The sequence below is a fragment of the Halopelagius fulvigenes genome, assembly GCF_042662625.1.
GTDB classification, from domain to species: Archaea; Halobacteriota; Halobacteria; order Halobacteriales; family Haloferacaceae; genus Halopelagius; species Halopelagius fulvigenes.
The window spans coordinates 706,333-760,241 of sequence record NZ_JBHSXH010000009.1 but is presented as its reverse complement, the minus strand read 5'-3'; the positions used below and the strand labels follow the sequence as shown (position 1 = coordinate 760,241).

56 protein-coding genes and 1 tRNA gene (1 of these 57 running past the window's edge) are annotated in these 53,909 nt (G+C 67.7%); 26 read left to right on the top strand and 31 right to left on the bottom strand.

What is annotated here, in order from left to right; genetic code table 11:
• Positions 1 to 207: 207 nt before the first annotated feature.
• Entirely contained in the window at positions 208 to 1,587 is a 1,380-nt protein-coding gene (locus ACFQEV_RS06395; RefSeq protein ID WP_379693792.1) for an NAD(P)/FAD-dependent oxidoreductase, read from the bottom strand.
• Between the two features lie 226 nt (positions 1,588 to 1,813).
• Between ACFQEV_RS06395 and ACFQEV_RS06390 the strand changes: the two genes are divergently transcribed.
• Positions 1,814 to 2,779 (top strand): D-2-hydroxyacid dehydrogenase, encoded by a 966-nt coding sequence (locus ACFQEV_RS06390; RefSeq protein ID WP_379693790.1) that lies wholly within the window; start codon positions 1,814 to 1,816, stop codon positions 2,777 to 2,779.
• 59 nt (positions 2,780 to 2,838) lie between these two features.
• On the opposite strand, the gene ACFQEV_RS06385 is transcribed toward ACFQEV_RS06390, so the two are convergent.
• Positions 2,839 to 3,300 carry a response regulator gene (locus ACFQEV_RS06385; protein WP_379693788.1) on the bottom strand — a complete coding sequence of 154 codons (462 nt, stop codon included), beginning with the start codon at positions 3,298 to 3,300 and terminating at the stop codon, positions 2,839 to 2,841.
• Between the two features lie 246 nt (positions 3,301 to 3,546).
• Complete coding sequence (gene asd / locus ACFQEV_RS06380; protein WP_379693786.1) at positions 3,547 to 4,581, bottom strand: aspartate-semialdehyde dehydrogenase; 1,035 nt, start codon at positions 4,579 to 4,581, stop codon at positions 3,547 to 3,549.
• Between the two features lie 198 nt (positions 4,582 to 4,779).
• On the opposite strand from asd, the gene pccA reads away from it, so the two are divergent.
• Positions 4,780 to 6,585, top strand: a complete 1,806-nt coding sequence (gene pccA, locus ACFQEV_RS06375; protein ID WP_379693784.1) for a propionyl-CoA carboxylase biotin carboxylase/biotin-carboxyl carrier subunit — start codon at positions 4,780 to 4,782, stop codon at positions 6,583 to 6,585.
• A 17-nt stretch (positions 6,586 to 6,602) separates the two neighbouring features.
• On the opposite strand, the gene ACFQEV_RS06370 is transcribed toward pccA, so the two are convergent.
• On the bottom strand, positions 6,603 to 7,160 hold the full coding sequence (locus tag ACFQEV_RS06370) for a maltose acetyltransferase domain-containing protein (protein ID WP_379693781.1): 558 nt from the start codon (positions 7,158 to 7,160) through the stop codon (positions 6,603 to 6,605).
• Between the two features lie 116 nt (positions 7,161 to 7,276).
• Between ACFQEV_RS06370 and ACFQEV_RS06365 the strand changes: the two genes are divergently transcribed.
• Positions 7,277 to 8,242, top strand: coding sequence for a biotin--[acetyl-CoA-carboxylase] ligase (locus ACFQEV_RS06365; RefSeq protein WP_379693779.1), 966 nt, complete (start codon positions 7,277 to 7,279; stop codon positions 8,240 to 8,242).
• 36 nt (positions 8,243 to 8,278) lie between these two features.
• Here ACFQEV_RS06365 and ACFQEV_RS06360 read toward each other — a convergent pair whose 3' ends face one another.
• The 4 genes from ACFQEV_RS06360 to ACFQEV_RS06345 form a co-directional block, all read right to left on the bottom strand.
• Positions 8,279 to 8,839, bottom strand: coding sequence for a universal stress protein (locus ACFQEV_RS06360; protein ID WP_379693777.1), 561 nt, complete (start codon positions 8,837 to 8,839; stop codon positions 8,279 to 8,281).
• A gap of 86 nt (positions 8,840 to 8,925) precedes the next feature.
• Positions 8,926 to 9,939, bottom strand: a complete 1,014-nt coding sequence (locus ACFQEV_RS06355; protein WP_379693775.1) for an amidohydrolase family protein — start codon at positions 9,937 to 9,939, stop codon at positions 8,926 to 8,928.
• A gap of 134 nt (positions 9,940 to 10,073) precedes the next feature.
• Positions 10,074 to 11,300, bottom strand: a complete 1,227-nt coding sequence (locus tag ACFQEV_RS06350) for an HD domain-containing protein (RefSeq protein ID WP_379693773.1) — start codon at positions 11,298 to 11,300, stop codon at positions 10,074 to 10,076.
• An 85-nt stretch (positions 11,301 to 11,385) separates the two neighbouring features.
• Complete coding sequence (locus tag ACFQEV_RS06345; protein ID WP_379693771.1) at positions 11,386 to 11,778, bottom strand: DUF5518 domain-containing protein; 393 nt, start codon at positions 11,776 to 11,778, stop codon at positions 11,386 to 11,388.
• Positions 11,779 to 11,952: 174 nt separating this feature from the next.
• Between ACFQEV_RS06345 and cofD the strand changes: the two genes are divergently transcribed.
• The 6 genes from cofD (at position 11,953) to ACFQEV_RS06315 (ending at position 16,360) form a co-directional block, all read left to right on the top strand.
• Positions 11,953 to 12,945, top strand: a complete 993-nt coding sequence (gene cofD, locus ACFQEV_RS06340; protein WP_379693770.1) for a 2-phospho-L-lactate transferase — start codon at positions 11,953 to 11,955, stop codon at positions 12,943 to 12,945.
• Entirely contained in the window at positions 12,942 to 13,766 is an 825-nt protein-coding gene (locus ACFQEV_RS06335; protein ID WP_379693768.1) for a tRNA-dihydrouridine synthase, read from the top strand. The genes cofD and ACFQEV_RS06335 overlap by 4 nt, the downstream gene beginning before the upstream one ends.
• Positions 13,763 to 14,608: a triphosphoribosyl-dephospho-CoA synthase gene (locus ACFQEV_RS06330; RefSeq protein ID WP_379693767.1), complete on the top strand. Its 846-nt coding sequence runs from the start codon at positions 13,763 to 13,765 to the stop codon at positions 14,606 to 14,608. Before ACFQEV_RS06335 ends, ACFQEV_RS06330 begins: the two co-directional genes overlap by 4 nt.
• Positions 14,605 to 15,267 (top strand): DUF447 domain-containing protein, encoded by a 663-nt coding sequence (locus tag ACFQEV_RS06325; RefSeq protein ID WP_379693765.1) that lies wholly within the window; start codon positions 14,605 to 14,607, stop codon positions 15,265 to 15,267. The genes ACFQEV_RS06330 and ACFQEV_RS06325 overlap by 4 nt, the downstream gene beginning before the upstream one ends.
• A 61-nt stretch (positions 15,268 to 15,328) precedes the next feature.
• Entirely contained in the window at positions 15,329 to 15,523 is a 195-nt protein-coding gene (locus tag ACFQEV_RS06320) for a 30S ribosomal protein S17e (RefSeq protein WP_379693763.1), read from the top strand.
• 141 nt (positions 15,524 to 15,664) lie between these two features.
• Positions 15,665 to 16,360: a glycerophosphodiester phosphodiesterase gene (locus tag ACFQEV_RS06315; RefSeq protein WP_379693761.1), complete on the top strand. Its 696-nt coding sequence runs from the start codon at positions 15,665 to 15,667 to the stop codon at positions 16,358 to 16,360.
• Here ACFQEV_RS06315 and ACFQEV_RS06310 read toward each other — a convergent pair.
• The 5 genes from ACFQEV_RS06310 to ACFQEV_RS06290 all read right to left on the bottom strand — a co-directional run bounded on the left by ACFQEV_RS06310 (position 16,357) and on the right by ACFQEV_RS06290 (position 22,124).
• Positions 16,357 to 16,683, bottom strand: coding sequence for a hypothetical protein (locus tag ACFQEV_RS06310; RefSeq protein WP_379693759.1), 327 nt, complete (start codon positions 16,681 to 16,683; stop codon positions 16,357 to 16,359). The genes ACFQEV_RS06315 and ACFQEV_RS06310 overlap by 4 nt on opposite strands.
• Positions 16,680 to 18,224 carry an acyl-CoA carboxylase subunit beta gene (locus ACFQEV_RS06305; RefSeq protein WP_379694559.1) on the bottom strand — a complete coding sequence of 515 codons (1,545 nt, stop codon included), beginning with the start codon at positions 18,222 to 18,224 and terminating at the stop codon, positions 16,680 to 16,682. Before ACFQEV_RS06305 ends, ACFQEV_RS06310 begins: the two co-directional genes overlap by 4 nt.
• A 126-nt stretch (positions 18,225 to 18,350) precedes the next feature.
• Positions 18,351 to 19,769, bottom strand: a complete 1,419-nt coding sequence (locus tag ACFQEV_RS06300; RefSeq protein WP_379693756.1) for a sodium-dependent transporter — start codon at positions 19,767 to 19,769, stop codon at positions 18,351 to 18,353.
• 147 nt (positions 19,770 to 19,916) lie between these two features.
• Complete coding sequence (locus ACFQEV_RS06295; RefSeq protein WP_379693753.1) at positions 19,917 to 21,254, bottom strand: sodium-dependent transporter; 1,338 nt, start codon at positions 21,252 to 21,254, stop codon at positions 19,917 to 19,919.
• 159 nt (positions 21,255 to 21,413) lie between these two features.
• Complete coding sequence (locus ACFQEV_RS06290; RefSeq protein WP_379693750.1) at positions 21,414 to 22,124, bottom strand: SDR family oxidoreductase; 711 nt, start codon at positions 22,122 to 22,124, stop codon at positions 21,414 to 21,416.
• 146 nt (positions 22,125 to 22,270) lie between these two features.
• Here ACFQEV_RS06290 and ACFQEV_RS06285 point away from each other — a divergent pair, with 146 nt between their 5' ends.
• Positions 22,271 to 22,765 (top strand): hypothetical protein, encoded by a 495-nt coding sequence (locus ACFQEV_RS06285; RefSeq protein WP_379693748.1) that lies wholly within the window; start codon positions 22,271 to 22,273, stop codon positions 22,763 to 22,765.
• A gap of 9 nt (positions 22,766 to 22,774) precedes the next feature.
• Here ACFQEV_RS06285 and ACFQEV_RS06280 read toward each other — a convergent pair whose 3' ends face one another.
• Positions 22,775 to 23,731: an NADPH:quinone reductase gene (locus tag ACFQEV_RS06280; protein ID WP_379693746.1), complete on the bottom strand. Its 957-nt coding sequence runs from the start codon at positions 23,729 to 23,731 to the stop codon at positions 22,775 to 22,777.
• A gap of 156 nt (positions 23,732 to 23,887) precedes the next feature.
• On the opposite strand from ACFQEV_RS06280, the gene sucC reads away from it, so the two are divergent.
• Positions 23,888 to 25,033, top strand: coding sequence for an ADP-forming succinate--CoA ligase subunit beta (sucC, locus tag ACFQEV_RS06275; RefSeq protein WP_379693743.1), 1,146 nt, complete (start codon positions 23,888 to 23,890; stop codon positions 25,031 to 25,033).
• The gene (gene sucD / locus ACFQEV_RS06270) at positions 25,030 to 25,899 is read left to right on the top strand and encodes a succinate--CoA ligase subunit alpha (RefSeq protein ID WP_379693741.1); all 870 of its coding nucleotides are present in this window, start codon (positions 25,030 to 25,032) and stop codon (positions 25,897 to 25,899) included. Before sucC ends, sucD begins: the two co-directional genes overlap by 4 nt.
• Before the next feature lie 27 nt (positions 25,900 to 25,926).
• On the opposite strand, the gene ACFQEV_RS06265 is transcribed toward sucD, so the two are convergent.
• Positions 25,927 to 26,247 (bottom strand): zinc ribbon domain-containing protein, encoded by a 321-nt coding sequence (locus ACFQEV_RS06265; protein WP_379693738.1) that lies wholly within the window; start codon positions 26,245 to 26,247, stop codon positions 25,927 to 25,929.
• A gap of 211 nt (positions 26,248 to 26,458) precedes the next feature.
• Between ACFQEV_RS06265 and ACFQEV_RS06260 the strand changes: the two genes are divergently transcribed.
• The 6 genes from ACFQEV_RS06260 (at position 26,459) to ACFQEV_RS06235 (ending at position 32,616) form a co-directional block, all read left to right on the top strand.
• Entirely contained in the window at positions 26,459 to 26,728 is a 270-nt protein-coding gene (locus ACFQEV_RS06260) for a HalOD1 output domain-containing protein (protein WP_379693736.1), read from the top strand.
• Positions 26,729 to 27,226: 498 nt separating this feature from the next.
• The gene (locus ACFQEV_RS06255; RefSeq protein ID WP_379693734.1) at positions 27,227 to 28,147 is read left to right on the top strand and encodes an HFX_2341 family transcriptional regulator domain-containing protein; all 921 of its coding nucleotides are present in this window, start codon (positions 27,227 to 27,229) and stop codon (positions 28,145 to 28,147) included.
• A 166-nt stretch (positions 28,148 to 28,313) separates the two neighbouring features.
• A complete protein-coding gene (locus tag ACFQEV_RS06250) occupies positions 28,314 to 29,399 on the top strand; it encodes a DUF7350 domain-containing protein (RefSeq protein WP_379693731.1) in 1,086 nt (361 codons plus the stop codon).
• Positions 29,400 to 29,495: 96 nt separating this feature from the next.
• Positions 29,496 to 29,777: a DNA-binding protein gene (locus tag ACFQEV_RS06245; protein ID WP_379693729.1), complete on the top strand. Its 282-nt coding sequence runs from the start codon at positions 29,496 to 29,498 to the stop codon at positions 29,775 to 29,777.
• Positions 29,761 to 31,188, top strand: coding sequence for a hypothetical protein (locus ACFQEV_RS06240; RefSeq protein WP_379693727.1), 1,428 nt, complete (start codon positions 29,761 to 29,763; stop codon positions 31,186 to 31,188). The genes ACFQEV_RS06245 and ACFQEV_RS06240 overlap by 17 nt, the downstream gene beginning before the upstream one ends.
• A gap of 90 nt (positions 31,189 to 31,278) precedes the next feature.
• On the top strand, positions 31,279 to 32,616 hold the full coding sequence (locus tag ACFQEV_RS06235; RefSeq protein ID WP_379693725.1) for a 5'-deoxyadenosine deaminase: 1,338 nt from the start codon (positions 31,279 to 31,281) through the stop codon (positions 32,614 to 32,616).
• Positions 32,617 to 32,650: 34 nt separating this feature from the next.
• On the opposite strand, the gene ACFQEV_RS06230 is transcribed toward ACFQEV_RS06235, so the two are convergent.
• From ACFQEV_RS06230 to ACFQEV_RS06220, 3 genes are all read right to left on the bottom strand, one after another.
• Positions 32,651 to 33,736, bottom strand: a complete 1,086-nt coding sequence (locus ACFQEV_RS06230) for a DNA-methyltransferase (protein WP_379693723.1) — start codon at positions 33,734 to 33,736, stop codon at positions 32,651 to 32,653.
• Positions 33,737 to 33,847: 111 nt separating this feature from the next.
• Positions 33,848 to 35,101 carry a M20 family metallopeptidase gene (locus ACFQEV_RS06225; protein WP_379693721.1) on the bottom strand — a complete coding sequence of 418 codons (1,254 nt, stop codon included), beginning with the start codon at positions 35,099 to 35,101 and terminating at the stop codon, positions 33,848 to 33,850.
• The gene (locus ACFQEV_RS06220; RefSeq protein WP_379693719.1) at positions 35,094 to 36,503 is read right to left on the bottom strand and encodes an APC family permease; all 1,410 of its coding nucleotides are present in this window, start codon (positions 36,501 to 36,503) and stop codon (positions 35,094 to 35,096) included. Before ACFQEV_RS06220 ends, ACFQEV_RS06225 begins: the two co-directional genes overlap by 8 nt.
• Positions 36,504 to 36,892: 389 nt before the next feature.
• On the opposite strand from ACFQEV_RS06220, the gene ACFQEV_RS06215 reads away from it, so the two are divergent.
• Positions 36,893 to 37,219 carry a DUF7344 domain-containing protein gene (locus ACFQEV_RS06215; protein WP_379693717.1) on the top strand — a complete coding sequence of 109 codons (327 nt, stop codon included), beginning with the start codon at positions 36,893 to 36,895 and terminating at the stop codon, positions 37,217 to 37,219.
• Positions 37,220 to 37,258: 39 nt separating this feature from the next.
• On the opposite strand, the gene ACFQEV_RS06210 is transcribed toward ACFQEV_RS06215, so the two are convergent.
• Complete coding sequence (locus ACFQEV_RS06210; protein WP_379693714.1) at positions 37,259 to 37,987, bottom strand: helix-turn-helix domain-containing protein; 729 nt, start codon at positions 37,985 to 37,987, stop codon at positions 37,259 to 37,261.
• 135 nt (positions 37,988 to 38,122) lie between these two features.
• Here ACFQEV_RS06210 and ACFQEV_RS06205 point away from each other — a divergent pair, with 135 nt between their 5' ends.
• A complete protein-coding gene (locus ACFQEV_RS06205) occupies positions 38,123 to 38,836 on the top strand; it encodes a hypothetical protein (RefSeq protein WP_379693711.1) in 714 nt (237 codons plus the stop codon).
• Between the two features lie 101 nt (positions 38,837 to 38,937).
• On the opposite strand, the gene ACFQEV_RS06200 is transcribed toward ACFQEV_RS06205, so the two are convergent.
• Positions 38,938 to 39,435: a YciE/YciF ferroxidase family protein gene (locus ACFQEV_RS06200; RefSeq protein WP_379693708.1), complete on the bottom strand. Its 498-nt coding sequence runs from the start codon at positions 39,433 to 39,435 to the stop codon at positions 38,938 to 38,940.
• Between the two features lie 233 nt (positions 39,436 to 39,668).
• A complete protein-coding gene (locus ACFQEV_RS06195; protein ID WP_379693706.1) occupies positions 39,669 to 40,025 on the bottom strand; it encodes a DUF7344 domain-containing protein in 357 nt (118 codons plus the stop codon).
• 203 nt (positions 40,026 to 40,228) lie between these two features.
• Here ACFQEV_RS06195 and sfsA point away from each other — a divergent pair, with 203 nt between their 5' ends.
• A complete protein-coding gene (gene sfsA / locus ACFQEV_RS06190; protein ID WP_379693703.1) occupies positions 40,229 to 40,942 on the top strand; it encodes a DNA/RNA nuclease SfsA in 714 nt (237 codons plus the stop codon).
• A 58-nt stretch (positions 40,943 to 41,000) separates the two neighbouring features.
• Here the strand turns inward: sfsA and ACFQEV_RS06185 are convergent.
• The 4 genes from ACFQEV_RS06185 to ACFQEV_RS06170 form a co-directional block, all read right to left on the bottom strand.
• Positions 41,001 to 41,075: transfer RNA gene (locus ACFQEV_RS06185), tRNA-Val, on the bottom strand.
• 58 nt (positions 41,076 to 41,133) lie between these two features.
• Positions 41,134 to 41,406 (bottom strand): DUF7553 family protein, encoded by a 273-nt coding sequence (locus ACFQEV_RS06180; protein WP_379693700.1) that lies wholly within the window; start codon positions 41,404 to 41,406, stop codon positions 41,134 to 41,136.
• 109 nt (positions 41,407 to 41,515) lie between these two features.
• A complete protein-coding gene (locus ACFQEV_RS06175) occupies positions 41,516 to 42,049 on the bottom strand; it encodes a cob(I)yrinic acid a,c-diamide adenosyltransferase (protein WP_379693697.1) in 534 nt (177 codons plus the stop codon).
• A complete protein-coding gene (locus ACFQEV_RS06170) occupies positions 42,046 to 42,291 on the bottom strand; it encodes a glutaredoxin family protein (RefSeq protein ID WP_379693693.1) in 246 nt (81 codons plus the stop codon). The genes ACFQEV_RS06175 and ACFQEV_RS06170 overlap by 4 nt, the downstream gene beginning before the upstream one ends.
• A 188-nt stretch (positions 42,292 to 42,479) precedes the next feature.
• Here ACFQEV_RS06170 and ACFQEV_RS06165 point away from each other — a divergent pair, with 188 nt between their 5' ends.
• From ACFQEV_RS06165 to ACFQEV_RS06145, 5 genes are all read left to right on the top strand, one after another.
• On the top strand, positions 42,480 to 42,938 hold the full coding sequence (locus ACFQEV_RS06165) for an acyl-CoA thioesterase (protein ID WP_379693690.1): 459 nt from the start codon (positions 42,480 to 42,482) through the stop codon (positions 42,936 to 42,938).
• A 75-nt stretch (positions 42,939 to 43,013) separates the two neighbouring features.
• Entirely contained in the window at positions 43,014 to 43,955 is a 942-nt protein-coding gene (gene ddh / locus ACFQEV_RS06160; protein ID WP_379693687.1) for a D-2-hydroxyacid dehydrogenase, read from the top strand.
• Positions 43,956 to 44,222: 267 nt separating this feature from the next.
• Entirely contained in the window at positions 44,223 to 45,923 is a 1,701-nt protein-coding gene (locus tag ACFQEV_RS06155; protein WP_379693684.1) for a BCCT family transporter, read from the top strand.
• Between the two features lie 157 nt (positions 45,924 to 46,080).
• On the top strand, positions 46,081 to 46,653 hold the full coding sequence (locus tag ACFQEV_RS06150) for a hypothetical protein (protein ID WP_379693681.1): 573 nt from the start codon (positions 46,081 to 46,083) through the stop codon (positions 46,651 to 46,653).
• A 200-nt stretch (positions 46,654 to 46,853) separates the two neighbouring features.
• Positions 46,854 to 47,018 carry a DUF7838 family putative zinc beta-ribbon protein gene (locus ACFQEV_RS06145; protein ID WP_379693679.1) on the top strand — a complete coding sequence of 55 codons (165 nt, stop codon included), beginning with the start codon at positions 46,854 to 46,856 and terminating at the stop codon, positions 47,016 to 47,018.
• Between the two features lie 20 nt (positions 47,019 to 47,038).
• On the opposite strand, the gene gcvPB is transcribed toward ACFQEV_RS06145, so the two are convergent.
• The 6 genes from gcvPB to ggt form a co-directional block, all read right to left on the bottom strand.
• Complete coding sequence (gene gcvPB / locus ACFQEV_RS06140; RefSeq protein ID WP_379693677.1) at positions 47,039 to 48,523, bottom strand: aminomethyl-transferring glycine dehydrogenase subunit GcvPB; 1,485 nt, start codon at positions 48,521 to 48,523, stop codon at positions 47,039 to 47,041.
• Positions 48,523 to 49,845, bottom strand: a complete 1,323-nt coding sequence (gene gcvPA / locus ACFQEV_RS06135; RefSeq protein WP_379693674.1) for an aminomethyl-transferring glycine dehydrogenase subunit GcvPA — start codon at positions 49,843 to 49,845, stop codon at positions 48,523 to 48,525. Before gcvPA ends, gcvPB begins: the two co-directional genes overlap by 1 nt.
• Positions 49,842 to 50,222 carry a glycine cleavage system protein GcvH gene (gene gcvH / locus ACFQEV_RS06130; protein WP_379693672.1) on the bottom strand — a complete coding sequence of 127 codons (381 nt, stop codon included), beginning with the start codon at positions 50,220 to 50,222 and terminating at the stop codon, positions 49,842 to 49,844. Before gcvH ends, gcvPA begins: the two co-directional genes overlap by 4 nt.
• A complete protein-coding gene (gcvT, locus tag ACFQEV_RS06125; RefSeq protein WP_379693670.1) occupies positions 50,223 to 51,308 on the bottom strand; it encodes a glycine cleavage system aminomethyltransferase GcvT in 1,086 nt (361 codons plus the stop codon).
• 410 nt (positions 51,309 to 51,718) lie between these two features.
• On the bottom strand, positions 51,719 to 51,964 hold the full coding sequence (locus ACFQEV_RS06120; protein ID WP_379693668.1) for a hypothetical protein: 246 nt from the start codon (positions 51,962 to 51,964) through the stop codon (positions 51,719 to 51,721).
• An 81-nt stretch (positions 51,965 to 52,045) separates the two neighbouring features.
• Positions 52,046 to 53,909, bottom strand: partial view of a gamma-glutamyltransferase gene (gene ggt, locus ACFQEV_RS06115; RefSeq protein WP_379693666.1) — the 3' portion only. 41 nt of this gene lie beyond the right edge of the window; 1,864 of the gene's 1,905 nt are visible here — the last part of the coding sequence; its start codon lies beyond the right edge, outside the window; its stop codon occupies positions 52,046 to 52,048.

Here is a 53,909-nt window from a genome sequence, read left to right as displayed (position 1 = left end):
CGCGGACGTTCCACTCCGCCGGCGACTGCCGCCGTCGGCGGAGTCGTCGCCAGAGGCGACTCGGATATGTCGCGCACCCGGGTTCTCCGTTTCCTCATCGCTCCCTCGTGGGACTACTCGGAACGGGGACTAAGGTGCGCACGAGGACGTAGGGGGTCGAACCACAAGGGGGTTCCGACTCGACGGTTCCGCCGGGGTTCCGACGGTTCAGACGGTGTACTCCGACTCCTTCAGTTGGACGTACTTCCCATTTCGGTACTTGAACTTCGTCTTCTTGTACGTCGTGACGAGGCGGGCGGCGTTGAATCCCGCGCCGATTTTCGAGGTTTTGAACAGCTCCGGCCCCGACTCCACCTGCAGTTTCTTCGCCGTCGAGAACGCCCAGTCCCAGTCGTCCGGGCCGTAGTCGCGGACGACGTCGGCGAAGGAGACGTTGCGCAGGACTTCCTCGCCGATGGCGTCCTTCCAGCGAGCGTTGTACGGCGTCAGGTCGCCCTCGGCGGCGAGTTCGCCGGCGATAGCGCCCGTCCGGACGGCGACGTGGTCCCCGCCCTCGTGGAACGCCGAGGTTGCGCCCATCGCGCCGCCGACGACGGCGATGCCGACCTTCGCGGGCGAGTCGATGGGTCGCGTCGAGGAGATTGCGTACGTCTCCGTCCCCTTCGTCTTCCCGCGGTCCTCGACGAGGGGGAAGTCCCCCTCTATGTCGTACTCATCGCCGTACTCCTGTTCGAGGAGGCGGCGGATGTACTCTCTCCCCTGCGGGATTCGCTCGTCGTCGTCGCGGAGGAGAGCGTACTTCTCTCTGTCTTCTATCTCGTCGATGTCTAAGCCGATGGGCATCGTCAGGCCGATCCGGGCGACGGTGCCGTCGTTCGGGAAGATCCACGGGTAGGCGGTGTGACCGGGCATGTACCCCCACCAGAACTTGATGGCGCTCGACACCTCGTCGTACACCTCCTCGGGGAGGCGTCTGTGCTCCTGGTAGGCGATGTGGTTGACCTTCGTCGTCGCCAGTCGGTCCGTGATGTCGAACGGGACGAACCGGTCGAGAACCTTGTTCGTCACCGTCCGTTGGGGGCCGTCCGCGAGGACGACGAAGTCGGCGGCGATATCCTCGCCCGAGGCGAGGCGGACGACGTGGCGCGGGCCGTCGCCGTCGGGGTCGGTCTCCACGTCGCGGACGGACGCCTTCACGCGGTACGTCGCGCCCGCCTCCTCGGCCCTGTCGCGCATCCAGTCGTCGAATCTCGCGCGGTGGAAACAGTAGCCGAACTCGTCGTACGACGACTCGATGCCCGTCTTCCGCAGGACGATGGACTCGGTGGGGCCGACGAACTCCGCGCGGTCGAGATGGCTGAGGAGTACGTCGTCGGGCATCTCGTCGGGGTGGATGCCCATGATGTCCACCCAGTAGTCGAGGATTCCCGCCGCGTCCGTCGAGTCGGGGCCGAGTCGGTCGGGCCGGTCGGCCCGGGGAACCCCCTTCTCCAGCACCACCGCCGACGCGCCCCTCGACGCCGCGGCGTGCGCGGCGGACGACCCTGCGGGCCCACCGCCGACGATGGCTACGTCGAATCGCTCCATACCGCGTACCGAACCCTGCGGCGATAATAAACCCCCTGAACTGGCACGCGTACTGACCGGTTCGCCCCGGCGACGGGCCGGCGGTCGGCGCGTTCGACGAGGGGTCGGTCCGACGGGCGGTCGGTCCGACGGGCGGTCGGTTCGGCGAGGGGTGAGTTCGAGAGGCGGCGGACGCCGTTCGCTCGGGGTGAACATTTACCACCCCTCCCGGAGCGTATCCTACCCGATGAGCGACGCCGACATCGTCGTCTTACGGCAGAAGATTCACGGACTGTCCGCCGAGGGGTACGCCGAGGAACTCCGCGCGCGACTCCCCGAGAAGAACGTCGTCCTCGCGCGCACCCCCGCCGAGGAGCGCGAACTCCTGCGCGAGACGCCGGTGGCGACGGGACTCTCCCTCGACGAGGACGCCCTCGCGGCGGCGGAGAACCTGCGCATGTTCGCGTGCGTCTACGCCGGGACGGGCCACCTCCCGACGGACGTCCTTGAAGAACGCGGCGTCGCGGTCACCAACGCCTCCGGCGTCCACGGCCCCAACATCGGAGAACACGTCGTCGGGGCCATCCTCTCGTTCACGCGCCGGTTCCACGTCGCGTGGCGGCAACAGCAACGACGCCAGTGGCGGTCGTTCCAGACCCGCGAGTTGCAGGGTTCGACGGTGACCGTCGTCGGACTCGGCGCACTCGGGCGGGCCACCGTGGAGCGACTCGGCTCCTTCGGCGTTGAGACCATCGGCGTGCGCTACTCGCCGGAGAAGGGCGGCCCGACGGACGAGGTGGTCGGCCTCGAAGACGAACGGGGGTTCCACGACGCCCTCGCCCGAAGCGACTACCTCGTCGTCGCCTGCCCCCTGACGGAGACGACGCGCGGACTCGTGGACGCCGACGCCCTCCGGTCGATGCCGCCGGACGCCGTCCTCGTCAACGTCGGGCGCGGGCCCGTCGTGGACACCGACGCCCTCTTGGACGCACTCCGGTCGAACGCCATCCGCGGCGCGGCACTCGACGTGACCGACCCCGAACCCCTGCCGGAGGACCACGAACTGTGGAACTTCGAGAACGTCCTCATCACGCCCCACAACGCGGGCCACACGCCGAAGTACTGGGAGCGTTTGGCCGGCATCGTCGCGCGCAACGTCGAACGCGCCGACGAGACGGGGGAGTTCGAAGAGTTGGAGAATCAGGTGATATAGCGTCGAACGCCCGCTATCGGTCGTCCGTGCGGCCGACACCGGGACGGAGTCGTCCGAGGTTACCGTTCGTCGGGCGGAAGTTCCACGTGTTCGAACCAGAATCTCTCGACAGCTTCCGCGAGTGTGACGAACTCGTCGGGGTCCGTGGGTTTGGTGAGGTACGCGTTAGCGCTGGCGTCGTAGCACCGTCCGACGTCCTCGCCGTCCCCCGACCCCGTGAGCATGATCACCGGAAGCAGTCGGAGTCGAGGGTCGCCCCTGATGGATTCGACGACCGCACAGCCGTCTGTTCTCGGCAGATTCAGGTCCACGAGGGCGATGTCCGGAAGCGTACGGGATTCGTCGGTGACCCGCTTCCGCAACCGGTCGATAGCGTCGTCCCCGTTGGTGACGGGCCGCAACGTCGTCTCGCTCCCCGCGGCTTTGAACGCCTCCCGTATGAGGCGGACGTCGCCGGGGTTGTCTTCGACGAGGAGAATTTCGACCCGGTCGTCGGGACTGCGCTGGTGGGCGTTGGACATGGTGTGGGTGCGGCGAGTGCGAATCCTGTGAATGCGCCCGTGACCGGTACGCGACCGTTCCGCCGTCAGATTTCCCGTCCGCCGAGGGAGGCGCACAGTGCGAAGTCTCTCGCTACGGACAGGACGCGCCGAGCGGGGATAAGAGGTCCTTTAACTCGAATCCTAACAGGTCTCGGCGACTGAACGTCGTCCGCCGATTCGCCGGCGACGCCCCGGGCGCGAAGACTGCCCGGAGGCGGCGGGCGCTTAGAGGTAGCCCTCTTCCACGAGGAGTTCACCGTTGAGGACCGAGGCGCCGGCCGCGCCGCGAATCGTGTTGTGCGCGAGGCAGTTGTACTTCAGGCCGCCCGCCGTCGTTTGGATGCCGCCCGCCGAAATCTGCATGCCGTCGCCGCGTTCGCGGTCCATGCGGGGTTGCGGGCGACCGGGGTCCTCGAAGACGTGGATGAGTTGCTCCGGCGAACTGTGGAGGTCCACGCTCGGGTACTCGCGCATCGCCTCGGCGGCCTCCTCGGGCGAGACGTCCTCGGCCGTCTCCGCGAAGACGTTCTCCAAGTGGCCGTCGAGCGTCGGGATGCGGTTACACGAGGCGGCGACGTCCATCTCGTGGAGGTGCAGCTCCGCGCCGTCGAAGTCGCCGAGGAGTTTCCGGGATTCCGTCTCCATCTTGTCCTCCTCGCCGCCGATATGCGGGATGGCGTTGTCGATAATCTCCATCGACGTGACGCCGGAGTAGCCCGCGCCGGAGACGGCCTGCAGCGTCGAGACGTGGACGTTCTCCAGACCGAACCGGTCGAGAGCGGCCAGCGTCGGCACCATCGTGATGGTCGAGCAGTTCGGGTTCTTCACGAGTGCGCCGTCCCACCCGCGTTCGTCGCGTTGCACCTCGATGAGTTCGAGGTGGCCCGGGTTCACCTCGGGGATGGTGAGGGGAACGTCGGGTGCCATCCGGTCGTTCGAGGAGTTCGAGGAGACGACGTACCCCTCCTCTAAGAAGCCCGGTTCGACGTTCGCAGCGACGCCCGACGGGAGCGAGGAGAACAGCAGGTCCACGTCGTCCGGCACCGCCTCCGGCGTCGTCTCCGTGACGGTCATCTCCGCCACGTCATCGGGAATCGGCGTGTTGACGCGCCACTTCGCCGCCTCCCGGTACGTCTTGCCCGCGCTCGATTCGCTCGCGGTCAGGGCCGCGAGTTCGAACGTCGGGTGGTCTTCGAGTAGTTGTATGAATCGCTGTCCGACCGCCCCGGTCGCGCCGAGAATTCCGACTCGTACTGCCATTGGCGTGAGGTTCCGTACCACGGCCATAAGGCCGTTTGGATTCGGGACGTATTTCACGAACGTTCAGAACGGTCGGCGGTCGGCGGCCGAATCAGGACGTTCGTCCACCCGCCCCCGCGCGGAGGTTCGACGAGCGTCGAACCCCGCTACGTGATGAACCGATAGAATGAGGTGCCGCGTTACTGAATACGTCCGTAAATGTTCAGTAAGGTTCTCGTCGCCAACCGAGGGGAGATAGCCGTCCGCGTGATGCGGGCCTGTGAGGAGTTGGGCATCCGGACCGTCGCCATCTACAGCGACGCCGACAAGCACAGCGGACACGTCCGGTACGCCGACGAGGCCTACAACGTCGGCCCCGCCCGCGCGGCGGACTCCTACCTCGACCACGAGGCGGTCATCGACGCCGCGCGGAAGGCCGGCGCGGACGCCATCCACCCGGGGTACGGCTTCCTCGCGGAGAACGCCGAGTTCGCCCGCAAGGTCGAGGAGACGGACATCAAGTGGGTCGGCCCCTCCGCGGACGCAATGGAACGACTGGGGGAGAAGACGAAGGCGCGCGCCCTGATGCAGGAGGCGGACGTGCCCGTCGTCCCCGGAACCACCGAACCCGTCGAGTCCGTCGAGGAGGTAAAGGAGATCGCCGAGGAGTTCGGCTACCCCGTCGCCATCAAGGCGGAGGGCGGCGGCGGCGGCCGCGGCCTGAAGGTCGTCCGAAGCGAGGCGGAGGCCGAAGAGCAGTTGGAGACGGCCAAGCGCGAGGGCGAGGCGTACTTCGACAACGCCTCCGTCTACGTCGAGAAGTACCTCGAATCGCCGCGGCACATCGAGGTGCAGATTCTCGCGGACGAACACGGCAACGTCCGCCACCTCGGCGAACGCGACTGCTCGCTTCAGCGTCGCCACCAGAAGGTCGTCGAGGAGGCCCCCTCGCCCGCCTTGGACGAGGACCTCCGGGAGCGAATCGGCGAGGCGGCGCGCCGCGGCGTCCGCGAGGCCGAGTACTACAACGCCGGGACGGTGGAGTTCCTCGTCGAGGACGGCGAGTTCTACTTCATGGAGGTCAACACCCGCATCCAGGTCGAACACACCGTCACCGAACAGGTGACGGGCATCGACGTGGTGAAGTGGCAACTGCGCGTCGCTGCCGGCGAGGAACTCGACTTCGAACAGGACGACGTGGAGATAGAGGGCCACTCCATCGAGTTCCGCATCAACGCCGAGAAGGCGGACAAGGACTTCGCGCCCGCGACCGGTGGCACCCTCGACACGTACGACCCGCCGGGCGGCATCGGCGTCCGCATCGACGACGCCCTGCGGCAGGGCGACGAACTCGTCACGGACTACGACTCGATGATAGCCAAACTCATCGTCACCGCCTCGGACCGCGAGGAGTGCCTCGCGCGGTCCGAACGCGCCCTCGCGGAGTACGACATCGAGGGCATCGAGACCATCATCCCGTTCCACCGCCTCATGCTCACCGACGAGGCGTTCCGCGCGGGCGAGCACACGACGAAGTACCTCGACGAGGAGTTGGACAAAGAGCGAATCGCGCAGGCCGTCGAGAAGTGGGGCCCCGAGGAGAGGGGCGGCGACGACGAAGACGAGGAGGTGACCGAACGCGAGTTCACCGTCGAGGTCAACGGCAAGCGCTTCGAGGTGAGCCTCGAAGAACGCGGCGCGCCCGCCATCCCGACGCCGGACGTGAGCGCCGCGAACGGCGGGTCGGCCACCCGTTCGCGCCCCGACGAGGCGACGAGCGACGACGACGAGGAGGTCGCGATCGAGGGCGACGGCGAGCAGATCGCCGCCGAGATGCAGGGCACCATCCTCTCGGTTGACGTCGCGGAGGGCGACGACGTCGCCGCGGGCGACGTCGTCTGCGTCCTGGAGGCGATGAAGATGGAGAACGACGTGGTCGCCGAACGCGGCGGCACCGTCTCGCAGGTCCTCGTGAGCGAAGGCGAGAGCGTCGACATGGGCGACCCCCTCGTCGTCCTCGAATAGGCGGTCGGGCCTCGATTTCAGTCTAGTTCTTTCACCACTTTCGCCGGGTTCCCCCGCACGACGACGCTCTCGGGCACGTCCTCGGCGACCACCGCGCCGGAGGCCACCACCGCGTCGTCGCCTATCGTCACGCCGGGATTGACCACCGCGCGCCCGCCGAACCACACCCTGTCGCCGACGGTGACGGGCTTGCCGTACTCCCGGCCCGATGTGCGCCGTTCCGCGTCCAACGGGTGCGTGGCGGCGTAGACGTGGACGCCCGGGCCGAGCATGCAGTCGTCGCCGAACTCGATTTCGCGGACGTCCAAGAACACGCAGTCGAAGTTCGCGTAGAAGTCGTCGCCGACGGAGACGTTGTACCCGTAGTCGCACTTCAGCGTCGGTTCGACAGTGGGGTTCTCGCCGACGGACCCGAACAGCTCTCGGAGCAGTCGCTCGCGTTCCTCGTCGTCGTCCGCGCCCGTCGCGTTGTAGCGGTCGGTGAGTCGGCGGGCCTCGCGCCGTTCGGCGGCGAGCGTCTCGTCCGCGGGGTCGTACATCTCGCCCGCGAGCATCTTCTCCTTCTCGGAGGGCATCGTACCCTCCACCCACGGCGGACGCGGAGATAGGTCTGGCGGAGCGGCGACCCTCCCCCGCCGGGCGGCCGACCCGAACCCCCGATATTCATTCCGTTGTGCCCGCATCCCCGCGTATGAACGAGACGCGACGCGCCCTCCTCGACGCCCTCTCGGACGGACCGGTCGCCGGGCCGGAACTCGCGGACCGACTCGGCGTCTCCCGCGCGGCGGTGTGGAAACAGGTCGAAGCCCTCCGAGAAGACGGATTCGGCGTCGAGAGCGGCGACGACGGCTACCGCGTGACCGACGTGCCCGAGTACGGAGAGTCTGCCATCGCGTTCGGTCTGGACGCCCCCTTCGAGGTGGAGTACCACGACTCGCTGGACAGCTCGAACGACCGAGGCCGGGAACTCGCCGTCGAAGGGGCGTCGGACGTCGTCGTCGTCGCCGACGAACAGACCGGCAGCCGGGGCCGCCTCAAACGCGAGTGGACCGCGCCCTCGGGCGGCGTCTGGATGAGCCTCGTCCTCCGGCCGGACCGACCGCCCGCGCACGTCCCGGCGTTCACGCTGGCGGCAGCGGTGGCGACGACGCGGGCGGCCCGCGAGGCGGGCGTGGACGCCCACATCAAGTGGCCGAACGACGTTCTCGTCGGGGCGGGAGACGACCCAGACGACGACGCGGAGGCAGCGCGCCGCGGCGGTCGGAAACTCGCGGGCATCCTCACGGAGATGGAGGGGGAGGCCGACCGCGTCTCGTGGTTGGTCGTCGGCATCGGCGTGAACGCGAACGTCGATGCGGCCGACCTCCCGCCGGGCGCGACGAGCATCCGCGAGGAGGCGGGCGACGTGGACCGCCGCGCGTTCGTCCAGCGCCTCCTAGAGGAGTTCCATTCGCTTCGAGAGGACACGGAGGCCGTCCTCCCGGCGTGGCGCGAGTACGCTTCGACGCTCGGGCGTCGAGTGCGCGTCGAGACGCCCGGCGGGACGGTGGAAGGGGAGGCCGTGGACGTGCGGTTCCCGGGCGCGTTGGTCGTCCGAACCGACGACGGCGAGGAAGTCGTCCACGCGGGCGACTGCGAGCACCTCCGCTCGGCGTGACTCGAACTCCGACTCGGACCGCCCTCCGGCGCGGGGTCAGTCGGCTTCGGCGCCCGGTCCGGACTCGGATTCGCGTTCGCCGTCGGCCCCGACGGGTTCCTCCTCGGTCGTCCGGGTCCGACTCGGAGTCGCCGCTTTCTCGTCGTCCTCGCCCGCGTCGGGGCCGACTCTGACGGTGAGGACGGGGACGTTCGAGGCGCGGATGACCTTCTCGGCGACGCTTCCGAGGAGGAGTCTGTCGAGTCCGCCGCGCCCGTGGGTGCCCATCACGACGAGGTCACACCCCTCGCGTTCGGCGTACTCGACTATCTCTCGGCTCGGAGACCCTTCGATGACGCTCGTCTCGACGGGGACGCCGGCGTCCGTCGCGACGCGTTTCACCTCGCTCACCGCCTCCTCGGCGTCCGCGCGGAGCATCTCGTCTAACCCCTCCCACGACGACTCCATCGGAAGCCCGGCGAAACTTCCGCTGTTGACGACGTAGAGTGCGTGGACGGCGGCCCCGTGGACGTCCGCGAGACGGACGGCGTGTTCGACCACTCGGTCCGACCCCTCCGAACCGTCCGTCGGGACGAGTATCCGCTCGTACATCACCATTGTTAACTCGCATCACAGTCGGTCGTTCACGGTCTTAACTGTTCGCGTTGACGGGTTTCGAAACGAAGGAGACGGGAGGGCGTCGGTTAGAGAACCACGTCTTTCACGTCGTCGGTACCGGCGCGTCGGACGACGGCGCGGACGACGTCCTGCGCGCCGGCGAGGTTGTCAGAGTCGCCGTCCAAGACGAGGAGTTTCGCCTCCCGGCCGGGTTCGATGCGCCCGTAGTCGAGTCCGGCGATCTCCGCGCCGTTGACCGTCGCCATCTGCAGTACCTCTCGCGCGGACACGTCGCCCAACTTCGCGGCGAACTCCATCTCGCGGAACATCGACGGCGAGTTCAGCATCACGTTGTCCGTCCCGAGGGCGACGGTGGTTCGGTCCACGAGTTCGCGCATCGGCGGGACGCCCACGTCGGTCACGAGGTTCGACCGCGGACAGACGACGACGGGGATTTCGCTGTCCTCGATGCGTTCCAGGTGGAGAGGGTCGGGGTGGACCACGTGGACGAGGAAGTCGGGGTCCAAATCGAGTGCGGGGTCGACGTCGTGAGAGTCGCGTTCGCCCGCGTGGATGCCGAACAGTTTGCCCGCCTCGCGCGTCGCGTTCCGGTGGCGTTCGAAGTCGCCGTCCCGCGCGCCCGACGCGCCGAATCCGTCGGCCTCCCGCATCGCGTCGACCGTTTCCCGCCCCAACACCACGGGATCGACGTCGAGTCCGGCCGTCGCCTCCCGGATGAGTTCGACGCCCTCGACGCCGCCCTCGCGGAACTCGACGCACGTCGCCGTCCCCGAGGACTCCATGAAGCGAAGCGACCGGCGCATCGCTTCTCTCTTCTCCTCGCGACTCGCCTGCCGCAGGAGGCGGTGCTTCAGGCCGTCCGGCGGCGCGACGAGTTCGTCCAGGGAGAGTCCCGCGCCAGCCTCCTTGGCTATCGAGTCGCCGATGTGCGTGTGCGCGTTGACGAAGGCGGGCAGGACGATGTCGTCGGAGTCGACGTCCGCCTCCTCGACGGCGGTGATTCGGCCGTCCTCGACGACGACCCGGCCCTGCACCGGTTCGAGCGTTCGCCCGCGTAAGAGTGTCCCCTCTACGATCATGCCCGAATCTCCCGCGGGGAGACGCTTGAAACTCCCGAATCGAGGACCCTCCCGTCGCCTCTGAGAGGGCGTCTCCCCCCGGGACGCCCCCGACGCGGCGGCCGGTGACGACTGCGGTCCCGAGTTCGAGGACGTTACTCCGCGAACTCGTCCAACGTCGCGTGGACGCCGTGGCGGACGTCGGAGACGAGAGCGCCGTCGATGTCGAGGCCCAACACGTCCGCCGCCGCGCGCCCGACGGCGTCCGTCTCGTCGCTGGGGGCGTACACGCCGAGTCGCCACTGCTGTCGTTGGGCGGTCCGCAACGCGGAGACGAGGGGGGACTGCTTGCCGAGTTGCCGCATCTCGCCGCCGACCATCACCCGCGTCGTCGATTCGGTCATCGACGGGCGGCCGGGCACGTCCGCGATGACCGACCCCCACTCGACGCCCGCGCGGTCCGCGATTCGGCGTTCGAGCGCTTCTATCTCCTCGTAGTCCGCGTCGATGACTCGGTCGGGAACGTCGGCCATCTCGGCCCACACCGCGCGCTTGAACAGGTCGCGGCAGTCGAGTCGGCGGGCGAACGCTTCCGTCTCGGGCGTCGTCCGAAGGGCCGTTATCAGGTCGGGGTCGTCCATCCGGCGGAGTTGCTCGGCCGTCAGGTCCGGTTGTTCGAGCAGTCGTTCCGACGCGCGGCGCAGCATCGCCTTCGAGATGCGGGCGACGTGGTGCTGGTAGACGGTCGGGTTCATCAGCGCGCGCGCCAGAAGCAGGCTCTCGGCCGTCTGGACGTTCCCCTCGTCTAAGACGAGTTCGCCGTCCACGAACGTCAGTTCCCGGACGAGTCGTTCGGTGTCGATCGTGCCGTAGGGGACGCCCGTGTGGTGGGCGTCGCGGACGAGGTAGTCCATCCGGTCCACGTCGAGTTCGCCGGAGACGAGTTGGCCGTACTGGCCGTCGCCCGCGACGAGTTCCGCAACCCGCGCGGGGTCGAGACCCTCCGCTCTGAGCACGTCGCCGACTTCGCCCGTCGCGAGGAGTTCGCCCACGTCGTCGTGGTACTTGCCGGTGTGGCGGTGCGTGACCGACTCGATGTTGTGGCTGTAGGGGCCGTGGCCGACGTCGTGGAGGAGGGCCGCCGCGCGGACGCGTTCGCCCAAGATGCCGTCGATGCCGAGGTGGTCGAGGGCGCGGGAGGCGAGGTGGTAGACGCCCAAGGAGTGCTCGAAGCGCGTGTGGTTCGCCGACGGGTACACCAACTGCACTGTCCCCAACTGCTTGATGCGGCGGAGTCGTTGCACCTCCTCGGTGTCCAAAAGCGCCTCCGCGACGCCCTCGACCTCGATGTGGTCGTGGACGCTGTCTTTGATGGTCGTCATACCGGAGATTCGACCGCCATCTGATAAAAGGCTCAGGGCGAGAGTGTCGAGTTCGAAAAAAGGCGTTCGGTCGAAGGCAGACGTCTTACGCCGTGGTCCGGGTCGCGTCGTCCCTGCGGCCGCCGTGGAGGTAGCCGCCGATCGCGCCGCCGATCGCGCCGGGGATGGCCGCGATGGCGACGGCGACGAGGAGGGCGATACCCGCGCCCAGACCGAAGACGCCGGCGCCCAACGTGCCGATGAAGGTCAGGATGACTGCGACGACGAGAGCGCCGATGACGGTGGCGACGCCGCCGTGGAGGGCGTCGCTCCCGAGCGTCCAGTTGTTGACGTACCCGGCGACTGCGCCGGCGATGAGGCCGGTGACGCCCGCGCCGATGGCGGGGAGAGTCGCGTCTGTGAAGGGGAGGCCGAGTCCGCTGACGAGGCCGATGATAATGCTGGCGAGGAATCCGTAGAGTACTGCTTTCCAGTTCATGTAACTTATAAAGGCGTCTCAGGGGATAACCTCTCTGTGCCTACCCCCGGAACGTCAGGGATAACGGTCCGTTTCGCCGGACGGTGACCATCGGCGGCGGAGGCGTCGGACGGACCGCCGGACGAACCGGCCGCCGAAGGAACTTTCAAACCGACGGTCACCGTACCGCGGAGCATGACTACCTTCCTCGCCGGCGGGACGGGGACGCCCAAGTTGTTGGACGGTGCAGAGGGCGTCTTCGACCCCGCGGAGACGACTGTCGTCGCCAACACCGGCGACGACGTGGAACTCGGCGGGCACCTCGTCTGCCCGGACGCGGACACGGTGTTGTTCCACGGCGGCGGCGTCCTCGACACCGACCGGTGGTGGGGAATCGCCGGTGACACGACCGAAACCGACGAGGAACTGCGCCGACTCGCCGACGCCGCGGGCCTCGAATCGGGGCCGCGGTACCTCCCCGAGGAGGCCCAGACCGCCGGCCGCGACATCGCGCGGTGGCGGCGGTTCTCCGGCGTCGCGGAGTTCATGGAGATCGGCGACAGGGATCGGGCCGTCCACATCACCCGCACGTCGCTTCTCGACGAGGGGCGCACCCTGACGGAGGTGACGCGAACCCTCGCCGAGGCGTTCGGACTCGACATCGACCTCCTGCCGATGAGCGACGACCCCGTGGCCTCCGTCGTCCACACCGACGAGGGCGAGATGCACTTTCAGGAGTTCTGGGTCCACCGCCGGGCGGACCCCGCAGTGGAGGACGTGGAGTTCCGCGGCGCGGACGACGCCGAACCGACCCCCGCCGTCCGCGACGCCCTCGCGGACCCCGTCGTCGTCGGCCCGTCGAACCCCGTCACGAGCATCGGGCCGATGCTTTCGCTCCCGGGGTTCGAGGAGGCGCTTTCGGAGACGCCCGTCGTCGCCGTCTCGCCGTTCGTCGAGGACTGCGTGTTCTCCGGGCCGGCGGCGGCGTTGATGCGCGGCGTCGGGTACGAGGCGTCCACCGCGGGCGTCGCCGAGGCGTACCCGTTCGCGGACGCGTTCGTCTTGGACGACGAGGACGGCACGGAACTCGACCGGCCGGTCGTCCGGACGGACACGCGAATCGACGGCCCCGAGGACGCCGCGCGCGTCTGTCGCGCCGTCCGCGAGGCGTTGGAGGTGGTGTCGTGACGTTCGAACCGCGCGTCGCCCTCGCCAGTCTGAGCGGCCAGTCGGACGCCGAGTGGGCGCGCGCCGGGTCCGAGTTCGCGGGCGCGGCGTTCCTCGGCGGCGTCGCACTCGACGAGAAGTCCCGCGCCGCCGCGCGGAAACTGGTCGAACGCGACAGGGAGGAGTTCCTCCCCGAGGACCCCCTCGCGTTCGTCGCCGCCGAACTCGACGCCCTCGCGGACGCCCCCCTCCGACCGGCGGTCAACGTCCGAAGCGCGACGCTCTCGCCCGTGCGGGAGGCGGCGCGCCTCTGCGCCGAACGGGACGCGATGCTCGAAATCAACGCCCACTGCCGACAAGCCGAACTGTGCGCCGTCGGGTGCGGCGAGACGCTCCTCCGGGACACCGACAGACTCGCCGAGTACGTCGCCGCCGCGGCCGAGGAGGGGGCCGCGGTGAGCGTGAAAGTCCGCGCGGAAGTCGAGGGGGTCGACCTCGCGGAGACGGCGCGCGCGGTGGCGTCGGCGGGCGCGGACGCGATACACGTGGACGCGATGGACTCGGAGGCGGTCGTCCGCGACGTGGCGGACGCGGCCCCCGGTCTGTTCGTACTCGCCAACAACGAGGTGCGCGACGCGGAGAGCGTCCGCGAGTACCTCGACTACGGCGCGGACGCGGTGAGCGTCGGCCGACCCAGCACCGACCCGCGCGTCCTCCGCCGCGTCCGAGACGCCGTCGAGGGGTGGTTCGCGGAGTCGAACGCGGAGCATCCGAACGCCGACGAGTCGAACACTGACGAGTCGAACGCCGACGGGTCGAACGCCGGCGGGGTGGCGAAGTGACCGCGCCGAGAGCGCGAACGCCCGCCGAGAACGCGCAACTGGCCCTCCTCTTGGACGTGGCCGGGACGCCGAAGCCCGGCAACGTGGACCGCGAACGCGACTTGGCGGACCTCCGGTTCGAGCACTTCCTCGCGGGGGCCGTTGGGTCGGGCGAGGGCCTCCGCCGGGCGGAATCGGGCGCGCCGGTCGGCGCGGCGTTCGAACGCGCGGTGGCCGGGATGGGTCGGCAACGCGGCGGGAACACGCAGTTCGGCTGTCTGCTCCTCCTCGTCCCTCTCGTGCGCGCCGCGGCCGAAGGGTCGCTGTCGCCGGACGGCGCGACGGCGGTGGCGGAGGCGACGACAGTCGCGGACGCGGTGGACTTCTACCGCGCCTTCGAACACGTCGACGTGGCCGTCGAGGACCCCCCGGAGGACGCCGCCGAGTTGGACGTGCGCCGCGGCCGCGACGCCGCGCCGACGCTCAGGTCCCGCGAACTCACCCTGTACGACGTGATGGAGCGCTCGGAGGGCGACGGCAACGCCCGCGAGTGGACCGGCGGGTTCGCGCGGACGTTCGACGCCGCCGAGTCGATGCTCGGAGACGACGGCCCCGTGCCCGATAGGGTCGCGCGGGCGTTCGTGGACCTTCTCTCCGAGGAGGAGGACACCCTCGTCCGGACGAACCACGGCCCGGAGGTGGCCGCGGAGGCGCGCCGCCGCGCGGCCGAGGCGCGCGGCGACCCGGCGGCGGTGGCCGAACTCGCGGAGGCGTTCGTCGAGGAGGAAATCAACCCCGGGACGACCGCAGACGTCGTCTGCGCGGCGACGTTCGTCGCCCTCGAACGGGGGATGCCGGTGTGACCGACCCCGCCGACGGGTGGCCGGTCGAACTCCGCGGCGTCACGGAGTCGGTGGTGACGACGCTCGGCCCGAACGACCTGTGGAACGCCGCCGCGTTGGGCCTGCACGCGCCCGACGACGGCGAAGACGACGACAACGAGAGCGGGGACGACGCCGACGGCGACGGCGTCGTGACGGCGACGACGTGGGGGAACACCCGGACGCGCCGGAACTTCCGCCGACGGGGCGGCGGCGTCGTGCAGTTCGTCTCGGACCCGCGGACGTTCGTGGACGCCGCGATGACGGTGACCGAGTCGGAGTCGCCCGTCGTGGACGGCGCGCACGCGTGGGTCGAAGTCGAAGCCGAGCGAATCGACGGGGGCGAGTCCGGCGGCACGCGGTGGGAGGAGTGGGCGCTTCGCCCCGTCGAGTCCGCCGTCGTCGCCGAGACGGTGCCGACCATCAACCGGGGGTTCGCCGCCGTCGTGGAGGCGACGGTGGCCGCCTCGCGCCTCGACGTGCCCGCCTACGATACCGAGGAACTGCTCGCCCGACTCCGCTACTTCGCCGACGTGGTCGAAACGTGCGGCGGCGCGGCCGAGCGAGAGGCGTTCGCCACCGTCGACGAGGTGTCGGGGTGGCGCGAACGCGCGGACGAGGAGGGCGACTGGACGCCGTGAGGGGCGGTGGCGGCGCGGCCGGAACGAATCGTTTTAGTGCGCGCTGATGGAATCGTCGGACATGGCAATCAAGCCCAAGTACGTCAAGCAGCTCGGCAACGTGCTGCTGGAGGAGTACCCGCAGGCGTTCAACACCGACTTCGAGACGAACAAAGAGAGCGTCAGCAAGCTGACCAACGTCGATTCGAAGGGCGTTCGCAACCGCATCGCCGGCTACATCACGCGGAAGAAGGGCGGCCCGAAGGCGACGGCGTAAACCGGTCGAGCTTTCTCTCTCAGCGCCCGCGTCGCTCCCAGCGACCGCTCTCACCGTCCCGACGCCTCCGTACTTCTCCCCGCGCCGTCCCCGCACCTCTCCGCGCGCCGCCCTTTTCCCCCTCCGCGCGGTAGCTCTTTCGTGGATATCATCGCCCACCGCGGATTCAGCGCGCTCCACCCCGAGAACACCGTCGCCGCCGTCCGCGCGGCGTCCGAGCGTTCCGCGGGGGACGACCGAACCGTCGCCGCGGACTTCGTCGAGGTGGACGTCCGTCGGTGCGCGACGGACGAGCTCGTCGTCTACCACGACGAGGACCTGCGGAAACTCACCGGCTTCGAGGGGCGCGTCGCCGAGACGCCGCTCTCGACGCTCCGCGAGTTGACGATACTGGGCTCCGAGGAGTCAATTCCGCTCCTCTCAGAGGTGCTCGACGCGGCGGCCCCGGACGCCGGCGTCGTCGTCGAACTCAAACACGCGGGGATGGCCGAAGCGGTGGCCGACGCCTGCGAGGCGGTGGAAAACGACGTGATACTCGCCTCCTTCTTTGAGGGCGTGCTTCGGGAGTGCGAGGGCGCCTCCGCCGCGCCCCGCGCGTTCGTCTTCGACGACGACTGGACGGCGTCGCTCTCGACGGCGACGGAGCTCGACTGCGAGTACGTCAACGCCCAGTACCACCTGCTTCTCGGCCGCGGGGAGCGAATCGACGCCGCGCACGACGCCGGGTTCCGCGTCAACGCGTGGGACGTGAACGACGCCGACGCGGCGGTGCGACTCCGCGCGGACGGCGTGGACGGAATCGTGGTGGACGACCCGACGTACCTCGACTCGATCTAGAACCGGTCGGCGCGGGCGGCGGCCGCCCACCCGTTCGTCGGCGCGCCGTCGGGGACGCGGGCGGACCGGCCCGACACGCCTTCGAGGCGGCCGGCGAACGTCCACCGCTTGCCGTCCCACGTCTTCTCCGTCTCTTCGGCGGCGGCCGCGGCGGCCGCGGCGAGTTCGCCGTCGCGGATGTGCGCGGCGACGGCGGCGGCTATCGCGGCGGCCTCCGCCTCGTCGGCGTCGTCGGGGATGCTGAGGCCCGCGGCGATTTCCGACACGCCCGGTCCGGCGCCCGAGTCGGCGCCCTCTGTGCTCTCTGCGCTCTCGCCGCTCATATCGGGATGTTTCCGTGCTTCTTGTCCGGCAGTTCCGAGCGCTTCGTCTTCAGCATCTCCAGGTCCGACACCAACCGGGAGCGGGTCTCGGTCGGTTCGATGACGTCGTCGAGGTAGCCCCGGTCGGCCGCCGTGTAGGGGTTGGCGAACTCCTCGCGGTACTCCTGGATGAGTTCCTCGCGGCGGGCGTCCGGGTCGTCGGCCGCCTCCAGTTGGTCGCTGTAGAGGATGTTGACCGCGCCCTGCGGTCCCATCACCGCGATTTCGGCCGTCGGCCACGCGTAGTTGACGTCCGCGCCGAGGTGCTTCGACGCCATCACGTCGTACGCGCCGCCGTAGGCCTTCCGCGTGATGATGGTGAGGAGCGGAACCGTCGCCTCGGAGTAGGCGTACAGCAGTTTCGCGCCGTGGCGGATGATGCCGCCGTGCTCCTGGTCCGTCCCCGGGAGGAAGCCCGGCACGTCCACGAACGAGACGATGGGGACGTTGAACGCGTCGCAGAAGCGCACGAACCGCGACGCCTTCTCTGAGGCTTCGATGTCGAGGGTGCCGGCGTTGACGCGCGGTTGGTTCGCGACGACGCCGACGGAGTGGCCGTCGAGGCGGGCGAACCCGACGAGGATGTTCTTCGCGAAGTCCTCTTGGACCTCGAAGAACGACCCCTCGTCCAAGACGCCGCCGATGACGTCGCGCATGTCGTACGGCTTCCGGGGTTGGTCGGGGACGACGCTGTTGAGCGATTCGTCGGCGCGGTCCGGGTCGTCCCACGGTTCGACGCGCGGCGGGTCCTCCACGTTGTTCGGCGGGAGGTACGAGAGGAGGCGTCGGATGTCGTCTAGCGTCTCCTCCTCGGACTCGCAGGCGAAGTGCGCCACGCCGGAGGTGGAGGAGTGGGTCGTCGCGCCGCCCAACTCCTCGAACGTCACCTCCTCGCCGGTTACGGTCTTGATGACGTCCGGTCCGGTGATGAACATGTGGCTCGTGTCCTTCACCATGAACGTGAAGTCCGTGAGCGCGGGCGAGTAGACGGCCCCGCCGGCGCACGGCCCCATGATGGCCGAAATCTGCGGGATGACGCCCGACGCCTCCGTGTTGCGCCGGAATATCTCGCCGAACCCGCTGAGCGACTGGACGCCCTCCTGGATGCGGGCCCCCGCCGAGTCGTTCAATCCGACGACGGGCGCGCCGACTTCCATGGCCTTGTCCATCACCTTGCAAATCTTCTCGGCCATCACCTCGCCGAGGGAACCGCCGAAGACGGTGAAGTCGTGCGCGAAGACGAACGTCTTGCGCCCGTCAACCTCGCCGTACCCGGTCACGACGCCGTCGCCCGGCAGTTGCTTTTCCTCCATTCCGAACTTGTGGTTTCGGTGCGTCCGGAACTGGTCGAACTCGTTGAACGTGCCGTCGTCGAGGAAGTAGTCGATGCGCTCTCGGGCGGTCATCTTCCCCTTCTCGTGTTGGGACTCGATGCGCGCCTCGCCGCCGCCCTTCTGCGCTCTGTCGCGCTTCGCTTCGAGTTCGTCGATTCGGTCCTCCATCGTCACGTCGGACCACCTGCGTTCATTGTCACGAACGACCGGACGGAGCACAAAAGGGTTTCCGCTATGGACAAAGCGAGGTTCGACGATCGTCGAAAAAGTCGCCGTCGAACGCCGGACGGAGGGTCAGGCCGCCTCGGGTTCGCCGCGGACGCCCGCGAAGATGACCACCGCGAGGGCGGCGGCGGTGGCGGCGGTGGGCCAGAAGCCGAGGCGGGCGTCCATGCCGAACGTCGTCAGGAGCGTGAACACGAGGAAGACGGGCAACAGCGCGCCGGCGGCGAAGAGCCACGGCGTCGAGAGCGCCGTCGCCACCTCGCCCGCGCCCGAACGGAACTCGTCGAGGGCGTCGCGGCCCATGACCCACCCGACGAAGACGAGGAACGCCGTCAGCCCCGCGGTGAGGAGGACGTCCACGAGCGTTCCGGCGACGAAGCCGAATATCGACTGATCGAGCGCGCAGACGGACCCCGTGAGGACGACGAGTGCGCCGACGCCCGCGACGGCGGTGCGGCGTTCGAGGTCGTACTCGTCCACGAGGAAGGCGACCGGAATCTCCAGCATGCTGATGGAACTGGAGAGCGCCGCGAGGGTGACGACGGCGAAGAACGCCGTCGCGATGAGCGTGCCGCCGGGGAGTTGCGAGAACGCCCCCGCCAGCCCGACGAACAGCGCGCCCGCGCCGGTGCCCGTCTCGCCGGGCGAGATGCCGAGCGAGAAGAGCAGGGGGAAGACGACGAGTCCGGCGAGGACGCCCACGAGGGTGTTGAGGACGGCGATGGTCGTCCCGTCGAACGCCAGCGAGCGGTCCTCGCCGACGTAGGAGGCGTAGGTGACCATCGTCCCCGCGCCGAGCGAGAGCGTAAAGAGCGCCTGCCCGGCCGCCGGGCCGAGGACGCCGAAGAAGTTCTGCCGAATCGCCGAGGGGTCGAAGCGGAGGTAGAACGCGTACGCCTCGGCGGCCCCCGACTGGGTGGCCGCCCACGCCGCGAGGGCGACGAGGAGGACGAGGACGGCGGGCATCATCACCTTCGTCCCGAGTTCGATGCCGCGGCGGACGCCCGCGAAGACGATTATCCCCGTCAGCGCGAGAAACAGCACGTGGTAGCCGACGGCGTCGAACCCGGCGGCGACGCCGCCGAAGTACTGCCCCGGATCGGCGAAGTACGCCGGTCCCGACCCGGCGAGCGCGAGACCGCTCTCGACGAGGTACCGCAGTATCCACCCGCCGACGACGCTGTAGAAGGAGAGAAGCGCGATGGCGGTGAAGACGTAGAACAGCCCCCACGCGCCCCAGACGTTCGACCCCGAGAGGGAGCGGAGCGCGCCTGCGGGACTCCGGTTCGACCGCCGGCCGATGACGAACTCGGCGAGCAGTCCGGGAACCCCGACGAGCAGGACGATGCCGAGATACACGACGAGGAATGCGCTGCCGCCGTTTTCGGCGGCGACCCACGGGAACCGCCAGATGTTCCCGAGGCCGACCGCGCTTCCCACGGCGGCGAGGATGAAGCCGATTCGTGTCGCCCACGTCTCTCGTGTCATTGCGTCGCACTCCCACCTTGGCGGTAAAGTGACTTTCGGACCGAGGATCCGTCAAACCGCTATTGTAACGGTTTTTAACCCGCCAACGCGCCGCTATCGGGCGGCAAACGGTCGGAAGAAGGGGGCGTCGGCCGACGATCCGTAGGTCTAGAGCGGCGGCACGATGGCCGGTTCCGGACCGAGGAACAGCGTCTGGATGCCGAGCCACAGCGTTCCGAGGACGGCGATGACGACGACGACGCGGACCATCCAGAGCCACGTCAGCCCGAAGCCGTTACCGAGTCCCGTTCCCTTCAGCACCTCCGAGAGCGCCTCTCCGCCGAGGACCCACCCGACGAAGAGGAGGACGAGGAGCACCGAGACGGGGAGGAGCAACTGGTACGCGAGCGTGTCGAACCAGCCGAGCCACGCGGTGTCGAGCGCCGAGGGGAGGCCGAGGACGAACAGGCTGACGCCGATGGCCGCCGCGGTGGGGGCGCGCCCGACGTCGTGGTTGTCGATGACGTAGGAGACGACGACTTCCAGCAGGCTGATGGCCGACGAGAGCGCCGCGATGAGGACGACGAGGAAGAAGACGAGGCCGACGATGCGGCCCGCCGGGATGTTCGCGAACGCGCCCGCGACGCTGACGAACACCGCGCCCGGACCCGAGGTGTTCGGGTCGATACCCTGCGCGAACAGGAGGGGGAAGACGACGAAGCCGGCGAGGACGCCGACGAACGTGTTCAACACGACGATGGTGCTGCCGTCGGCGACGAGGCTGTCGTCGCGGTTGATGTAGGAGGCGTACGTTATCATCGCGCCCATACCGAGCGACAGCGAGAAGAACGCCTGTCCCACGGCGAACGGGACGATCTCGCCGAGGTTGGCCATCAGCGCGCCGAAGTCGGGCGAGAGGAAGTAGTCGTACCCCGCCGTCGCCCCGGAGAGCGTCGCCCCGTACGCCGCCAGCCCCAGCATGATGATGATGATGGAGGGGACCATCACCTTCGTCGCCTTCTCGATGCCGTCCTTGATGCCGAGGGCGACGATGACGACGACGAGGAACATGAACACCGCGTGAAGCGCCACGGCATCCACGCCGGTCGATATCGCGCCGAAGTAGGCCGTCGGGTCGCTGAAGTACGCGCCCTGGAGGCTCCCCCAGATGTACCGAATCACCCACCCGCCGACGACGCTGTAGTACGACAGGATCCAAAAGCCGGTCAGGAGCCCCAACGCGCCGACGAACCGCCACTTCCCGTGGCCGAGTCTGCCGAACGCGCTGATGGCGTTGAGTTTCGCCCGTCGACCGATGACGAACTCCGCGAGGATGGCTGGTAGCCCGATGCCGAACACCGCGATGAGGTAGACGACGAGGAAGGACGCGCCCCCGAATTGCGCGGTCTTGAACGGGAACTGCCAGATGTTCCCGAGGCCCACGGCGGACCCGACTGCCGCGAGGATGAACCCTGCCCGCGTCGCCCACGTCTCTCGTTCACTCATGTCTCTGCACGATACCATCCGTGTTATTGAAAAACACCCCGATATTCGCCCGAATAACAGATAATAAATAGACATGTTAACTTTCGTTTATAAATATATGATGACATTTATCCGGTCGAACGGGGGTCGACGCGGGGCGAGGGAGTGATCGACGGTCGGTCAGGCCTCGCCGTAGACGGGCACCGCCGCGCCGGAGGTGACCGCCGCGGCGTCCGAACAGAGAAAGGAGACGACGCGCGCTATCTGCTCGGGTTCGACCCACGAGTCGTGGTCGGCGTCGGGCATCATCTCGCGGTTCGCGGGCGTGTCGATGACGCTGGGCATCACCGCGTTCGCGCGCACCGTCCCGAGGTTCTCCTCGGCGACGGTCTCCGTGAGGAGTCGGACGCCCGCCTTCGAGGCGCGGTACGGGCCGTCGCCCTCGCCGCCCTCCAGCGACGAACGCGCGGAGACGGAGACGATGGCCCCCTCCGTCTCCCGGAGGTGCGGAAGCGCGTGCTTTGAGGCGAGGAACATCGTCTTGAGGTTCACGTCGAACAGGAAGTCGAACGTATCGACGTCCGTCTCCTCTATCGGCGTCCCGCCGCGCCACGTCCCCGCGACGTTGGCGAGGTGGTCGAGTCGCCCGTGGTCCTCGACCACCTCCTCGACGACGCGGGCCACCTCCTCCTCGTCCGTGAAGTCGCCCCGATAGAACTCGATGCCGCCCTCCGGGTCCAAGAGGGCGTCCTCGTCGTCCGGTTCGACCACGTCCGCGGCGGCCACCGTCGCGCCCGCGTCGCGGAACGTTCGAGCGACTGCGCTCCCGAGGGCACCGCTCGCACCGGTCACCAACGCCACCGTCCCGTCGAAGTCGAACTCGACTGTCATACCGCTAGGTGGCGCGCGAGTGACATAAATCGCCACGGCGAGGCGGGTCTCCGTCGGTTCGTCCGGCGGACCGCGCGATCCGCCGCCGCTTCCCGACGTGACGACCGCCCGACACAGGAATGAGGGGGCGGCACGTCGTGGGCTGTATGGTCAGGGACCGAAACTGGTCCACGAGGGACGCGACGTTCGGGAGACGCACAGTCATCGCCGGAACGGCGTCCGCCGCGACGGCCTCGCTAGCCGGGTGCTTCGGCGCACTCGGAAGCGGCGACGGAACGGCGACGGAGGCGGAACCGACGACTGTCCGCGTGGAACTGTCGAACTACGAGATCGCCCTGTCTCGGTCGACGGTTCCCGCCGGGCCGGTTCGGTTCGAAATCCGGAACGCGGCGGACCAGGTTCACCAGTTCCTCCTCGCCGCGACCGACCGCGCGCCGGACTCGCTTCCGAAGGACGCGGTCGGCCGAGTCGATACCGGTGAACTCGACGTCGCGGTGAACGCCAACGGTGTCACGCCCGGCGAGGGAACCCGACTGGAACGCGAACTGGAGGCGGGACCGTACGTGGCCGCCTGCACCCTCCCCGGCCACTACGAACGCGGAATGCACGCCGGCTTTACGGTCGAACCGCGGAGTCGATAGCTCTCCCCGTCAGGGGACGAGGACGACCTTTCCGAGGAAGCTGTCTTCGAGGACGGTTCGCTGGGCCTCCGCGGCGTCTTCGAGGGGGTACGTCTCGTGGACGACGGGTTCGACTTCGCCGCGTTCGAGAAGCGACCCGAGGCGGGTCAAGACGGCGTCCTTCTCGGCGGTGTTGTACATCGTCATGAACTGGTAGCGCAGTTCCTTCCCCTTCGTGACGCCGATGTCCGTGAATCCCCCTTCGCCGGTGTCGTTGCCGATGCCGATGATTCGCCCGTCCGCGGCCGCGACGTTCGCGTTGAACTGCAGGTACCGGTCCATGTGGGTGTCGAGAATCACGTCCGGCGGCCCCGCCGCGAGAACGGCGTCCTCCAAGTCGTCGCGGCGGTAGTCGAACACCTCCTCGGCCCCGAGTGCGCGCACGTCGTCGTGGAACTCCTCGGAGGCGGTGGCGAGAACCCGCGCGCCCATCGTCTCGGCGAGTTGGACGGCGACGTGGCCGACGCCGCCGCTTCCGCCGTGGACGAGAACCGTCTCGGCGGGTTCGACCGTCGCGTGGTGGACGAACGCCTGCCACGCCGTCGTCCCGACCAACGCGAGGGCCGCCGCGTCCTCGAAGGAGACGCCGTCGGGGATGTGCGTCAGGAAGTCCGCGGGCGCGGCGACTTCCTCGGCGTACGTGCCGGACATCCCGTTGCCGAGGCCGGTGCCGAACACCCTGTCTCCGGCCTCGAAGCGTTCGACGCCGTCGCCGACGACGGCGACGGTTCCCGCGAGGTCCGACCCCGGGACGAAGGGGAGGTGCGGGACCGGGTACGCCCCCTCCCGGAAGTACGTGTCCACCGGGTTCACCCCGACGGCTTCGACGTTCACGAGGACCTGCCCGGGTTCGGGATCCGGCGTCTCCGCGTCGTCCACCCTCAGTACGTCCGCGTCACCGTGTTCGTGAATCCTGACTGCGCGCATGTCGTTCGTGGTATCGGCGCGGGACCGTGATAAATTCGGAGGCGACGGAGCGAGGGAGTCGGGGGACTCCGGCGGGGTAGAAGCAATCCGTGCGGGGTAGTTCCCGAACGAAGATGAACGGGATTTAAGCGCGTGCCCCACCCTGCCACGGATGGAATGAAGCTTCACGAATATCAGGCGAAGGACATCTTCGCCGAGGCCGGGATTCCGGTGCCCGAGTCCCGCCTCGCGTCGTCCGTAGACGAGGTCATGGAGGCCGTCGAGGATATCGGATACCCCGCGGCCATCAAGGCGCAGGTTCACGTCGGCGGACGCGGCAAAGCCGGCGGTATCAAGATCGCGACGGACGAGGAGGAGGCCCGAGAGGCCGCCGAGGACATCCTCGGCATGGACCTGAAGGGCTACACCGTCGAGGAAGTCCTCGTCGAGGCCGGCGTGGACTTCGAGAACGAACTGTACGTCGGTATCACGATGGACCGCGGCGAGGGCAAGCCCGTCGCGATGGTCTCCACCGAGGGCGGCGTCAACATCGAGGAGGTCGCCGAGGAGACGCCCGAGGCCATCGCCCGCGAACACATCGACCCCGCGTTCGGCCTGCACCCGTATCAGGCCCGCAAGGTCGTCTTCGAGGCCGGCATCCCCGACGACGTGGCGATGGACGTGGCGTCGTTCCTCTCGACGCTGTACGACCTCTACGAGGAAAACGACGCCTCCGACATCGAGATCAACCCCGTGATGATCACCTCGGACCGGGAAATCGTCGCCGCCGACGCGGTGATGAACATCGACGACGACGCCCTGTTCCGACACCCGGACCTCGCGGAGATGGAGGAGGACGCCTACCAGAACGACCTCGAACGCAAGGCCGGCGAGTACGGCTTCGACTACGTCCGCCTGTCGGGTAACGTCGGCATCATCGGCAACGGCGCGGGTCTCGTGATGACGACGCTCGACATCGTGGACCACTACGGCGGCGAACCCGCCAACTTCCTCGACATCGGCGGCGGTGCGAAGGCCGAACGCGTGACCAACGCCCTCGACATGGTGTTCTCCGACGAGAACGTCGACGCCGTCGTGTTCAACATCTTCGGCGGCATCACCCGCGGCGACGAGGTGGCCAAGGGTATCAACGAGGCCTTAGAGCAGTTCGACGAGATTCCGAAGAAGGTCGTCGTGCGCCTCGCCGGCACCAACGCCGAGGAGGGCATGGAGATTCTCAACACGGACCTCGTCGAGGTGGAGAAGACGCTCGAAGACGCGGTCCAACGGGCCGTCCAGAACGCGGAGGAGGCAAGCCAATGAGCATCTTAGTCGACGACGACACTCGCGTGGTTGTACAGGGCATCACCGGTGGGGAAGGGAAGTTCCACACCCAGCAGATGATGGAGTACGGAACGAACGTGGTCGCCGGCGCAGTCCCCGGCAAGGGCGGCCAAGAGGTCGAAGGCGTCCCCGTCTACGACACCGTGGACGAGGCCGTCCGCGAGGAGGACGCCGACGCCTCCGTCGTGTTCGTTCCGCCGGCGTTCGCCGGCGACGCCATCTTCGAGGCCCTCGACACGAACCTCGATTTCGTCGTGGCCATCACCGAGGGCATCCCGACGCAGGACATGGCCAAGGTGAACAAGCGACTCTCCGAGGTGGACACGCGCTTGCTGGGTCCGAACTGCCCCGGCATCATCACGCCCGGCGAGTCGAAACTCGGCATCCTCCCCGGCAACATCTTCGAGGCGGGTAACGTCGGTCTGGTCTCCCGGTCGGGCACCCTGACGTATCAGGTCGTCTCGAACCTCACCGACCGCGGCATCGGCCAGACCACCGCCGTCGGCATCGGGGGCGACCCCATCATCGGCACGTCGTTCATCGACGCCCTCGAACTGTTCGAGGAGGACCAGGAGACGGAGGCCGTCGTCATGTGCGGCGAAATCGGCGGCGAGGACGAGGAACAGGCCGCGAAGTACATCGCCGAGAACATGGACACGCCCGTCGCGGGCTTCATCGCGGGCCGCACCGCCCCGCCGGGCAAGCGCATGGGCCACGCGGGCGCAATCGTCTCGGGGTCCGGTACGGGAACCGCCGAGTCGAAGATTTCCGCGCTGAACGACGCCGGCGTCCCCGTCGGCGACACGCCCGAGGAAGTCGCCGAACACGTCGAAGACTTCCTGTAGAGACGCCGCGTCTCCCCTCTCTAACTTCTACTTCGGCGCTCTGGAGTCGCCGTCGAGTGCCGAGAGGCACGCCCCGCAGTACGACGCGTACGGGGGGTTCGACGCGCCGCAGACGTCGCATCCGGCCGTCTCGGCCGTCCGCCCGCCGTCGCTCACCGCGGCGGTGAACGGGGCGCGCCGGTACGTCGGCGCGGTCGCGTCGTCGTCGTCCATCCGTTCGAGAACCTGTTCGACGAGGCGGTCGTCCCGGAGTTTGTCGAGTCCTCTCACGAGGCCGACGAAGAGAACCGAGGGCGCGACGACGCAGAACGCCGCCACGAGGAGTCGAAATACTACCTCCACGTCCATGGCCCGGATACGGATGCGAGGCCCTTACCTCTACCGCGCGTTAGCGCCCGAGAGAGTGTCCCTCGCGGACGTATTCGGTTTCGACGCCGCGCGCCGGTCCGGTTCGGACGACGCCGCGGCGACGGCCGAAATACCACGTTCGTTATGAGTCCCGAAATCGCCCTTGCGGCGGTTATAGGGTTTATATCCCGTCACCCCTTTTCGATATACCATGCACGAAGAGTTACTCTCGCAATCGACTCGAGGTTCTCTTGCGACGACGCTCGTCTCTCTCGTCGCCGACGTCTCCGGCACCGACGCCGTGGACCTGCCGCCGTTGGCGGCGGTGGTTGACCCCGACGCGCTCGGTTCGCTGGTGGACGGCCCCTCCGCCGTGGAGGGTCTCACCGTCTCGTTCGACTACGCCGGGTTCCACGTCGTCGTCCACGGGAACGGCCGCATCCACCTCACCGAGGCGGACGCGATCCGGCGGCGAAACTGACCGTCTCCGACCCTCCGTCTCCGATCCTCCGTCTCTGATCCTCCGTCTCTGCTCCTCCGTCCCCGCCTCTCTCGATCGAGCGAGCGATTCGGACGTTCCGTCGTTCACGATTGTCACAGTTGTCACGAGATAGTGTTGAATCACCGTCGGGTGAAACGAACGAGTGCGCGTCGTCGGCGACCCCGACGCCGACCGGTCCCGCGCCGGGGTTCCCCGGGTGGTCGGCGATTCGACGGCGTGCATCCGCGGACGCCGCCCCGGTGCCCGCGGAACCCTCTCAGCCCCCACCCCACCCCCTCGCCGCCCGCACCGACCTCTAACCGTCCCCGCCCGCCCCCACTTCGGCCCTCCAGCCGACTTCCCCCTCTGCTTCGGCCCTCCCCTGACCCCTCCTCCTTCCGTTCGGTGCCCATTCCGCCCCGTCGAACCCGTCGGTCAGCCGGTCGAACCGTCGAATCACGTCCGAAGATTGATATGCCTGTTCGATCCACTCGGCGCATGAACGCGACACTTCCGTCGGGGCGACGCGTTCACATCGCCCCGTTGGGCTACGAACGGGACCGGGTGGTGGAACCCGCCCGCCGAGAGGCCGCGGACGTGGTCTACCTCCTCGTCGATTCCGCCGAACGCGGCCCCGAAGACTCCGGAGACGTCGTCGAGCCGAGCTCGACGGCCCATCGGACACGGTCCGACGACGTCGTCGAACCGAGTTCGACGGCCCGCGAGGCGACGTCCGGCGGCACCTCCCTCGACGCCGAGTGGTCGCCGGAGGCGGAGGCGGTGGACTGGGACGCCGCGACGCCGTACCAACTCGCCGTCCGCGAGGAACTCGACGAGTTCGCCGACGCGCGCGCGGTTCCCGTGCGCATCCACGACGTGTACGACGTGATGGGCGTCGCCACCACCATCGCCGCCAGACACGACGAAGACCAGGTGTTCGTCAACATCTCCTCGGGGCCGAACGTCGCCGCCGTCGGCGCGGCCATCGCCTGCATGACGACGGACGCCCTCCCGTACAGCGTCACCCCCGAGTCCTACGGCCACGACGTGGCCGAGACGCCGCTTACCCGCGGCGTCGCGGAGGTGACCACCGTTCCCGACTACCCCATCGAGTCGCCGACGCGCGAACAGGTCCACATCCTCGGGTACCTCTACGAGACGACCGTCGAGAAACCCTACTCCGTCAACAAGCGCAACCTCATCGACAGGGCCGACGACTACGACCTGCCGTTCCTCGCCAACTACTCGACGGAGAGTCGCCAATCGGAGTACCGCCGCCTCGACGCCGCCATCATCGAACCCCTGCGCGAGAAGGAGTACATCCGCCTCGAACCCGCGGGCAAACAGAAGAACGTCGTCCTCACGGAGACGGGCATCAGCGTCTACCGCGCCTTCCAGCACAAGATTCTCGACGAGTAGTCCGCCCCGTTCGCGTTCGTCGCGCGTCGGCCCGGCGTTCGTCGCGTGGTAGCCGCACGTTCGGTCTGCGAGTCGAACCGCGCGCCACCTTCGCAAGCGTCATCCCCGTCGGACCGCAAGGGGCACCATTGGCGTCGTCCGCCGCCGCGGGCGACAGTCTCGCACCATGTCACCGAATCTCTCCCGCCGTGACGCTATCAAGGCCCTCGGGGCGGGTTCGCTCGTCGGCACCGCCGGGTGTCTCGGAACGCTCGGGTTCGAGACGCAGTCGGCGTGGCGCGACCCGCCGTTGGTCGAGAACCGCCCCAACGCCGTCTACCGACCCGCCCTCACCGAGGGGATGAAGACGTACGGGACGACGACGGCGGGGCCCTACGGCGTCGCGTTGACGTACTCGTACCCCCACCGCTTCTGGACGCTCACCGGGACCGAACTGTCGAAGACGGTGGTCGAGTCGGAGGACTCGCTGCACCTCATGGTCTCGCTTTGGGACCGAGAGACGCGGACGGTTCTCCCCCTCGACTCGGGGGTGACCATCGAGATAACCCGCGACGGGAGTCTCGTCACGGAGGAGCTCGCCTACCCGATGCTCTCCCAGCAGATGGGGCTGCACTACGGGTCGAACTACGTCCTCGACGGCGAGGGCGAGTACGAGGCGACGGTGAACGTCGGCGGCGTCTCCCTCGACCGGACGGGGGCGTTCGCCGGACGCTTCCAGTCGGCGGAGACGGCCTCCTTCACCTTCACCTTCGACACGGACGACCTGTACGACGTTCCGCTGAAACGCCTCGACGACGCGGGCGAACGCGGCGCGGTCGAACCCATGGAGATGAAGTTCCCCGTGGGCGTCGCGCCGAAGAAGGACGCCCTCCCGGGCCGACACCTCGGCCGCGCGACCAGCGGAGACGCCGTCTTCCACGCCTTCGCCGTCGAGAATCCGTCGAAGGGACGCTTCGGCGACTCCGGCACCTACCTCTACCTCTCGGCCCGCACGCCGCACAACCGAATCGCCCTGCCGATGATGGGACTGACCGCGACGCTGACCCGCGACGGGGGGACGGCGTTCGAGGGCACCCTCGCGCGGACGCTCGACCCGGAACTCGGCTACCACTACGGCGCGGGCGTCGGCGAGGTGCGCGGCGGCGATACGCTCGAAGTCGCCGTGGACGTACCGCCGCAGATCGCCCGCCACGACGGCTACGAGACGGCGTTCCTCGACATGCCGCCGATGACGTTCGACGTGAGCGAGTGACGCCCGGCGGCGAGACGAAACACCTGAGAGACGGACGCTCCTACACCGACGCACGGACGGAAGACGACCGACGACCGACGACCACATCCACAACCCATGACGGAGACGACGAACGCCGCGACGGACGCGCCCGAGGAACCGACCGGCACCGACGAGTTCGCCTGCCGAACGTGCGGTCGGACGTTCCCGACGGACAGACTCCGCATCCTCCACCGCGGGGTGCGCCACCCCGCCGACGTGACGGAGGCGGAGCGAGAATCGTACCGCGAGGCGTACCTCGAAGAGGAGGCGGAGATTCGCTCGTTCCGCATCCGCGCGCTGGGCGTCCTCGTCCTCCTCTACTTCGGCTTCCTCATCGTCTATGCCCTCATCGCGTGACAGACTCGTCGGGCGCGCCCTCGCGTGCTGTCTCGCCCTCGTCGGAACGCTCCTCGTCGCGGAGGGCGTCTCGGCCAGCAACGCGGCCGTCGGCCTGCAGGGGGCGTCGAGGGACGCGCTGTCGATTCCGCGGTGGCTCTACGTCGCCACCGGCGGCGCGACCATCGGCGCGTCCGCGCTCTTGGCCAGTTTCGTCACCGACCGGCGGTTCGTCCGCGACATCCACCGGACCCACCGCGACTTCGGCGTCCGGTCGCTCTACCGCGGCGGCGTCGTCGCGCTTCACCTCCTCGGACTCGTCGGCCTCGTCCTCGTCGTCTACAGCGGTCTGACCGGTCCGCAGGTGCCGACGGTCAACTTCGCCGTCGTCGTCGTCTTCGCCGGCCTGCGCGCGGGCCTCACGATGCTCTCCTACGCCGTGGGGAACGTCTGGCCCGCGCTGAACCCGTGGCGAACCGTCGCCGCGCGCCTCCCCAACGGCTTCCTCGACTACCCGGCGCGGTTCGGGCGGTGGCCCGCCGTCGTCGGCCTCCTCGGCCTCGTGTGGGTGGAGACGACGACCGGAATCACGAAGCGACCGGAACTGCTGGGCGCGGCCGTCGTCGCCTACTCGGCGCTGACCGTCTCGGGGGCCCTCGCCGTCGGCGCGGAGGCGTGGTTCCGGAACGCGGACCCCGTCTCGGTGTTCTTCCGGTTCTACGGCCGCGTCGCGCCGTTCTCGTGGGACGAGGGACGCCTCCGCGCTCACCTGCCCGGGATGCGCCTCGTCGGCGGCGAGAGCGACGACGCCTACGCGAACGGCCTCGTGACGGGCCTCGACGACGCGGCGATAGCCGTCGCCCTCGTCTGGGAACTCACCTTCAGCGGGTTCGTGACGACGCGGCAGGGGGCGCAGTTCGTCCGGGCCGCCGTCGACGTCGGCGTCCCGCCCCTCGTCGTCTACGGCGGCCTGTTCGTCGGCGGCTTCCTGGCGTTCTACGGCGCGTACCTCCTCGCCGCCCGCGCCGCCGCGAACCGCCTCCGGACGCACCGCACCGCGCACGAACTCGCCGTCGGGTTCACCCCGCCGCTTCTGGCGATCGCCGCGGGCTACCACCTCGCACACTACTTCGGCTTCTTCGTCTCGTTGGCCCCGTCGCTCGTCGCCGTCGTCGGGTCGCCGCTCTCGCCCCCGGCGAATCCGCTGGTGCTGACGCTCCCGTCGTGGTTCGGCGCGCTCGACATCGTGTTCGTCCTCGGCGGCCACGTGCTGGCGGTCTGGGTGGCTCACTCCGTCGCCTACCGCCTGTTCCCGAGTCGGATGCAGGCCATCTGGAGCCAGTTCCCGTTCGTGTTCGTCATGGTGGGCTACACCGCCGCGAGCCTCTGGTTGATATCGCTACCGACGGCGCAGCCGCCGTTCCTGCCGTGAGGCGGGGGGAGACGAGAAGACACGTATCGGAGTCGCCGACCCCGAAGTCGGAACCCATATCAGTCGGACTCCCCACCACCGTGAGGGAAGATGCTACTCGCCGGAACCGTCATCGCCGACTCCACAACCGTACACGACGACGGCGCGGTCGTCGTCGAGAACGACCGCATCGTCGCCGTCGGCGACAGAGCGGCGGTCGAAGACGCCCACCCCGACCACGAGGTTCGGGAGTTCGACCTCCTCCTCCCGGGCCTCGTTGGCGGGCACGTCCACTCCGTCCAGAGCCTCGGGCGAGGCATCGCGGACGACACCTCGCTCCTCGATTGGCTGTTCGACCACGTCCTCCCGATGGAGGCGTCGCTGGACGCCGAGGGGATGCGGACGGCGGCGCGACTGGGCTACCTCGAACTGCTGGAGAGCGGAACGACGACGGTCGTAGACCACCTCTCGGTGGCCCACGCCGACGAGGCGTTCGAGGCGGCGGCGGAGATGGGAATCCGCGGACGCCTCGGCAAGGTGCTGATGGACAAGCGCGCGCCCGACGGACTGTTCGAGGACACCGGGGAAGCCCTCGCCGAGACGGAACGACTCGTCGAGAAGTACCACGGCGCGCGCGACGGCCGGATTCGCTACGCCGTCACACCGCGGTTCGCGGTCAGTTGCACCGAGGAGTGCCTCCGCGGGGCGCGGGACATCGCCGACCGCTACGACGGCGTGACCATCCACACCCACGCCAGCGAGAACCGCGACGAGGTCGAAACCGTCGCCGAGGACACCGGGATGCGCAACATCGAGTGGCTTCACGAAGTCGGCCTGACCGGCGAGGACGTCGTGTTAGCCCACTGCGTCTGGACCGACGAGAGAGAGCGCGAACTGCTCGCTGAGACGGGGACGCACGTCACCTACTGCCCCTCCTCGAACATGAAACTCGCCTCCGGCGTCGCGCCCGTGGTGGACTACCTCGACCGGGGTATCAACGTCGCCCTCGGCAACGACGGCCCGCCGTGCAACAACACGCTCGACCCGTTCACCGAGATGCGGCAGGCGAGCCTCCTCCAGAAGGTCGAACACCTCGACTCGGAGGCGACGCCCGCGCGGGTCATCTTCGAGATGGCGACGGTCAACGGCGCGAAGGCCGCCGGGTTCGAACGCGTCGGCGAACTCCGCGAGGGGTGGAAGGCCGATATCGTCGCCCTCGATACGGACGTGACGCGCGCGACGCCGCTTCACGACGTGCTCTCGCACCTCGTCTTCGGCGCGCACGGCGACGACGTGGAGTTCACGATGGTGGACGGTCGGGTCGTGTACGACGAGGCGGCGGGCGGTCTGCAGACGGGCGACGCCGACGAGATACGGCGGCGCGCCCGGTCCGTCGAGTTCGACGGGGCCCCCGCGAACCCGGCGAACGGCGCGGCCGGAAGCGAGTGAAGCGACCGGACCGACGGGGACGCCGAGACCCGACCTACCGCCCTACCGGTTCGTGCCGCGCGCGGTACCCCTCGTCCGTCTCCGTCACCTCGTCCACGGCGTAGAGCGTCAGCGACCGCTCCTGTTTCGTCGTCACGGGGAACTCGTACGTCTCGGACTCGTACTCGAACGTCTCGCCCTCCTCGCGGCGTCGGGCGACGAACTCGCGGTGGTCGTCGAGACGCCGTGTCGCCACCTCTCGGGAGAGTGCGGGCGCGTTCGCCACCCGCCGGTCGAACGCGTCCGCGAAGCCCGCCTCCAGTTCGACGCCGACGGAGTTCCGACCGGCGACCATCGCCGCCAGCGACGTCGTTCCGGTCCCCCAGAACGGGTCGAGGACGGTGTCGCCGTAGACGGAGTACATGTTTATCAGGCGGTACGGCACCTCGAAGGGGTACGCGGCGCTTCGCTCCCGCATCTCGCCGAGCGAACCGGCGTCGTCCGAGGCGTCGGCGGCGTCGCCCGCGCCGGCCATCCGCTGTGAGGCCCCCGTCACGTCGGTCCACACGTCCGAGAACCAGCGGTTCCGTTCCTCCCAGAAGTACGCCGACTCGTACCGCGCCGAATCGCCGGGGTCGAACGACCGCGACCGCGACCCGTTGCGGAACACGAGGACGTACTCGTGTTCGAGGGTGACGTACGCGTTCGGCGGAATCATCCCGCTGCCCATGAACTTCGCCGCGCTATTGGTCGGCTTCCGCCACAGGACGTCCGGGAGCGGTTCGAAACCGAGGTCCGCGAACGCCTCGACGACCCGCGCGTGGTTCTGGTAGACGCGGAAGCTGTCGTCCACCTTCCGCGTCGCGTCGCCGACGTTGACGCAGGCGATGCCGCCGGGGACGAGGACGCGTTTCACCTCGCGCCAGACGTCCGCCAACACCTCGTGCATCGCGTCGAAGGCGGCGGCCCCGTCGCCGGCCGCGAGGGCGTCGGCGGCGTCCCGCGAGAGTTCGGCGAACTGGTCGTCCCACATCTCTATCATCGGGTACGGCGGCGACGTGACGACGAGTTCGACGGCGTCGTCGCCGACGGCATCCATCTCCCGGGCGTCGCCGACGACGACGCGGTGGCGCGACTCCATTGCGTCCACCGTACATTTCGAAATTAAATATGTCTGTCCCCGGTTCCGGGGTTCGGCGCGAGGGCGCGGCGAGGAGAGAGGGTCGGCGACGCGGTGTGTCCGACGCGCCGACTACTCCAACAGGTCGGCGGCGGCCCGAGTCACGACGTCCGCCACTTCCACCACGTCGTCGAGGTAGACGAACTCGCCCGCGGCGTGGATGTTCTCGCCGTCGGGGCCGAGGATGACCGTCGGGAGTCCGGCCCTGTCGCCGAGGTAGTTGAAGTCGCCGACGCTGGAGAAGTAGCCGTACGCGGGGTCCTCGCCCGTCACCTCGCGGGTGGCCGCCGCCAACGACCCGACGAGGGGGTGGTCCTCGTCGGTGACGTACGGGCCGTAGCGGATGTCGTCGGAGGGGGCCTCGCGGAACCCCACGTCCACCTCGCTCTCTAACTCGAGTTCGGAGACGACGCGTTCGGCGTCGGCGCGGACGCCCCCCTCCGTCTCGCCGACGACGACGTGGCGGTCCACCATCAACCGGGCGCGTTCGGGCACCGAGAGCGTCTGACTGCCGCCCGCTATCTTGAGCGGACAGACCGACCCGTCGCCGAGTTTCGGGTGCGACCCCGTCTCCATCTCCGCGAGTCCGGCGGCCACCTTCCCGGCGTCCACGACGGCGTTGACGCCCTCACTCGGTTTCGACCCGTGGGCGGCCTGCCCGCGCACCTCGATGTCGTAGAGGTATCGCCCGCGCGCGCCGAGGAGGAGGGCGGGGTTCTCGATGTCCTCCTGCGCCAGAACCGGGCCGGGTTCGGTGACGATGGCCGCGTCGCAGTCGTCGGTGTAGCCGTCCCGTATCAGGCGGTCCGTCCCGAGGCCGTACGGTCCCTCCTCGTCCACGACGGCCGTCAGAAGCACGTCGCCGCGGAGTTCCGCGTCCGACGCCGCGAGTGCCTCGAACGCCTTCATCACGGCGGCGAGGCCGCCCTTCATGTCGCAGGCCCCCTGCCCGTACAGTTTCCCGTCCTCGATTCGCCCCGACGTGGGCTCTTCCTCCCAGTCCTCAACGAGGAGGACGGTGTCCATGTGCGCGTTCAGGAGAAGCGTCGGCGCGTCGGGGTCCGACCCCTCCAGTCGCGCGACGACGTTCCGTCCCTCGTACTCGGTGATGTCGGGTTCGCTCACGCGGTGGTACTCGGGGTCGAGTCCGCGTTCGTCCAACCACCCGTAGACGAACTCGCTTATCTCGTCTTCCTCGAAGTACGGGCTCGGAATCCGCACGAGGTCCTGCAGCAGCGACACCGTCTCGTCGTAATCGACGGCGAGGTGCGGCGACGCGTCGGACTCGGAGGCGTCGGAACCGGGGGCGTCGCGTCCGTCAGTCATCGTCGGTCACCCCCTTTGCGCGCACCTGCGGGTCGTACTCGTCTGAGGGGACGCCCGGAAGCGTCGCCAAGATGGCCTCCACGTCCACGTCCTTCTGCCGCCCGCGGTACCAGAAGACGCCGAAGACGACGAGGCCGATAGCCACCCACGGCACGTAGACGGAGAGCGACCCCTGATACGCCTGCGTCAGGAGGCCGACGGAGCCGAGTCCGCCGACGAGTCCGGTCACCGAGAGGAGCGTCGGGCGGGTGAATCCGGCGCTCTCGGCGAGTCTGGAGTCCGTCCAGAGGATGTAGAGGACGGTGATGGAGACGGCGGCGTAGGCGATGAGGTAGCTGAACGTCGCGATGGCGATGGCCTGACTCAGGCCGGTGCTCCAGAACGTCAGCGCCGAGGCGACGACGTAGAGGGTCAGAAGCGACCAGTGGGGCGTGCCGAACCGGTCGGAGACGGAGGAGAACCACTTGGGGAACACCTCGTCCCACGCCCACGAGTACGGCATCTTGATGCCCGCCGCCATCACCGCGTGGACGCTGGAGGCGGTGGCCAACAGGCCGCCGAACGCGACTATCGCCGTCGCGCTATCGCCGAGGAACGCCTCCGCCGCCGTCGCCAGCGGTCGGGCTGAGTTCGCCAACACGGTGTAGTTGGAGACGACGCCGTAGATGACCGCGGAGGTCCACATGTACAGGACGATGAGGATGGCCGTCCCGCCCGCCATCGCGAGCGGGAGGTTCCGCGAGGGATTCTTCACCTCCGCGCCCATCTGCCCGGCGACGGCGATGCCGATGTACGCGTAGAACAGCGGCACCGCCGCGCCGACGAACCCGTCGAACCCGCCGGTGAAGAACGGCTGGTAGTTCGCGGGTTCGACGCTGAACGACCCCGGAATCACCAACACGAGGATGGAGAGGATGAGGACGGCGAAGATGGCGTTCTGCGAGACGGTGTACCCCTTCGTCCCGACGAGGTTGACCAGAAAGAGGACGGTCAGGAGACCGAACCCGGCGAGCGTCGGGTCCACCGCCGGGTAGAACACCTGCAGGTACGACCCGAACCCGATGGCGAGTGCGGCGTCAGCCGCCATGTACCCGAGCCACTTCGACCACGTGACGATGAAGCCCGGAAGCCGGTTCTCGAACGTCCGCGAGACGTACGCGTACGACCCCGCGGCCCCCGGAAAGATGGTGGCGACCCACCCGTAGTTGAGCGCGATGCTCATGGCGAGGATGCCCGAGAGGGCGACGACCAAGATGACGCTCGGTCCCGTCGTCGCACTCGCCGTCCCCAGCGTGACGAACAACCCCGCCCCGAGGGTGCCCGCCACGACGGTGCTGAGTGCGCCGAACAGCCCCATGTTCCGCTTGAGACTCCGCCCGTCGTTTACGTCAACAGATGACATGCTACTTCGTCTCAATCTGCTCCCGTATAGCGACCCTCCCTAGTATGAGAGGGCGGGCGCGGGGCGCGCGTCGTCCTCCGATTACGCTCCGTTACAGGACTGCGCCCCGACCGACGTTGCAGTAGTGGGGAGTTTCGTTACTCGCGATAGTGAGAGGACAACCGTCGTCTGCTGGACGTATCGAACGGACTATCTATGAAAATGCGGGTGAAGATTACCATTATCAGTCCAGCCCGCCCGAGACGAAGTACAGTAATCGAGATTACATAGTATGCGTCCACGCCGGTTACGGTGCGCGATTTAGAGACGTACGCTGTCGTCTCTTCCGGCGATTCCCACGCTGGCCGCATACACAGTTCAGACGGATACTGTGAGAGGTGCTCCACTACATGGCTTCCAGACAATCGCTCGACGCCGACGAGTTAGACCGGCTTCTCACCGTGCTCGCGGATCAGTACTGTCGCAGCGTCATCTTCCACTTCCGAGACGCGTCCGAGAACGCCGCTACGGTGGCCGACCTCGCGCACGAGGTCGAGGTAGAGGCCGATTTAGGGGCGACCGCCGTCCAACTGCACCACTCGGCGCTCCCTCGCTTAGACGACGTCGGTATCGTCGAGTACGATGCGAGGAGCAGTACGGTCCGGTATCTGGACGGTGTCGCCTCGAAGACACTGCTGGAGGAAGTCGAAACGCTCTCCCGGCGGTCCGGGTCCTGACGCGACGGCGTCGAACGGGACAGGTGGTACGACCGGGAGTCAGTCAACGTCCCCGAGGAGTTTCGACTCGGCCTTCCGGAGGTGTTCGAGCAACGTCGCCTTCGAGACGCCCGCCTCCGCGGCGAGTTCGCCCGCCGACACCTCCCGCGGCCACGTGTAGTACCCCCGCCTGCGCGCGAGTCGGTACACCTCGCGTTGCCGTTCCGAGAGGGCGTCCGTCCGGAACATCCCCGTCCCGTCCTCGGGCGCGGTGATGAGTTCGACGCGGACGTCGGCGTCCATCTCCTCGCGGACCTCCTCCAACCTGTCGTGGACGGTTCGGCGCGTCTCTTGGACGAGGACGGTCCACCGTTCGCGGCCGTCCTGCATCCGAACCGGTTCGTCCGGGATGAACCCCCGCGAGACGAGGGCGTCGTTGATGCTGTTCGAGAGGGCGTACCGGACGACGAGTCCGCGCGTCGCACTCCCCGTCACCGGCGTCTCCGCGCCCGCGGCCGTCTCTTCGTCCGTCTCCCACACCGACTCGGTGAGTTCGGAGTCGCGTACCGCGCCCACCAACGCGTCGAGTTCGTCCCTCGTATCGGCGTACGCCGTGAATCGCCCCGTCGCCGTCCCGTCGATGCTGTGGACGCCGTGGCCGAGGAGTCCCGCGTCCGTCCTCTCGGTCACCTCCAGCGTCCAGCAGTCGGGGTGCCAGATATCGAGCGTGACGCGAACCCCCCGTTCGGCCCGCCCCCCGCCCTCGGCGTCCTCTCCCTGTGTCGCCATTACGTCCCGTACCACGGGAGGCAGCGGAAAAACGTTTCCTCACAGTTTTCGACCGCTCTCGGCCGGTCGGCGGCGGGCGAGTCGTCCCGGCGAAATCACATCGTACTTCTCGTTCGAATCCGAGGTACGCGACGGATGACAGGACGGTTCGCCATCGACATCGAGACGGTGAGTCCGACGCTCGACCGCTACGAGAAGCCCCCGGACTTCGGCGACCCGCAGTACTTCGAGCTCCTCGCGGTCGTACTCGGGTACGAGTCGCCGACGGGAAACCAGGAGACGGAGATGCTCTTTCGGACCGCCGACTCCGCCGCGGACGAACTCGCCCTCTGCGGACGCGTCGCCGAGTGGATCGACGCGCGCGAGGGGGACCGATACCTCACGTACGGAGGCGAATCGTTCGACCGCCCGCAACTTCTCGGCCGCCTCGAACGGGCGAGAGCGGCCTGCGACGGCGACGCGGGGGCAGCGTCGAGACTCGCGCGGTTGCTCGAAGACGAACTGGCACACGACGACGTGCAACCGGACGCGTGGGACGCCTTCGGCGGGTACACCCGCCTCGAAGACGCCTGCGGGCGCGTCGGTATCGAACCCGAGGAGACCCGCTGGGCGGCGTACGAACACGGCATCGACCTCGACGAGGTGCGGCCGTCGAAGTACCGGGGCTTCCGGAAGGTACTCAACGCGGACGTCCCCGTCTTCGGCGAGCGATACGTCGCCCTCGCGGACGCGGGCGCGACGGAGACGCTGACGTTCCGCGCCCTGCGCGACCTGTTGGACCACTACGGCCGAGAGGACATCGTCCACCTGTTCGACCTCGCCGACGCCCGGCCGTTCGACGGCGACTGATCCTCGGACGGGGTTCGACGCTGTGGACTCCGATTCGGCGTAAAATAGCGCGGGGTGTGGACAGTACGCGTCGTCTCGTCGTAACCGTCCGAAGGGTGGAGTTAGGCCTCGCCCTGCAGCTGGCTGTAGTCGTAGTCGTTCGCCAGATTGACCAGCTTGTTGAGCGTCTGCTCCTCCTCTTCGAGCGTCTCGTGGAGGAGGTCGCCGGCGTCGTCCATCCCGAGTTGGTCGGCGAGTTTAGCGAGGCTTCCGTACGAGGCGATCTCGTAGTGTTCGACCTTCTGGGCCGAGACGTTGTCGAAGACTTCGAGTTCGGACGTGGAGGGGTCCTTCTGGGTGAACTCCTCGTGTTCCTCGATGAGGCCCCCTATGGCCTTGCACTCGTCGGCCTCGGGTTCCATTCCGACCTTCTCGAACACCTGTTCGAGTCTGTCTATCTGCCCTTGGGTCTGCTCGCGGTGTTGGGAGAACGCCTCCCGGAGCTCCTCGTTCTCCACCTCTTCGGACATCTCCTCCAACGCGTTCAGAATCTGCTGTTCGGCGCTGTACATGTCCTGCAGTTCGCTCTTGAACACTTTGTTGGGGCTGTCGGCACTCATAGAATCACCATCGAAAGCAGGGCGTCGTACGTCCGTAAACCGTTTGGCCGACCGAGTGGATGGTTCGATCCTATTCGACAGGACCGGTCGTCGAGTTAGAATATCTCGTCTGCCCGCGTTTCAGTCTCGACGTTGTCGTCCGCGACGCCGGCCGAAGGGGTGCGAACCGACGCGGAGCGGAGTGGCCCGGTCACTCGTCCGAGTCGAAGCGACGGTTACGCGGTCGAGAGGCTTCAGAAAGCCGAAAGCGGGTCTTCCGCTTCTACGAGGTCGCTGACCGCTCCGATGTCGTCCGCCGGCGAGATTCGCTTCTCCTCGGACGCGTACTCGACGATGCCCGCCTCGTCCAACTTCGGCAGGTGGTTGTGGTGTAGCGACAGCTCCACGCGTTGGACCTCCTTCGGGGTCAGGTCGTCGAGCGAAACGTCCCGCGTCTCCGCGGCGACTCGTTCGGCCAACGCTAGCAGGTGCACCGAACGGTCTTCATCCGCGAGGATTTCGACGACGGCGTCCCGGTGTTTCTCCCCGAGCACGGCGAAGTAGTCGTCGAGCGTCCCGTCGAACGGACTTCCGCCTTCTGTTGCTGCCATTTCGTTTCTACTTCGAGGAGCGTCCTCTTCCCCCCAGAGTGTTCTACCTAAATGTGTTGAGAACCGACATCCGTCTGTCAGTTCGAGGCGTCTCCGAACGCGGGGGACCGTCGGAGAGGACGGCTCACTCGGGGTCCGGGACGGAGTTCGACCCGGAGTTCCAAAGGTCGAAGAGTCGTCCGGTGGTACATCCGGTAACTCGCATGGATCCGCTTCTCACCCTCGACGAGGACCTACTGACGGGAACGGTCGTGGACCGCCCGAACCGCTTCGTCGTCTGCGTCCGCTTCGACGACGCGCCCGAACGCGCGTTCCTCGGCGACCCCGGAGCCCTCGAAGGCACGGTCGAACCGGGACGCGAAATTCTCTGCTCGCCGGTGGACGACCCCGACAGGGCGACGGACTACGACGCCATCGCCGTCGCCGTCGACGGGGTGTACGTGAGCGTCCGCACCGCGTTAGCGAACGACCTCTTCGAGCGCGCACTCGCCCGCGACGCGATACCGGCGTTCGCCGGGTACACCACCCGGAAACGGGAGCCCTCGCTCCCGGAGCACGGCCGAACGGACTTCCTCCTCGATACGCCGGGTGGTGAGGCGGCCTACGTGGAGGTCAAATCCTGCACGCACGTCGAGGACGGCGTCGCCGAGTTCCCCGACCGACAAACCGAACGCGGCCGTCGCCACCTCCGCAGCCTCGAAACCCTCCGCGAGGACGGGTACGAGACGCACGTCGTGTTCGTCGTCCAACGGCCCGACGTCGAACGCTTCCGCCCGTACCGCGAGGTGGACCCGGAGTTCGCCGACTTACTCGCACGCGTACGGGACGCCGGGGTCGGCGTTCACGCCGTGACGACCGCGTTCGAACCGCCGCACTACCGGCTTCGGAACGACGATCTGCCCGTCGAACTCGATTGAGAAGGGGTGCGCTGAGGATCGAGTGCCGACTCGGAGAGTAGCAGGTGTCGAAGAGAAGTGGGTTGGGGCGGATTCGAACCGCCGGCCTGCTCCGTGTGAAGGAGCCGTCATAACCGGGCTAGACCACCAACCCGCGTACGAAATCCTATCCCGGGCCGAGACTTAAACGTTCTTCTTCGGTTCGATTCGGCTTACTCCGCGGACCCGCCGCGGTAGCGTCGGATACCGCTCTGGGCGCGGCGCATCGCCTTCTTCCCGCCGACTTCGACGCGTCGCGGCGTCCGGCGGCGGAGTTCGGCTTCCAGACGCTGCCGTCCCGACGGGGGCACCTCCTCGGCCTTCTCGCGTCCGAGCATCTTGCGGACGCGTCGTTCGACCGGTTCGGCCTCCTCTCGGATGCCGACGGAGAGGTGTTCGCCCGCGCGTCGGAGGTAGTACCAAGCGTCTTCGAAGTGCTTGTTCATATCTGACCATAGGCAAGCAACAGATAAAAGGATTGTGTCGGTCGAGACAATGTTCTGACGTGGTAGCGGAGCGCTGTCGGGCGATGAGCGGAAGAACGGGGACGGGAGTTCAGTACGTCGGGGCGTCCTCGCGGACGCCGTCGCGTTTGTTCACGAGGCGCGCGAGGGTGAAGAGGGCGTCCGAGAGGCGGTTCAGGTATGCGACGGTCTGTTCGTTCACAGGTTCCTCCGACGCCAGTCCGACGGTCCGACGCTCCGCCCTGCGTGTCACCGCGCGCGCGTGGTGGAGTTTCGACCCGGCGTCGCTCCCGCTCGGGAGGACGAAGGAGTTGAGCTGGTCCAACTCCTCGTCGGCCTCGTCGATGAACGACTCCAGTTCCTCGACGTGTTCCGCCGTGGTGACCGGGGCGTCCTCGTCTGGGTCCGGGTTCGCGAGGTCCGCCTGTACGACGTGGAGGTGGTTCTGGACGCGTTCGAGTTTCTCGTCCACGTCGTCGTACCCCGTCGGACGGACGGTGCCGACGAGGGCATTCGCCTCGTCCACCGTCCCGTAGGCTTCGATGCGAGCGCTCGTCTTCGACACCCGGGACATGTCCCGGAGGTCGGTCATCCCCTCGTCGCCGCGGCCGGTGTATATCTTCATGTGGCCGCCAACGTCTCCTCGACGTACCGGAGGATGTTGTCGCTCTCGTTCATCGTCACGCCGCGTTCGTCGTCTACGAGCACCGGAACCGAGCGCTGACCGCTGACGCGCTTGACCTCGTTCCGTTCGGAGTGGAGCGCTTCCACCCACTCCGTCTCGTACTCCACGTCCCCCGCTTCGAGGGCGTCGTGGACCTTCTCGCAGTACGGACACCCGTCGAGAGCGTACAGCGTGATGCTCATACCCGTCCGTTCGGGTCGCGGAGGCAAAGAGATTTGGCCGGCGGCGAGGCGGACCGGGCGCGGGGCGACCGGACCGCGGCGCGAGTCGAACGGACCGGTGACGAACCCCCGCGAGTCCCTCACAATCGACTGACCACGATACGACGACGTGACAGAAGCGTTATTCGGCGCGTCTCGGTAGCGAGTGTATGGTCGATCTGGAGGAGACGTACATCGAGAACCGAGTGTTGGTCCAACCGGACGACACGAACAACTACGACATGGCCCACGGGGGCAACGTGATGAAGTGGATGGACGAGGTGGGAGCGATGTCCGCGATGCGGTTCTCGGGCGAGACGTGCGTCACCGCCCGGATGGAGGGCGTCGATTTCCACCGGCCCATCCCGCGCGGCGACACGGCACTCATCGAAGCGTACGTCTACGATGCCGGGACGACGAGCGTCAAGGTCCGCCTCCGCGTCTTCCGGGAGGACCCCCTCACGGGCGAGAGGGAACTGACGACGGAGTCGTACTTCGTCTACGTCGCCATCGACGAGGCGGGCGACCCGACGGAGGTTCCCGACCTGAGCGTCTCCTCGGAGCGGTCCCGGAAACTCCGCGAGGAGGCCGTGACCGACGAACGAGAGGACGCCGCTCAGACGGCCTGAGGCGGCGACGGCGCGTCCTCCGACGCCCTCGCCGCGTCACGAACCGTTTTTGCCCGTCCGGTGGAACTGACCCCCATGCCAACGCGAGTCGCCATCCACTCGTCCGTCGAGCGAATCTTCCCGCCGGAGAAGTTGCAGTCGCTCCTCTCGGAGTTGGACGTCGAGGTGAGCGACGACGTCGCCGAAGGGACTGCGTCCGGTGACGCCGGCGACTTCGACGCCGTCGTCTCGTTCGGCTACGAACCGGGGTTTCTGGAGGCAGACCTCGATTGGATACACTGCGTCCGCGCCGGGTACGACGAGTTTCCGCTGGACGCCCTCCGCGAACGCGGGGTGCGACTGACGAACAGCACCGGCCTCCACGGCGACTCGGTCGGCGAGACGGCGCTGGGGTTCATGCTCCAGTTCGCGCGCCGCCTCCACCGCTACCGGAGCGACCAAGCCGACAAGGCGTGGAACCCGCCGACGTGGGACGAGGCGTTCACCCTGAACGGCGAGTCCGTCTGCGTCGTCGGACTCGGAACGCTCGGTCTGGGCGTCGCCCGCCGCGCGGACGCCCTCGGGATGGACGTCGCAGGCGTCCGGCGGACGCCGACGCCCGTCGAGCACGTCTCGGAGGTGTACACCCCCGACGAGTTGGTCGGAGCGATATCCGACGCTCGGTTCGTCGCCCTCACCGTCCCCTTGACCGACGAGACGGAGGGGCTACTCGGCGCGGCGGAACTCGACGCGATGCGGGAGGACGCCTACCTCGTCAACGTCGCGCGGGGCGGCGTCGTGGACCAACCGGCCCTCGTCGAGGCCCTCCGGTCGGGCGACATCGCCGGCGCGGGCCTCGACGTGTTCGCGGAGGAACCCCTCCCGAAGGACTCGCCGCTCTGGGAGATGGAGAACGTCGTCGTCACCCCGCACGCCGCCGCCGCGACGGTCGATTACGCAGACCGAATCGCGGCGCTCGTCCGCGAGAACGTCCGCCGGCGCGAGGCGGGCGACTCCCTGACCAACCTCGTCGTCTGAGCGGTCCGCCCTCGCTCGCGCACTCCCGCACGCGAACCCGCCGGGGCGACGCAGACGGCCCGACCGACGCTCCCCGGAACCGACGCCGCTCCGGTCGGAGCCGGCGAGGACGCGTCTAAACGTAATCTGTATATGATGGTTCGGCTGAGAAACATTTATTGTTCACTCTACAGTGGCAATTGTCATGGTTACACATATCACGGATAACGGTCGACGGGGTTCCGCTCGCACGCCGTACCGTCGTCCGATTCCGGGGGGTGAAGAGGGATGAGCGACGCCGAGGGAGGGGTGCTCGACGAGTTCCTCGAAGAGATAGACCGGACGGTCTTCCTGTTCGGCGCGCTGCTTACGGTCGGCGTCATCCTCGCGTTCTTCCTCAGTCCGAGCACCGTCGAGAACGGGATTTCGTCGCTGAACAGTTCGATGCTCAGCGCGTTCAACTGGGCGCTCCTGTTGATCGTGTTCCTCGTCGTCGTCTTCCTCCTGTTTCTCATCGTCGGCCCGTGGGGGTCGATCAAGTTGGGCGACTCGTCGCCGGAGTACAGTTTCCTGTCGTTCTTCGCGATGCTGTACTCCGCGGGCTTCGCCGCCGGCGTCGTGTTCTGGGGGCCGACCGAGGCGCTGTTCTACTACGCGAACCCCTCGCCGCTGTTCGAAAACGTACAGGGCGGCTCCGCCGAGGCGATGACCGTCGCCGTCCAGCAGACCCTGTTTCACTGGGCGTTACCGCAACTCGCGGTGTTCACCATCATGGGAATCGCCATCGGCTACTTCGCGTACAACTACGAGAACGTGCCGCTGCGCGTCTCTTCGGCGCTGACGCCGATCATCGGGGCGGACAACCTCGACGGACCGTTCGCGAAGGTCATCGACATCCTCGCCGTCTTCGCGACCATCGGCGGCGTCGCCACGTCGCTCGGCTTCATCGGGAGCCAGTTCATCACCGGGTTAGACTACCAGTGGGGGATCAGCATGGGGAACCTCGGCATCCTCCTCGTAGTGACCTTCATGACGCTGCTGTTTACGACCTCGATGGTGCTCGGCGTCGACAAGGGGATCCGTCGGCTCTCGAACTTCAACATGATCCTCTTCGTGGTCCTCATGCTCGCGACGTTCGTCGCCGGCCCGACGCTGTTTCTCATCCTGCTCGGCACGCAAGCGTTCGCCGGCATGATCGACGACTTCGTCATGATGAGTCTCTTCACCGGCGCCGGTCCGTTCGGGTCCGGTAACCCGACGGCCACGAACTGGATGAACACGTGGACCGTCTTCTACTGGGCGTGGGCGCTCTCGTGGTCGCCGTTCGCGGGCCTGTTCATCGCCCGCATCTCCAAGGGTCGCACCGTCCGCGAGGTGGCGTTCACCGGCATCGTCGCGACCTCCGGGGCGACCATCCCGTGGTTCACGTTCGTCGGCGGGACCGCCGTGTGGGCGCAGCACAACGGCATCGCCGACTTCAGCGAGGTGATCTCCGGTAACGTCGGCCCGGAAGTCGCCGGCTTCATCCTCTTCGAGGCGTTGCAGTTCACGCTGAACGTCGGCGGGTCCTCGGTAACGATACCGATCGGGACCGTCCTGATGTACATGTTCCTGATCCTCGTGACGACGTTCTTCGTCACCTCGGCGGACTCCTCGACGCTGGCCGTCTCGATGATGACCACCGGTGGGAAGGCCCGCCCCTCGACCATCAACCGAATCTTCTGGGGGGTCGTCCTCGGTCTGACGGCGGCCATCCTGATGATACTCGGCGGCACCGGCAGCGCGAACACCCTCCAACAGGCGGCCATCATCACCGGCACGCCCTTCGCCTTCGTCTGCTTCCTCGCGATGCTCTCTCTCATCAAGGACTTCGGCTCGAACTACGGCCGCGTGCTCCTCCAGGACGAGACCGTCCTCTTCGGAGCGAGTCGGAAGTCCGAACCCGAACCTCCGGGCGCCGGCGGGACCGCCGAGTCGGACGACGACTGATGCTCCCCGCCTCCCCGGCCGACGGTCCGGTTCTCCGATCCGACCGCCGTACCGTCCGCGCTCCGGGAGAAATCGGGACGTCGTATCAGCATCGGTGACTGTCTCGGATACATATATTTTGAGAAGGCATTTACCACTGCTCTCTGAGGGCAGCCTAATGGTCCACCGCCGAACGATTCTCGCGACCTGTGGCGCGTTGAGCGCAAGTCTCGTTGCCGGCTGTTCGACGGACGGGGGCAGCCAAGCCGATGCGGCCCACCGCGACGGCACTTCGTCGACGGGCACCATCTCCGAAGGACAGTCGGTTGGTGCCGGCTTTCGCCCGACGATACCCGCTTCGCTCGGGACGATGGAGAGGATAGGGAACGAGTGGATCGGTTCGAGCAGAGGAAACCCGGAACCGCACGGCGTTCTCGTGTGGAACAGCGGAGCGTCCGACCACAGCGTGAGCGAACGCATCTCCCGCGATGGAGAGCGCATCTACGACGGGAACGGGCGGACATTGAACCCGGACACGTACGCGTTGATACGCCTGCGCGATTCGGGGCGGTACCGATACCGGATTCGCAGCGACTCCGCGGAAGTCGAGTTCGGCATCTCCACATCTCAGTTCGAAAGTTTTCACTCGGCGACGGTGGTCGAGTTCACCGAGGACGGCGCGGCCGCGCGAACCGTCGCCGACGCCGAGTGGTACGACATCTTCACCACAGACCCCGAGAGCGGACGGTAACCCCCCTTTTCTCGTCGCGTTCGTACGCGGACCGAGCGGTCGGTTTCCTCGGTACGAAGCCGCGAGAGCGGACACAGAGTACGTGCACCGAGAGTGTCGCCTCGACCAACGGATTTCCGTATCGCGATATGCGATATATCGCCCGCGAGATTACCGTTCGAATCAGTATCTTCAACTTCGCGCGTCGCGGAGCGTGCGGTATGAGCCTCGAGATGGAGTACGACTGCCCCGAGTGCGACAACAGCCAGTTCTGGCGGACGGCCTACATGGAGATACACCTCGGGAAGAAGACGAAGTGGCGCTGCAGCGAGTGCGGCTACGGCTTCATCAACATCGACGACGGCATCACCACCGCGAAAGCGTAATCCGCGGAAAAATCGCGTTTCTACTCTTCTTCGGCGTCGAGCGCGCGCCACGAGAGTCGCGGGTTCCGCGCGGCGCCGGCTTGGTCGATGCGCCGCGCCGTCGTCCGCGAGGGCGCGCGTTCGAGTTCCTCCTCGGAGTCCGCGAGCGACTCGTTGAACGCGCGCGCCAAGTCGTCCAGGGAGTCTCGGTTCTCCACCTCCGTCGGTTCGGTGAGCATCGCCTCGGGGACGAACTCGGGCCACTTCGTCGTCGGCGGGTGGACGCCGTAGTCGAGCATCCGCTTGGCCACGTCCGCAGCGTCACGAGAACGCTTCGCGTTTTCGTTGGCCCGAGAATCGCCGCCCGATTCTCGAACGTCGCGTTCGCCCGCCGTCGCGGCGAACTCGTGGTGGAACGGGCCGTACGGAACCTCCAAGTCCACCTTCTCGGCGAGGTAGTTCGCGTTGAGGACGGCCTTCGCGCTGGCGTCCGCCAGTCCCTCGTCGCCGAGACGGGCGATGTAAGCGTACGCCTTCACGAGAACCAGCCAGTTACCGGCGTAGCCGTGGACTTTGCCGACCGTTCGCTCGGGTTCGTACAGTTCGTACGACCCGCCGCGTTCGCGGACGTGCGGACTCGGGAGGAACTCCGCGAGCTCCTTGACGACGCCGACCGGTCCCGCGCCGGGGCCGCCGCCGCCGTGCGGCGTCGCGAACGTCTTGTGGACGTTGTAGTGCATGATGTCGAACCCCATGTCGCCCGGGCGGCCGCGGCCCAACAGGGCGTTGAGGTTCGCGCCGTCGTAGTAGAGCAGTCCGCCGGCGTCGTGGACCATCTCCGCGATTTCGACGATGTCTCGCTCGAAGAGGCCAACCGTGTTCGGGTTGGTGAGCATCAGCGCGGCGGTGTCCTCGGAGACGGCGGCGTCGAGGGCGTCCACGTCCACGCGGCCGTCCTCCCCGGAGGGGAGTTCGACAACGTCGTACCCCGCCATCGCGGCGGTGGCGAAGTTGGTGCCGTGCGCGGAGGCGGGGACGATGACCTCGCTGCGGTCGTTGCCGTTGGCCTCGTGGTACGCCTTCGCGACGAGGATGCCCGCGAACTCGCCCGCCGCGCCCGCGGGCGGTTGAAGCGTCACGGCGTCCATGCCGCCGATTCGGCCGAGGTAGTCCTGCAGGTCGGACAGGAGTTCGAGCGTCCCCTGGACGCTCCGCGCGGAACGGTCGGGGTGGACCGCCGCGTTCGGGTCTGCGGCCACGTCCTCGGTGAACGAGGGGTTGTACTTCATCGTACACGACCCGAGGGGGTACGGCCCCGTCTCCACGCTCCAGTTCATCTGCGAGAGGCGCGTGTAGTGCCGCGCCAGTTCGGGTTCGGACAGTTCGGGCAGTTCCACGGAATCGCGCGTCAGGTCGTCGGGGAGGGGCGAGTCCTCCGCGTCTATCTCGACGCGCGTCGAGTTCTTCTCCGAGAGGAGCGGTTCGTACACGTCCTCGCGGGCGTAGCGTGCTTGGTCGAAATCCATCAGAGAACCTCCTCGAACGCCGCGACGAGGGCGTCCGTCTTCGAGGCGTTCAGGTCGGTGACGCAGACTTGCAGGCGGTGTTCGCCGACGACGTGGACGGCGAACCCCTCCGCTTCGAGGTCGGAGGCGATGGCCCTCGCGGGTTGGTCCACGTGGACGACGAACTCGCGGAAGTGGTGCCTGTCGTGGACTGGGGCGCGGACGCCCTTCAGGCCGTCCAACTCGGCGGCCAACGCCTCGGCGTCGGTGACGCACCGTTTCGCCAGGTCCACGAGGCCCGACGGGCCGAGGGAGGCGACGTGCATCGCCGTCCGCAGGGCCACCCACGCCTGATTCGTACAGATGTTCGAGGTGGCTCGCTCCTTGCGGATGTGCTGTTCGCGCGTCTGCAGCGTCAGCGTGTACGCGCGCTTGTCGGCGGCGTCTTCGCTCGCGCCGACGAGGCGGCCGGGAACCTGCCGGAGGAACTCCTCGCGGGTGGCGAACAGGCCGAGTCCCATGCCGTAACTCGCCGGCATGCCGAGTGCGTCTGCCTCGCCGACCACCACGTCGGCGCCGACGGCGGCGGGTTCTTCCAACAAGGCGAGGGCGACGATGTCCGTCCCGAGACAGAACAGCGCACCGCTCTCGTCGGCGATGTCGCCGATTTCGGAGAGGCGCGGTTCGATGGCCCCGCGGACCGTCGGGTTCTCGGCGTACACCATCGCCACGTCCTCGTCCACCCGCGCTTCGAGGGCGTCGATATCGACGGTGCCATCGTCCGTCGCGTACGTCTCGACGTCGAGGTCGGTTCCGGCGACGTAGTTGTCGAGGACGCGGCGTTTCCCCTCGCGGAGAATCTCGGGGACGAGGACGCGGCCGCCGGAGACGCGGCGCGCGCGCCCGGCGAGTCGCGCCGCCTCCGCGAGTGCGGTGGCGTCGTCGTACATCGAACAGTTCGCCACCGGCAGACCCGTCAGTTCGACGAGCATCGACTGGTACTCGAAGAGAACCTGCAGGAACCCCTGCGTTATCTCCGGTTGGTACTGGGTGTACGAGGTGAGAAACTCTGACCGCCGCGAGAGGTCGTCCACGAGGGACGGAACGTAGTGGGAGTGGTGGCCGCGGCCGAGGAACTCCGTCAGGTCGTCGTTCTTCGACAGCGTAGTCGCAATCTCCCGTCGGACGTCGCGTTCGCGGCGGGCCTCGATGCCGAACTCGCCGTCGAATCGGACCTCATCGGGGATGTCGAAGAGGTCCTCCTCGCTCTCCGCGCCGACGGCGGCGAGCATCTCCCTCGTCTCTGCGTCCGTGTGCGGTGCGTAGGGGCTTCCCCGCGTCATTCGGTCTGTTCGCGGTACTCGTCGGGCGAGAGCAACTCGTCGAACCCTCCCTCGTCGGTCACTTCGACCTTCAGCATCCACCCGTCGCCGTACGGGTCGTCGTTGACGTACTCGGGGTGGTCGAACAGGTCGTCGTTGACCGCCACGACCGTGCCCGAGACGGGCGCGTACAGGTCGGAGACGGCCTTGATGCTCTCGACGACGCCGAACTCCTCGCCCTGCGCGACGTCGTCGCCCTCGTCGGGCAGTTCGACGTAGACGACGTCGCCCAGTTCGTCCTGCGCGAAGTCGGTGATGCCGACGGTTGCAGTGTCGCCGTCTGTGGTTGCGTACTCGTGCGATTCCAGGTACTTTCGATCTTCGGGAACTTCGAACATTTATCTGTCCTCCAAGAACGGTGGTGTGACGATTTGCGCGCGCTTCTCCTCGCCGCGGACGACGACGGTGACCCGCGAGTCGGGGGTCGCGTACTCCACCGGAACGTACCCGAGGGCGATGGACTCGCCCAGCGTCGGACTCATCGTCCCGGAGGTGACGCGGCCGATGACGTCGCCGTCCTCGTCGGTCACGTCGTGCCCGTGGCGGGCGATGCCGCGGTCCAGCAGTTTCATCCCGACGAACTTCTCGTCGACGCCCTCCGCCTCGACGCGTTCGAGAGCGTCTCTCCCGACGAACTCGGTGTCGAGTTTCACCGTGAAGCCGATGCCCGCCTCGTAGGGGTTCCGCGGTTCCTCCTCGGGGTCGAAGTCCTGCCCCGAGAGGAGGAATCCCATCTCGATGCGGAGGGTGTCGCGGGCCCCGAGGCCGCAGGGCTGGCAGTCGAACGCCTCCCAGACCGTCTCGGCGTCCTCGGACGGACAGAGTATCTCGAACCCGTCTTCGCCCGTGTAGCCGGTTCGCGCGACCCACGACCGGACGCCGGCGACGTCGGCGTAGGCGGCCTCGAACTTCGAGAGGTCCGAGACGTCTCCGTCCGCCGCCGTCACGAGGCCGGGCGCGTCCGGCCCTTGGACGGCGAACATCGCCCACTCGTCGGTGACGTTCCGGACGGCGGCGTCAAGGTTCCACTCGTCGCGGTACTCCGTCCACCGCCGGTACATCTCCTCGTCGTGGCCCGCGTTGGGGACGAACAGGTACGTCTCCTCCTCGGGGAGGCGGTAGACCACGGTGTCGTCGAGAATCGTGCCCTCGTCGTCGAGTATCGCCGCGTACTGGGAGTCGCCCGGCGAGAGGTTCGTCACGTCGTTCGTCGTCAGGCGTTGCATCAGCGTCGTCGCGTCGGGGCCGGACACCTCTATCTCCCCCATGTGGGAGACGTCGAAGATGCCCGCCGACTCGCGGACCGACGCGTGTTCGTCTCTGATAGAGTCGAACTCGACCGGCATGTCCCACCCGCCGAACTCCGTGAACTTCGCGTCGCGCGCGGCGTGTACCTCGCGTAACGGCGGTTTGCGAAGGGCCATGGTATCAGGTTGGCACGCGGCAAGTAATGCTTTGGTATGCCGGAGGCGGGCGTCCTCGCCGGGAGGACAGTGCTGATAAACTGGATAACGCGATATCAAATCGGCGGCGGCGGGGCCGAGGCGGCGTTCCGGAACGCGCGCGAACGTCGTTGCGCGCCGAGAACAAAGTCACACCGACAGTGAAATCGCTCGGAAGGAGGGTTCAGCCACGACAACGACGACCGCTCTCGAACGAAGTACCGCCCGAACACGCATCGAGACCAACGAAACGACGCCGAGTGGCCCATCCAAAGCGATCCAGAATTACGAGGGAGTACGGGAGGTTGATGTACGAATCTCCGCCCGAAGACTGCGAAGTTCAGAACAGGGACGTACCCTACGTCGTTACGGCGGTCAGCGCGCACCGCTCATCAGGAGAGGGGCGTCCGATTCGTCCGGAGGTGCTCGGACAGTCGGACGAGTGCTGTCCCGAGAAGGACAACTGCAATTCCAGTTAGTGCGATAAACGCCGTCGTTTCGGGGTCTCCACTCGCTAATGCGAAGAGAGACATTGACCCGAGAACGACTGTTACAGCGAATAGCAACTCTATCGCGCTACTATTCAGTTCGAGCCAGCGTGACGGTAGGCCGAACTCGCTCCGCCGATTGTAACTCATACAGAGAAATGTAATCTACCTGTCGATAAATGTGGCGGTGGTTCGACAGAAACGGCGAAGGTTTCGAGTCGCCGACGCCGCTTACGGCGACTTCGCGGACCCGTTCCGGCGTTTGTCCGCGACGCCGACGTACCCGCCGTCGTCCTCGATGCGGATGGACTGGACGTTGCCGATGCTCTCCACGACGGAGACGTCGTGCCCGGCGGCGTTCAGTTCGTCGACGACGCCGTCGGGGACGCCGCCCTCGGCTTGGACCCAGGTCCCCGTCGCGGAGTACACGCGCGGTTCGGCGACGGCCTCGTCGATGTCCATGCCGAACTCCGCGACGTTGAGGAGTATCTGGGAGACGGTGTGGATGATGGACCACCCGCCGGGCGACCCGACCGTCAGGAAGGGGTCGCCGTCGCGCGTGACTATCGTCGGACTCGTGCTACTGAGGGGGCGCTTCTCCGGTTGGACCTCGTTCGGCCCGCCGGGCTCGGAGTCGAAGTCGGTGAGTTCGTTGTTGAGCATGAACCCGCGCCCGGGGACCATGATGCCCGATCCGAACAACTGCTCGATGGTGCTGGTCCACGAGACCAAGTTCCCGTCGGCGTCGGCCGTCGTGAAGTGGGTCGTCTGTCCGGAGGGTTCCTCCGTTCCGGTCTTCTTCCCCTTGTTGCCCGAGGCGTTTGCGACGTGCTGAGCCTCCTCGACGTCTCTGGGGCTGACGAAGTACTGCCCGCCGGGTTGGTAGGCAAACGGGTCGCCGGGTTCGCGCGTCGCCGCCGTCGCCTCCTTTGGGTCGATGATCTGACGGCGGTCGTCGAGGTACTCCTCGTCGAGGAACCCCTGCCACGGGATGTCCACGAACTCCTCGTCTCCGAGGTACTCGTTTCGGTCGGCGAACGCGAGTTGGAACGCCTCTATCATCCGGTGGTAGACGTCGAACGACCGGCGGTCGTACTGCGCGAGGTCGAACGGTTCGAGGAGCTTGAGAATCTGCCCGATGACGTACCCCCCGGAGGTCGGAGAGCGCATCGTCCGGACGGTGATGTCGTGGGCGTCCCCCTCGTAGGTCACGTGGACGGGGCGCGTTATCTCGACGTTGTACCGGCCGAGGTCGTCGACGGTCATGTTCCCGCCGGTCTTTCGGTACCGCGCCGCGCCTTGGACGGTCTCGGCGATGTCCTCCGCGATTTCGCCCTTGTAGAACGCGCCGATGCCCTCGTCGCGGATGGTGCGGAGGGTGTCCGCGAGGTCGGGTTGGGCGAGTTCGTCGCCCGCTTCGAGGGGGTCGCCTCCCGGGGCGAACACCTTCTTTGCGGTCGAAGTGAACGCACCCTCCTCGACGTTGGCCGCGATGGAACTCGCGAGGAACTCGTCCACGGTGACCGTCTCTCCATCGGGCGCGGCCAGTTCGACGGCCGGTTCGATGAGTTCGCCGAGTTCCTTCGTCCCGAACCGCTTTACGGCCACGTCGGCGGCCTTCAGCGTCCCGGGGACGCCGACCGCCTTGCCGTTCGTGTGACGTTCGAGGAAGGGAACCTCCTCGCCCTGCTCGTTCAGGAACATGTCGGGTTGGGCACCGAGGGGCGCACGCTCCCGGTTGTCGATGGCGATTATCTCGTCTTCCTCGGCGCTGTAGACGAGCATGAACCCGCCGCCGCCGATTCCCGAGGAGTGGGGCTGGACGACGTTGAGGGCGAACTGGACGGCGACCGCCGCGTCGACGGCGTTGCCCCCGTTCTCCAGAACCTCGACGCCCGCCTCGGTCGCCTGCCGGTGGACGCTCGACACCATCCCGCCGCCCCCTCTCGCGACGGAGTTCGACTCCCCGCCCGTCGTCCCTAACGCGGTACTGGCCCCGGCCGGAAGGACGCCGGCCCCCAACGCGACGCCCGACCCCCGCAGGAACGTCCGCTTCGTCGCCGTGAACCGCGCCGTCTCCTCCGCTGTCTCCGCG

What these genes read in the sequence shown, in the direction of transcription:
- ACFQEV_RS06280 (WP_379693746.1), bottom strand. Translation starts at nt 23,731, where the DNA reads ATGCGCGCAGTCAGGATTCACGAACACGGTGACGCGGACGTACTGAGG.
- ACFQEV_RS06300 (WP_379693756.1), bottom strand. Translation starts at nt 19,769, where the DNA reads ATGACACGAGAGACGTGGGCGACACGAATCGGCTTCATCCTCGCCGCC.
- ACFQEV_RS06145 (WP_379693679.1), top strand. Translation starts at nt 46,854, where the DNA reads ATGAGCCTCGAGATGGAGTACGACTGCCCCGAGTGCGACAACAGCCAG.
- ACFQEV_RS06260 (WP_379693736.1), top strand. Translation starts at nt 26,459, where the DNA reads ATGCACGAAGAGTTACTCTCGCAATCGACTCGAGGTTCTCTTGCGACG.
- ACFQEV_RS06295 (WP_379693753.1), bottom strand. Translation starts at nt 21,254, where the DNA reads ATGAGTGAACGAGAGACGTGGGCGACGCGGGCAGGGTTCATCCTCGCG.
- gcvPB (WP_379693677.1), bottom strand. Translation starts at nt 48,523, where the DNA reads ATGGATTTCGACCAAGCACGCTACGCCCGCGAGGACGTGTACGAACCG.
- ACFQEV_RS06350 (WP_379693773.1), bottom strand. Translation starts at nt 11,300, where the DNA reads ATGACGACCATCAAAGACAGCGTCCACGACCACATCGAGGTCGAGGGC.
- ACFQEV_RS06355 (WP_379693775.1), bottom strand. Translation starts at nt 9,939, where the DNA reads ATGATCGTAGAGGGGACACTCTTACGCGGGCGAACGCTCGAACCGGTG.
- ACFQEV_RS06245 (WP_379693729.1), top strand. Translation starts at nt 29,496, where the DNA reads ATGACGGAGACGACGAACGCCGCGACGGACGCGCCCGAGGAACCGACC.
- ACFQEV_RS06170 (WP_379693693.1), bottom strand. Translation starts at nt 42,291, where the DNA reads ATGAGCATCACGCTGTACGCTCTCGACGGGTGTCCGTACTGCGAGAAG.
- ACFQEV_RS06175 (WP_379693697.1), bottom strand. Translation starts at nt 42,049, where the DNA reads ATGAAGATATACACCGGCCGCGGCGACGAGGGGATGACCGACCTCCGG.
- ACFQEV_RS06320 (WP_379693763.1), top strand. Translation starts at nt 15,329, where the DNA reads ATGGCAATCAAGCCCAAGTACGTCAAGCAGCTCGGCAACGTGCTGCTG.
- ACFQEV_RS06180 (WP_379693700.1), bottom strand. Translation starts at nt 41,406, where the DNA reads ATGAACAAGCACTTCGAAGACGCTTGGTACTACCTCCGACGCGCGGGC.
- ACFQEV_RS06385 (WP_379693788.1), bottom strand. Translation starts at nt 3,300, where the DNA reads ATGTCCAACGCCCACCAGCGCAGTCCCGACGACCGGGTCGAAATTCTC.
- ACFQEV_RS06310 (WP_379693759.1), bottom strand. Translation starts at nt 16,683, where the DNA reads ATGAGCGGCGAGAGCGCAGAGAGCACAGAGGGCGCCGACTCGGGCGCC.
- gcvPA (WP_379693674.1), bottom strand. Translation starts at nt 49,845, where the DNA reads ATGACGCGGGGAAGCCCCTACGCACCGCACACGGACGCAGAGACGAGG.
- pccA (WP_379693784.1), top strand. Translation starts at nt 4,780, where the DNA reads ATGTTCAGTAAGGTTCTCGTCGCCAACCGAGGGGAGATAGCCGTCCGC.
- ACFQEV_RS06220 (WP_379693719.1), bottom strand. Translation starts at nt 36,503, where the DNA reads ATGTCATCTGTTGACGTAAACGACGGGCGGAGTCTCAAGCGGAACATG.
- ACFQEV_RS06210 (WP_379693714.1), bottom strand. Translation starts at nt 37,987, where the DNA reads ATGGCGACACAGGGAGAGGACGCCGAGGGCGGGGGGCGGGCCGAACGG.
- sucC (WP_379693743.1), top strand. Translation starts at nt 23,888, where the DNA reads ATGAAGCTTCACGAATATCAGGCGAAGGACATCTTCGCCGAGGCCGGG.
- ACFQEV_RS06195 (WP_379693706.1), bottom strand. Translation starts at nt 40,025, where the DNA reads ATGGCAGCAACAGAAGGCGGAAGTCCGTTCGACGGGACGCTCGACGAC.
- ACFQEV_RS06200 (WP_379693708.1), bottom strand. Translation starts at nt 39,435, where the DNA reads ATGAGTGCCGACAGCCCCAACAAAGTGTTCAAGAGCGAACTGCAGGAC.
- ACFQEV_RS06155 (WP_379693684.1), top strand. Translation starts at nt 44,223, where the DNA reads ATGAGCGACGCCGAGGGAGGGGTGCTCGACGAGTTCCTCGAAGAGATA.
- ACFQEV_RS06250 (WP_379693731.1), top strand. Translation starts at nt 28,314, where the DNA reads ATGTCACCGAATCTCTCCCGCCGTGACGCTATCAAGGCCCTCGGGGCG.
- ACFQEV_RS06360 (WP_379693777.1), bottom strand. Translation starts at nt 8,839, where the DNA reads ATGGTGATGTACGAGCGGATACTCGTCCCGACGGACGGTTCGGAGGGG.
- ACFQEV_RS06265 (WP_379693738.1), bottom strand. Translation starts at nt 26,247, where the DNA reads ATGGACGTGGAGGTAGTATTTCGACTCCTCGTGGCGGCGTTCTGCGTC.
- ACFQEV_RS06370 (WP_379693781.1), bottom strand. Translation starts at nt 7,160, where the DNA reads ATGCCCTCCGAGAAGGAGAAGATGCTCGCGGGCGAGATGTACGACCCC.
- gcvH (WP_379693672.1), bottom strand. Translation starts at nt 50,222, where the DNA reads ATGTTCGAAGTTCCCGAAGATCGAAAGTACCTGGAATCGCACGAGTAC.
- ACFQEV_RS06215 (WP_379693717.1), top strand. Translation starts at nt 36,893, where the DNA reads ATGGCTTCCAGACAATCGCTCGACGCCGACGAGTTAGACCGGCTTCTC.
- ACFQEV_RS06365 (WP_379693779.1), top strand. Translation starts at nt 7,277, where the DNA reads ATGAACGAGACGCGACGCGCCCTCCTCGACGCCCTCTCGGACGGACCG.
- ACFQEV_RS06345 (WP_379693771.1), bottom strand. Translation starts at nt 11,778, where the DNA reads ATGAACTGGAAAGCAGTACTCTACGGATTCCTCGCCAGCATTATCATC.
- ACFQEV_RS06225 (WP_379693721.1), bottom strand. Translation starts at nt 35,101, where the DNA reads ATGACTGACGGACGCGACGCCCCCGGTTCCGACGCCTCCGAGTCCGAC.
- sfsA (WP_379693703.1), top strand. Translation starts at nt 40,229, where the DNA reads ATGGATCCGCTTCTCACCCTCGACGAGGACCTACTGACGGGAACGGTC.
- ACFQEV_RS06285 (WP_379693748.1), top strand. Translation starts at nt 22,271, where the DNA reads ATGGTCAGGGACCGAAACTGGTCCACGAGGGACGCGACGTTCGGGAGA.
- asd (WP_379693786.1), bottom strand. Translation starts at nt 4,581, where the DNA reads ATGGCAGTACGAGTCGGAATTCTCGGCGCGACCGGGGCGGTCGGACAG.
- ACFQEV_RS06390 (WP_379693790.1), top strand. Translation starts at nt 1,814, where the DNA reads ATGAGCGACGCCGACATCGTCGTCTTACGGCAGAAGATTCACGGACTG.
- ACFQEV_RS06240 (WP_379693727.1), top strand. Translation starts at nt 29,761, where the DNA reads ATGCCCTCATCGCGTGACAGACTCGTCGGGCGCGCCCTCGCGTGCTGT.
- ACFQEV_RS06395 (WP_379693792.1), bottom strand. Translation starts at nt 1,587, where the DNA reads ATGGAGCGATTCGACGTAGCCATCGTCGGCGGTGGGCCCGCAGGGTCG.
- ACFQEV_RS06230 (WP_379693723.1), bottom strand. Translation starts at nt 33,736, where the DNA reads ATGGAGTCGCGCCACCGCGTCGTCGTCGGCGACGCCCGGGAGATGGAT.
- ACFQEV_RS06150 (WP_379693681.1), top strand. Translation starts at nt 46,081, where the DNA reads ATGGTCCACCGCCGAACGATTCTCGCGACCTGTGGCGCGTTGAGCGCA.
- ACFQEV_RS06235 (WP_379693725.1), top strand. Translation starts at nt 31,279, where the DNA reads ATGCTACTCGCCGGAACCGTCATCGCCGACTCCACAACCGTACACGAC.
- gcvT (WP_379693670.1), bottom strand. Translation starts at nt 51,308, where the DNA reads ATGGCCCTTCGCAAACCGCCGTTACGCGAGGTACACGCCGCGCGCGAC.
- sucD (WP_379693741.1), top strand. Translation starts at nt 25,030, where the DNA reads ATGAGCATCTTAGTCGACGACGACACTCGCGTGGTTGTACAGGGCATC.
- ACFQEV_RS06255 (WP_379693734.1), top strand. Translation starts at nt 27,227, where the DNA reads ATGAACGCGACACTTCCGTCGGGGCGACGCGTTCACATCGCCCCGTTG.
- ACFQEV_RS06305 (WP_379694559.1), bottom strand. Translation starts at nt 18,224, where the DNA reads ATGGAGGACCGAATCGACGAACTCGAAGCGAAGCGCGACAGAGCGCAG.
- ACFQEV_RS06205 (WP_379693711.1), top strand. Translation starts at nt 38,123, where the DNA reads ATGACAGGACGGTTCGCCATCGACATCGAGACGGTGAGTCCGACGCTC.
- ddh (WP_379693687.1), top strand. Translation starts at nt 43,014, where the DNA reads ATGCCAACGCGAGTCGCCATCCACTCGTCCGTCGAGCGAATCTTCCCG.
- ACFQEV_RS06290 (WP_379693750.1), bottom strand. Translation starts at nt 22,124, where the DNA reads ATGACAGTCGAGTTCGACTTCGACGGGACGGTGGCGTTGGTGACCGGT.
- ACFQEV_RS06120 (WP_379693668.1), bottom strand. Translation starts at nt 51,964, where the DNA reads ATGAGTTACAATCGGCGGAGCGAGTTCGGCCTACCGTCACGCTGGCTC.
- cofD (WP_379693770.1), top strand. Translation starts at nt 11,953, where the DNA reads ATGACTACCTTCCTCGCCGGCGGGACGGGGACGCCCAAGTTGTTGGAC.
- ACFQEV_RS06165 (WP_379693690.1), top strand. Translation starts at nt 42,480, where the DNA reads ATGGTCGATCTGGAGGAGACGTACATCGAGAACCGAGTGTTGGTCCAA.